Annotated in this window: 43 protein-coding genes (2 of these 43 cut by a window edge); 31 read left to right on the forward strand and 12 right to left on the reverse strand. The window is 61.6% G+C overall.

Annotation, left to right across the window (positions count from 1 at the left end):
* Positions 1–401: the 5' portion of a substrate-binding periplasmic protein gene (locus QZH45_RS13475; protein ID WP_024780951.1), read on the reverse strand. Its footprint begins 370 nt before the window's first position; the window shows 401 of its 771 coding nt (coding positions 1–401); its start codon is at positions 399–401; its stop codon lies beyond the left edge, outside the window.
* Positions 402–644: 243 nt separating this feature from the next.
* Between QZH45_RS13475 and QZH45_RS13480 the strand changes: the two genes are divergently transcribed.
* The 3 genes from QZH45_RS13480 (at position 645) to QZH45_RS13490 (ending at position 4,898) form a co-directional block, all read left to right on the forward strand.
* Positions 645–2,564: a sensor domain-containing diguanylate cyclase gene (locus QZH45_RS13480; RefSeq protein ID WP_055136190.1), complete on the forward strand. Its 1,920-nt coding sequence runs from the start codon at positions 645–647 to the stop codon at positions 2,562–2,564.
* Positions 2,565–2,683: 119 nt separating this feature from the next.
* Entirely contained in the window at positions 2,684–4,309 is a 1,626-nt protein-coding gene (gene treA / locus QZH45_RS13485; protein ID WP_055136189.1) for an alpha,alpha-trehalase TreA, read from the forward strand.
* Positions 4,310–4,385: 76 nt separating this feature from the next.
* Positions 4,386–4,898 carry a DUF488 domain-containing protein gene (locus QZH45_RS13490; RefSeq protein WP_237140477.1) on the forward strand — a complete coding sequence of 171 codons (513 nt, stop codon included), beginning with the start codon at positions 4,386–4,388 and terminating at the stop codon, positions 4,896–4,898.
* 2 nt (positions 4,899–4,900) lie between these two features.
* Here QZH45_RS13490 and QZH45_RS13495 read toward each other — a convergent pair whose 3' ends face one another.
* Complete coding sequence (locus tag QZH45_RS13495) at positions 4,901–6,610, reverse strand: amidase (protein WP_055136188.1); 1,710 nt, start codon at positions 6,608–6,610, stop codon at positions 4,901–4,903.
* Positions 6,611–7,200: 590 nt separating this feature from the next.
* On the opposite strand from QZH45_RS13495, the gene QZH45_RS13500 reads away from it, so the two are divergent.
* The 9 genes from QZH45_RS13500 (at position 7,201) to QZH45_RS13540 (ending at position 17,227) form a co-directional block, all read left to right on the forward strand.
* Positions 7,201–8,211 (forward strand): ArsJ-associated glyceraldehyde-3-phosphate dehydrogenase, encoded by a 1,011-nt coding sequence (locus QZH45_RS13500; protein ID WP_024781326.1) that lies wholly within the window; start codon positions 7,201–7,203, stop codon positions 8,209–8,211.
* On the forward strand, positions 8,208–9,425 hold the full coding sequence (gene arsJ, locus QZH45_RS13505; RefSeq protein WP_055134875.1) for an organoarsenical effux MFS transporter ArsJ: 1,218 nt from the start codon (positions 8,208–8,210) through the stop codon (positions 9,423–9,425). The genes QZH45_RS13500 and arsJ overlap by 4 nt, the downstream gene beginning before the upstream one ends.
* A 219-nt stretch (positions 9,426–9,644) precedes the next feature.
* On the forward strand, positions 9,645–10,376 hold the full coding sequence (locus QZH45_RS13510; RefSeq protein WP_024781324.1) for a GntR family transcriptional regulator: 732 nt from the start codon (positions 9,645–9,647) through the stop codon (positions 10,374–10,376).
* A gap of 134 nt (positions 10,377–10,510) precedes the next feature.
* Positions 10,511–11,797 carry an MFS transporter gene (locus QZH45_RS13515; protein WP_053192208.1) on the forward strand — a complete coding sequence of 429 codons (1,287 nt, stop codon included), beginning with the start codon at positions 10,511–10,513 and terminating at the stop codon, positions 11,795–11,797.
* Positions 11,790–12,650, forward strand: coding sequence for an amidohydrolase family protein (locus tag QZH45_RS13520; RefSeq protein WP_055134876.1), 861 nt, complete (start codon positions 11,790–11,792; stop codon positions 12,648–12,650). The genes QZH45_RS13515 and QZH45_RS13520 overlap by 8 nt, the downstream gene beginning before the upstream one ends.
* A gap of 160 nt (positions 12,651–12,810) precedes the next feature.
* On the forward strand, positions 12,811–14,985 hold the full coding sequence (locus tag QZH45_RS13525) for a PAS domain-containing sensor histidine kinase (RefSeq protein WP_055134877.1): 2,175 nt from the start codon (positions 12,811–12,813) through the stop codon (positions 14,983–14,985).
* Between the two features lie 26 nt (positions 14,986–15,011).
* Entirely contained in the window at positions 15,012–15,350 is a 339-nt protein-coding gene (locus QZH45_RS13530) for a response regulator (RefSeq protein WP_237140478.1), read from the forward strand.
* Between the two features lie 183 nt (positions 15,351–15,533).
* The gene (locus QZH45_RS13535) at positions 15,534–16,601 is read left to right on the forward strand and encodes a hypothetical protein (RefSeq protein WP_053192199.1); all 1,068 of its coding nucleotides are present in this window, start codon (positions 15,534–15,536) and stop codon (positions 16,599–16,601) included.
* Positions 16,602–16,708: 107 nt separating this feature from the next.
* Positions 16,709–17,227, forward strand: a complete 519-nt coding sequence (locus QZH45_RS13540) for a hypothetical protein (RefSeq protein ID WP_024781318.1) — start codon at positions 16,709–16,711, stop codon at positions 17,225–17,227.
* Between the two features lie 132 nt (positions 17,228–17,359).
* Here the strand turns inward: QZH45_RS13540 and QZH45_RS13545 are convergent, their stop codons facing one another.
* Positions 17,360–18,280, reverse strand: a complete 921-nt coding sequence (locus QZH45_RS13545; protein ID WP_055134878.1) for a hypothetical protein — start codon at positions 18,278–18,280, stop codon at positions 17,360–17,362.
* A 339-nt stretch (positions 18,281–18,619) separates the two neighbouring features.
* Here QZH45_RS13545 and QZH45_RS13550 point away from each other — a divergent pair, with 339 nt between their 5' ends.
* From QZH45_RS13550 to QZH45_RS13565, 4 genes are read left to right on the forward strand one after another with little or no spacing between them, the layout of a single operon-like run.
* Positions 18,620–19,102, forward strand: a complete 483-nt coding sequence (locus tag QZH45_RS13550; RefSeq protein WP_024781316.1) for a formate dehydrogenase subunit gamma — start codon at positions 18,620–18,622, stop codon at positions 19,100–19,102.
* Entirely contained in the window at positions 19,096–20,655 is a 1,560-nt protein-coding gene (locus tag QZH45_RS13555; RefSeq protein ID WP_055134879.1) for a formate dehydrogenase beta subunit, read from the forward strand. The genes QZH45_RS13550 and QZH45_RS13555 overlap by 7 nt, the downstream gene beginning before the upstream one ends.
* The gene (gene fdhF / locus QZH45_RS13560; protein WP_024781314.1) at positions 20,652–23,528 is read left to right on the forward strand and encodes a formate dehydrogenase subunit alpha; all 2,877 of its coding nucleotides are present in this window, start codon (positions 20,652–20,654) and stop codon (positions 23,526–23,528) included. The genes QZH45_RS13555 and fdhF overlap by 4 nt, the downstream gene beginning before the upstream one ends.
* Entirely contained in the window at positions 23,525–23,734 is a 210-nt protein-coding gene (locus tag QZH45_RS13565; protein WP_024781313.1) for a formate dehydrogenase subunit delta, read from the forward strand. Before fdhF ends, QZH45_RS13565 begins: the two co-directional genes overlap by 4 nt.
* Before the next feature lie 322 nt (positions 23,735–24,056).
* Here QZH45_RS13565 and QZH45_RS13570 read toward each other — a convergent pair whose 3' ends face one another.
* Positions 24,057–24,341 (reverse strand): hypothetical protein, encoded by a 285-nt coding sequence (locus QZH45_RS13570; protein ID WP_024781312.1) that lies wholly within the window; start codon positions 24,339–24,341, stop codon positions 24,057–24,059.
* 181 nt (positions 24,342–24,522) lie between these two features.
* Here QZH45_RS13570 and QZH45_RS13575 point away from each other — a divergent pair, with 181 nt between their 5' ends.
* On the forward strand, positions 24,523–25,218 hold the full coding sequence (locus QZH45_RS13575; protein WP_033035285.1) for a tRNA (adenine(22)-N(1))-methyltransferase: 696 nt from the start codon (positions 24,523–24,525) through the stop codon (positions 25,216–25,218).
* Positions 25,219–25,803: 585 nt separating this feature from the next.
* On the opposite strand, the gene QZH45_RS13580 is transcribed toward QZH45_RS13575, so the two are convergent.
* From QZH45_RS13580 to QZH45_RS13595, 4 genes are all read right to left on the reverse strand, one after another.
* Complete coding sequence (locus tag QZH45_RS13580) at positions 25,804–26,838, reverse strand: HlyD family secretion protein (RefSeq protein ID WP_024781146.1); 1,035 nt, start codon at positions 26,836–26,838, stop codon at positions 25,804–25,806.
* Between the two features lie 6 nt (positions 26,839–26,844).
* Positions 26,845–28,398, reverse strand: a complete 1,554-nt coding sequence (locus QZH45_RS13585; protein WP_024781147.1) for an MFS transporter — start codon at positions 28,396–28,398, stop codon at positions 26,845–26,847.
* Complete coding sequence (locus QZH45_RS13590; protein ID WP_024781148.1) at positions 28,395–29,864, reverse strand: efflux transporter outer membrane subunit; 1,470 nt, start codon at positions 29,862–29,864, stop codon at positions 28,395–28,397. The genes QZH45_RS13585 and QZH45_RS13590 overlap by 4 nt, the downstream gene beginning before the upstream one ends.
* 144 nt (positions 29,865–30,008) lie before the next feature.
* A complete protein-coding gene (locus QZH45_RS13595; protein WP_024781149.1) occupies positions 30,009–30,398 on the reverse strand; it encodes a response regulator transcription factor in 390 nt (129 codons plus the stop codon).
* Between the two features lie 273 nt (positions 30,399–30,671).
* Between QZH45_RS13595 and QZH45_RS13600 the strand changes: the two genes are divergently transcribed.
* The 6 genes from QZH45_RS13600 (at position 30,672) to QZH45_RS13625 (ending at position 42,062) form a co-directional block, all read left to right on the forward strand.
* Positions 30,672–36,143: a trifunctional serine/threonine-protein kinase/ATP-binding protein/sensor histidine kinase gene (locus tag QZH45_RS13600; protein ID WP_024781150.1), complete on the forward strand. Its 5,472-nt coding sequence runs from the start codon at positions 30,672–30,674 to the stop codon at positions 36,141–36,143.
* Positions 36,144–36,269: 126 nt separating this feature from the next.
* Positions 36,270–36,878 (forward strand): lecithin retinol acyltransferase family protein, encoded by a 609-nt coding sequence (locus QZH45_RS13605; RefSeq protein WP_024781151.1) that lies wholly within the window; start codon positions 36,270–36,272, stop codon positions 36,876–36,878.
* 44 nt (positions 36,879–36,922) lie between these two features.
* Positions 36,923–37,567, forward strand: coding sequence for a response regulator transcription factor (locus QZH45_RS13610; RefSeq protein ID WP_024781152.1), 645 nt, complete (start codon positions 36,923–36,925; stop codon positions 37,565–37,567).
* 638 nt (positions 37,568–38,205) lie between these two features.
* Positions 38,206–39,468: a serine hydrolase domain-containing protein gene (locus tag QZH45_RS13615; RefSeq protein WP_055135669.1), complete on the forward strand. Its 1,263-nt coding sequence runs from the start codon at positions 38,206–38,208 to the stop codon at positions 39,466–39,468.
* A 117-nt stretch (positions 39,469–39,585) separates the two neighbouring features.
* On the forward strand, positions 39,586–40,920 hold the full coding sequence (locus tag QZH45_RS13620) for an alginate export family protein (RefSeq protein WP_024779700.1): 1,335 nt from the start codon (positions 39,586–39,588) through the stop codon (positions 40,918–40,920).
* Between the two features lie 38 nt (positions 40,921–40,958).
* Entirely contained in the window at positions 40,959–42,062 is a 1,104-nt protein-coding gene (locus QZH45_RS13625; protein WP_024779699.1) for a polyamine ABC transporter substrate-binding protein, read from the forward strand.
* 202 nt (positions 42,063–42,264) lie between these two features.
* Here the strand turns inward: QZH45_RS13625 and QZH45_RS13630 are convergent, their stop codons facing one another.
* The gene (locus QZH45_RS13630) at positions 42,265–42,876 is read right to left on the reverse strand and encodes a TetR/AcrR family transcriptional regulator (protein WP_024779698.1); all 612 of its coding nucleotides are present in this window, start codon (positions 42,874–42,876) and stop codon (positions 42,265–42,267) included.
* A gap of 301 nt (positions 42,877–43,177) precedes the next feature.
* Here QZH45_RS13630 and gabP point away from each other — a divergent pair, with 301 nt between their 5' ends.
* The 8 genes from gabP to QZH45_RS13670 all read left to right on the forward strand — a co-directional run bounded on the left by gabP (position 43,178) and on the right by QZH45_RS13670 (position 51,652).
* Positions 43,178–44,578: a GABA permease gene (gene gabP / locus QZH45_RS13635; protein ID WP_024779697.1), complete on the forward strand. Its 1,401-nt coding sequence runs from the start codon at positions 43,178–43,180 to the stop codon at positions 44,576–44,578.
* A 318-nt stretch (positions 44,579–44,896) separates the two neighbouring features.
* A complete protein-coding gene (locus QZH45_RS13640; protein ID WP_055135667.1) occupies positions 44,897–46,618 on the forward strand; it encodes a type I secretion system permease/ATPase in 1,722 nt (573 codons plus the stop codon).
* Entirely contained in the window at positions 46,611–47,981 is a 1,371-nt protein-coding gene (locus QZH45_RS13645) for an HlyD family type I secretion periplasmic adaptor subunit (RefSeq protein WP_024779695.1), read from the forward strand. Before QZH45_RS13640 ends, QZH45_RS13645 begins: the two co-directional genes overlap by 8 nt.
* 2 nt (positions 47,982–47,983) lie before the next feature.
* A complete protein-coding gene (locus tag QZH45_RS13650; RefSeq protein ID WP_055135666.1) occupies positions 47,984–49,333 on the forward strand; it encodes a TolC family outer membrane protein in 1,350 nt (449 codons plus the stop codon).
* 218 nt (positions 49,334–49,551) lie between these two features.
* Positions 49,552–49,845 carry a DUF5629 family protein gene (locus QZH45_RS13655; RefSeq protein ID WP_024779693.1) on the forward strand — a complete coding sequence of 98 codons (294 nt, stop codon included), beginning with the start codon at positions 49,552–49,554 and terminating at the stop codon, positions 49,843–49,845.
* On the forward strand, positions 49,832–51,007 hold the full coding sequence (locus QZH45_RS13660; RefSeq protein WP_055135665.1) for a lactonase family protein: 1,176 nt from the start codon (positions 49,832–49,834) through the stop codon (positions 51,005–51,007). Before QZH45_RS13655 ends, QZH45_RS13660 begins: the two co-directional genes overlap by 14 nt.
* 156 nt (positions 51,008–51,163) lie before the next feature.
* Complete coding sequence (locus tag QZH45_RS13665; protein WP_024779691.1) at positions 51,164–51,343, forward strand: hypothetical protein; 180 nt, start codon at positions 51,164–51,166, stop codon at positions 51,341–51,343.
* 183 nt (positions 51,344–51,526) lie between these two features.
* A complete protein-coding gene (locus tag QZH45_RS13670; RefSeq protein ID WP_257225734.1) occupies positions 51,527–51,652 on the forward strand; it encodes a hypothetical protein in 126 nt (41 codons plus the stop codon).
* Between the two features lie 186 nt (positions 51,653–51,838).
* Here the strand turns inward: QZH45_RS13670 and QZH45_RS13675 are convergent, their stop codons facing one another.
* The 3 genes from QZH45_RS13675 to QZH45_RS13685 all read right to left on the reverse strand — a co-directional run.
* Positions 51,839–55,480, reverse strand: coding sequence for an AAA family ATPase (locus QZH45_RS13675; protein ID WP_055136239.1), 3,642 nt, complete (start codon positions 55,478–55,480; stop codon positions 51,839–51,841).
* A complete protein-coding gene (locus QZH45_RS13680) occupies positions 55,477–56,721 on the reverse strand; it encodes an exonuclease SbcCD subunit D C-terminal domain-containing protein (RefSeq protein WP_055136240.1) in 1,245 nt (414 codons plus the stop codon). Before QZH45_RS13680 ends, QZH45_RS13675 begins: the two co-directional genes overlap by 4 nt.
* Before the next feature lie 224 nt (positions 56,722–56,945).
* Positions 56,946–57,671: the 3' end of a BatD family protein gene (locus QZH45_RS13685; protein WP_024779688.1), read on the reverse strand. Its footprint extends 912 nt past the window's final position; the window shows 726 of its 1,638 coding nt (coding positions 913–1,638); its start codon lies off the right edge, out of view; it ends in the stop codon at positions 56,946–56,948.

Consider the following 57,671-nt stretch of genomic DNA (forward strand, 5'->3'; position numbering starts at 1 on the left):
CGGGCATCGTCCAGCGAGTTGAGCTTTACGGGACGGTCAGCCAGCGAATACAGATACCAGCGGGTCGGCGCGATGGCGCCGACCCATTGGAAAAGCGATTCGCGTTCAGGGGTGCGGGCGATGGAGTAGATCAGCACGTTATTGTCATCGAGCGCTGTTTGATAGGCACGCGCCCAGGGCATGGACTGGATCGGAGCCTGCATACCGACCTCCTTGAGCACGGCCTGGACCACCTCGGTGCTCATGCCGGTCATCCGCCCGTCCTGCGTCATGTTATAGGGCGGCAGTTCCTCCGTAACGATGCGCAGCGCGGGCTCTGCCGCGGCATTCGGCGAGAATCCGCTTGCAGCCATGAGCATCAGAACGCCAAGCACCAGCAAACGGTCAAGCGACAGGACCATCGAAAATTACCCTAAGAAACCGGCAGGACACGGTGGGGCCAAAGAAGCCTCTCCTCGATAGTTATCGGCTGGGTTGACTCAGGCTTGAGTCGCGCCTGTCGTCGTTCGTCACCTGGTGGGATGGAAGGCTCGTCCGGCGGATTGGCGTGAAAGTCGTCTGGAAAACTCCAGCCTTGGGCGGTCGAGCCGATATAGCTCATAGGCGCATTGGCGTTGGCGAGATGTTGGATCGGAGAGCAAGCGATGGTGCAAGAAGACTCAGGTTTCACCTCCAGCAAACGCTCACTCACAGCCCGTGCGCTGCGCCTGGCAGTCCTGCGGATCGGCCTGGTTTCATTGTGTGCCGGTGCGATTTCCTATTATGTGAACCTGTCCTCGCTGGAAAAAGCGATTACCACGCAATTGTTGCTCTCCACCGAGCAGACCTTGCAACGCGAATCTCTGCCATTCAACGAAATAAAGGACCTGCAGCGCAATTTCCTCAGCGAGTTCAAGAGTATCCTGGCCAATCCGGAAAGCCGGGCTGCACTGGTGCAGGACTTCGACCGGATCTTCTACCGGCACGAAGACGGTTCCTATACCCAGCGACCAATGCTGTTCGAAGGCGACCCGCTGCCGGATGGCCGTCGCTTCGCCGGAATGTCAGCCACTTACGCGCCCGACATTCCACCCAACGATGACATCAAGGCGCGGTTTGCCCTGTCGTATATCCTCTCGTACAAATACGGTTCCAGTGCTAAGGGGCGGCTGTTCAATTTCTATGGCGTGGTGCCGGAGAAGGGCTTTCCCATCTACCAGCAGGCCGACATCGCCAAGGTCTTTACCTATTCGGGGGCGGATGCCCTGAAGCTGGAGACCTATGAGTTCTATGCGCGGGGCTTTGCGAGCCCCGGCAGCGAAACGCTGTTCACCCGGATGTACTGGGATGCCTCCAACAACGCCTGGATGACCACGGTCGCCACGCCCGACGTGGCCGACACCTCCGGCAAGCACCAGATCCTGGCCTGTGTCGATGTGCTGCTCGATGAACTCATGAAGCGCACGGCCAAACCCTTCGTGGACGGTGCATACAGCACCATGTTCATCGCCGATGGCGACGGCACGCTGATCTACTACCCGGGCAAGATGGATCAGGTCGAAGCCAGCGAAGGCAAGGCCTCCATCCGTTCGCTCGGGCTGGACGGCGACTATCCGCTTCTTGATACAGTGCCCTCGCTGGCGCCCGGCCAGGCAGTGGTGGTGCAGACACGCGACGACATTGTCGCGATGGGCATCGTGCCCGGTACGCCTTGGGCGCTCGCCGTGCACTTTCCCCGGGCGCAGATGGTGCCGGCAATTGTCGACAACCTGCTGATCGTGGTTGCCCTGGGACTGCTGACCCTGCTGGTGGAAATCTTCATCCTGCGTTCCATTCTGCAGAAACAAGTGGCCATTCCACTGTTTCGCCTGATGCAGGCGACACGTTCGCTTGGTTTGTCCAGGGAACGCCTGAGCCACGACATGCTGCCGATCCGCTCCGCCGACGAAATTGGCGAACTGGCCCGAGACTTTGCCTCGATGGCGGATCGGATCCAGGACGCCCAGGAGCAATTGGAACTCAAGGTCAAGGACCGGACTGCGGCGCTTGAGGAGGCCAATCGTCAGTTGGTTGTGCTGAGCACCACTGATGGCCTGACGGGAATTGCCAACCGCCGTCATTTCGATGAAGTCCTGGTTAATGAATGGCGACGCTCGGTGCGTACGGGAAGCCTGCTGTCGCTGATGCTGATCGATGTGGACTTGTTCAAGAGCTATAACGACCATTATGGGCATCAGGCTGGCGACGACTGTCTGCGAAGCATTGCCAATACACTGAAGGTCCATGCCCAGCGAGCCGGTGATCTGGTGGCGCGCTATGGGGGCGAAGAGTTTGTCCTTATCACCACGGCCCCCAATATCGAGAGCGCGCTACGGCATGCCCAGGCTCTGGGCGAAGCCGTGGAAGCCATGGCGCGGCCCCATGCCAGGTCGCCGTTCGGCTTCGTGACGGTGAGCATTGGCCTGGCAGTCATGGTGCTCATGGAGGAGGTGACGGCGCAAGACCTGCTCAAGCAAGCCGACCAGGCGCTCTACATGGCCAAGGCCCGGGGCCGCAATCAAACCATGCTGGCGAATGCTTCGTGATCCTGGGCCTGACGTTGCGGCGCAAACGCCAAACTCCATCGATCCGGCGATTTAAATGAACCCAGTGTCACTCTCTCATGTCACTCGTTTGTCCAGGAACGATAACAGGGAGTCCACTGATGCGACCTTTGCAATTCACCAGCCTGTCCTTCGCCGTCGTGCTTTGCGCGGCCTGTTCCAGTCAATCACCGGCAACATGGAGCTACGCCGATGCCCAGGGACGGGCGAACTCGCCACCTGACCAGGCCTACCCGGAGCTGTTCGAAGCGGTGCAGCGCGGTCAGGTGTTTACCGACCAGAAACACTTCGTGGACGCGCTGCCCGACCGTGACCCGGCGTTGATCCGTGCCGATTACCTGGCCCGCCGTGAAAGCGCCGGCTTCGACCTCAAGACCTTCGTGAAGAACAATTTCACCGAGTCCGGCGAAGCCGAAAGTCCGGCACCGAAACCCGGCGCGCCGATCCGGGAGCACATCGACAATCTCTGGCCGGTGCTGAGTCGAACCTACAGGGAAGTGCCTCAATACAGCAGCCTGTTGCCCTTGCCCCAACCTTATGTGGTGCCGGGCGGGCGTTTTCGCGAGATGTATTACTGGGACTCCTATTTCACCATGCTCGGTCTTGAGCAAAGCGGCGACAAGGCCCAGGTTCGACAGATGGTCGACAACTTCGCCTACATGATCGACACCTACGGCCACATCCCCAACGGCAACCGCACGTACTACCTGAGCCGCTCCCAGCCGCCGTTCTTTGCCTATATGGTGGAGTTGCAGGCGCACATCGAGGGTGACCAGGCCTACAATCGGTACTTGCCACAACTGCAGAAGGAATATGCCTACTGGATGGCTGGCGCGCAGGCGCTCAAGCCCGGCACGGCTGACCGGCATGTGGTCAAGCTGGCGGATGGCAGCGTGCTCAATCGCTACTGGGATGCCAGCCCAACGCCGCGGCAGGAGTCATGGTTGCAGGACGTCAAGACTGCCGAACAGACGACGGACAGGGCGAAACCGCAGGTCTGGCGCGACCTGCGTGCCGGCGCCGAAAGTGGCTGGGACTTCAGCTCCCGCTGGCTGGGCGACAACAAGGACCTGACGACGATACGTACCACGTCTATCGTGCCGGTGGACCTCAACAGCCTGATGTATCACCTGGAACGTACCATCGCCAAGGCCTGCGCAACCGTCCAGAACGTGCCCTGTGTCCAGACCTATGGCCACCGCGCCGACCTGCGCCAGCGTGCCATCGAGCAGCATTTGTGGAAGGCCGATCGCGGTTATTACGTGGACTATGACTGGCAACTGAAGCAGCAACGCCCCAACCTGACCGCCGCGACGCTGTTTCCGTTGTACACCGGTTTGGCCTCGGCCGAGCGTGCGGGTCGTACTGCCGAGGCGGTACGTTCGGGCTTGCTGCGTCCGGGTGGTATCGCGACTACCCAAGTCAGCAACGGTCAGCAGTGGGATGAGCCCAATGGCTGGGCGCCGCTGCAATGGGTGGCGGTGGAAGGTTTGAACCGTTATGGGCAAACCGCGCTGGCAGAGCAGATCGGCACGCGCTTTTTGCAGCAGGTGCAGAATCTCTATCGCGCCGAGGACAAGTTGGTGGAGAAATACGACGTATCCGGCGCGGGACAGGGTGGCGGCGGGGGTGAATATGAGTTGCAGGATGGCTTCGGCTGGACCAATGGTGTCACGCTCAAACTGATGGAAAAATATGCCGTGAGCGCCGAATCCGGCAGTCATTGACCGTGCGGTGTCGAGGGTCTTCGTCATGAGCTGTGTTTATACGATAGGTCATTCGACCAGGACCCTCGAACAGTTCGTGGAAACAATCGCAAGCTTTGATATCGACACTGTGGTCGATGTGCGAACGGTTCCGCGATCCCGGACGAATCCCCAGTACAACCTGGATACCTTGCCTGCTGAATTGGCCCGGCTGGGGATCAACCATGAGCAGCTCCTGGAGCTGGGAGGGCTGCGAAAGAAGTCTAGAAGCGTCTGCGCAGAAACCAACGCATTCTGGACCAATCGCAGTTTCCACAATTACGCCGACTACGCGCTCTCGCAGGAGTTCGAGGACGGTCTGAACCGGCTCCTGGCGCTCGGCGAAACCCAACGGTGCGTCATCATGTGTGCGGAAGCGGTCTGGTGGCGCTGCCATCGCAGGATCATCGCCGACTATCTACTGCTCCGCGAGGTCGAGGTCATCCACATCATGGACAAGGATAAGTCGAGCAGGGCGATATTGAACCCTGCCGCAAAGGCCCACGGGCTCAAGCTGACTTACCCGGCATTGGAGCAGCAGGGTGGCGAGCGAAGCCCCCCCACCTTTTAGCTTCAGCGCGTCGACAACGGCGGCGTACGCGCCGGTACTCGTCGCTTCGACCCGGTCGATTCGAATGCCGAGGCCAGGCGCAGCAGCTTCGAGTCGTCATAGGCACGACCGGCAAACGTCAACCCGACAGGCATACCGATGTCCGCCATGACGCCCATCGGCACCGTGACGGTAGGCACGCCCAGATGGCGGATGGCGAGGTTGCCGTTGGCGACCCAGACGCCGTTGCTCCAGGCGATGTCCGCGGAGGCCGGGTTGACGTCGGCGTCTGTCGGCCCGACGTCGGCGACGGTGGGGAAGATCACCGCATCGAGTCCAAGTTGCTTCATCCAGTCTTCAAGGTCGATCTGACGGGTCTTTTCCAGCCCCCGCAGGCCGTCCGGCAGGGTGGGGATCTGGTCCCAGGGTGTGATGCCACGCTCGGCCAACTTCACGTATTCGTCCATGCCTGCGGCCAGATCGTCCTCGCGGTTGGGCAGGGTGCCCGGGTCGTGGGGGAAGATCAGCGGGCCGTTCACGTCGGCCAGGCGATTGAGTTTCGGATCACCGTTGGCCCGCAGGAAGTCGTCGAACGCCCAGGCGGACAGGTCCCACAGTTCGTGATGGAGGAATTCCTTGGAGACCAGGCCACGGGTAAACACCGTCGGTGCGCCGGGGCGGTCGCCCTCGCAGTTGGACACCAGCGGGAAATCCACTTCTACCACTTCGGCGCCACAGGCTTGGAGGGTCTTGCGTGCCTCATCCCACAGGGCGATCACCGACGCTCGGGTGATGATACGTTGCCCGGTCGGACCGCCGATGCCCGGGGCTTCGGCCGTGCCGGCGTCGGGATCGGCATTGATGTACATGCGCGGAACGCCGAAGCGGATACCTGCCAACGCCTCGGAAGTGGCGGCGAGCGAGGGATAGGAGGCGGGCCGCACGGTGTCGACGCTCGGGATGGGCACCCAGGGTTGCAGGCGCCACAGGTCGCCCCGGGTGTCCGGGTCCTGTGCGACCACCACATCCAGCACTTCCAGCAGATCGGCCATGGTTCGGGCGTAAGGCACAACCACGTCCATCGTTGGCGTCAGCGGCCAGTTGCCGCGCACCGAGATCACGCCACGCGAAGGCGTGTAGGCACACAAGCCATTGTTCGAGGCCGGGCCACGTCCGCTGGACCAGGTTTCTTCGGCGAGACCGAATGCCGCGAAACTGGCCGCCGTTGCAGTGCCGGCGCCGTTGGAAGAGCCCGATGCAAACGGTGCGGTGAGATAGTCGCCGTTGTACGGGCTCTCGGCACGGCCGTACACGCCGCGCTGCATGCCGCCGTTGGCCATGGGCGGCATATTGGTCTTGCCCAGGCAGATCGCCCCGGCACCGCGCAGCCGCTCGATGGTGAAGGCATCGCGGTAGGCAATCAGGTCCTTGAAGGCCGGACTTCCGGAGGCCGCGGTGAGGCCCTTCACCAGATAGCTGTCCTTGGCGGTGTAGGGAATGCCATCGAGCGGCCCCAGCGTCTTGCCCTGGACGCGGCGGGCATCGGACGCCTGTGCCTCGTTCAGTGCCTCTGGGTTTCGTACCACGACCGCGTTCAGGGCGGTGGACGTATTAGGGCCGTCGTAGGCCTCGATCCTGGCGAGGTAGGCCTGGACCAGCTCAACTGCTGTCGTCTGGCCAGACTCGAGTGCGGCGCGCAATTGGGCAATGGAAACTTCAGTGACTTCGATCATGCTGTTATCGCTGCGGATGACGAGAGATGGGGTTGGACACCCCGGGCCTCTCAAAGTGGATTCTCATTCGATTGCTGTGCACTTTACCACCGCCATCGCGAGCAAGCTCGCTCCCACATTGGATCGGCGGTGCATGCATTGCTTATGTACGACACAGGCCCCTGTGGGAGCCGGGCTTGCCAGCGAAGGCGGTGGTACATTCGACATGGATGCAAGCCGAACCACCGCCATCGCGAGCAGGCTCGCTCCCACATTGGAGCTGCGGTGTGTGCATTACTTTCGCGCGACGCAGGCCCCTGTGGGAGCCGGGCTTGCCCGCGAAGGCGGTGGTACATTCGACATGGATGCAAGCCGAACCACCGCCATCGCGAGCAGGCTCGCTCCCACATTGGAGCTGCGGTGTATGCATTACTTTCGCGCAACACAGGTCCCTGTGGGAGCGAGCCTGCTCGCGATGGCGGCGGCACATCCAACATTGAACGACCTGATCCACCGCTCTTCCAATTTGCCCCCGCAATACCGGTACCGGGGGGCTTCCCATTACATACGGGAAAACATATATTCGGATTTTCATATATGGGGCAGGCAACATGACGATCAAAGTGGGCATCAATGGTTTTGGCCGAATCGGTCGTCTCGCGATGCGGGCCGCCTGGCATTGGCCCGAGTTCGAGTTTGTGCAGGTCAACGACCCGGCCGGTGACGCGGCCACCCATGCGCACCTGTTGAATTTCGACTCCGTGCACGGCCGCTGGAGCCACCAGGCCGATGCAGACGGCGACGACATCGTCATCGAAGGCCAGCGAATCAAAGTGACGGCCAACAAGACCATTGCCGACACCGACTGGTCAGCCTGCGATCTGGTGATCGAGGCCAGTGGCAAGATGAAGACCGTCGCGGTGCTTCAGGCTTACCTCGATCAAGGCGTGAAGCGCGTAGTGGTCAGCGCCCCGGTGAAGGAAAAGGGGGCGCTGAACATCGTCATGGGCGTCAATCACCAGCTGTTCAAGCCCGCTGAACATCCCATTGTCACCGCCGCGTCCTGCACCACCAACTGCCTGGCCCCGGTGGTCAAGGTCATCCACGAAAAACTCGGCATCCGCCACGGCTCGATCACTACCATCCATGACCTGACCAATACTCAGAGCCTCCTCGATCAACCCCACAAGGACCTGCGCCGTGCCCGTGCCTCGGGCCTGAGCCTGATCCCCACCAGCACGGGCTCGGCCACCGCCATTGCGGAAATCTTCCCCGAGTTGCGTGGTCGCCTCAACGGCCACGCCGTGCGCGTGCCACTGGCCAATGCTTCGCTGACCGATTGCGTCTTCGAGGTCGAGCGAGCCACCACTGTCGAAGAAGTGAATCAATGGCTCAAGGACGCCTCCGAAAACGAATTGAAAGACATCCTCGGTTTCGAAGAGCGCCCCCTGGTGTCCATCGACTACCGGACCGACCCACGCTCATCCATCATCGACGCGTTGTCGACCCTGGTTATCAACGGTACCCAGGTCAAGCTCTATGCCTGGTACGACAATGAGTGGGGCTATGCCAACCGTACCGTCGAGCTGGCGCGGATGGTCGGTCTGGCCGGGCACCCATGAAAACACTGGCAGCTCTGACTCCAGAAGTGCGGCAATACCTGCTCGTCACGGGTAACTACTGGACGTTCACCCTCACCGACGGCGCCTTGCGCATGTTGGTGGTGCTGCACTTTCACGCGTTGGGCTACAGCCCGCTGCAAATCGCTGCGTTGTTCCTGTTTTACGAACTCTTCGGCGTCATTACCAACCTGGTGGGAGGTTATCTGGGAGCCCGGCTGGGTTTGAACCGCACCATGAATATCGGCCTGGGCCTGCAGGTCGTGGCATTGCTCATGTTGACGGTGCCGGCAGTGTGGCTGACCGTTCCCTGGGTCATGGCAGCCCAGGCTTTGTCCGGGATCGCCAAGGACCTGAACAAGATGAGTGCAAAAAGCACCCTCAAGCTTCTCGTTCCCGACGGGCAACAGGGAATGCTCTACAAGTGGGTGGCGATGCTCACCGGCTCGAAAAATGCCCTCAAGGGCGTGGGTTTTTTCCTCGGTGGCGCCTTACTGGCTTCGATGGGGTTCAGGGGGGCGTTGCTGGCGATGGCCAGTGCATTGGCGCTGATCTGGATCGGTAGCCTGATCCTGCTGAAGAGGGACCTGGGCAAGGCGAAAGCCAAACCCAGGTTTCGCGACCTGCTGTCCAAGAGTCGTGCGATCAATATTCTGTCGGCGGCGCGGATGTTTCTGTTCGGCGCTCGCGACGTCTGGTTCGTGGTGGCCCTGCCGGTCTACCTGAGCAGCGTCTTTGCCTGGGACTTCTGGAAGGTCGGTGGTTTCCTCGCCGCCTGGGTGATCGGCTACGGCCTCGTGCAATCGTTGGCGCCCTACATCACCGGCAAAGAACGGGGGCATGTACCGGACGGCCGTGGCGCGTTCCTCTGGGCGCTGGCGTTGGCTGGCCTGCCGATGGCTATTGCGCTGGGCCTGGGCACCGGGCTGTCGCAACAGATGGTGCTGCTCGGCGGACTGGCAGTGTTTGGTGCACTGTTCGCGGTGAACTCCTCCCTGCACAGCTATCTGATCGTGTCCTATGCCAAGGAGGACGGCGTATCACTGGACGTGGGTTTCTATTACATGTCCAACGCCATGGGCCGATTGATCGGCACACTGCTTTCCGGTTGGGTCTATCAAACTCATGGACTGGAAGCATGTCTGTGGATTTCCAGCGGCTTTGTCCTCCTCGCCGCCCTCATTTCCATGGCATTGCCTCGTCACGCGGGATATTGATCATCCAGCACAGAAAACACGGCCACGCCCGGCAGCATGGCCAAGGTGTGAAGTTCAGTCACTCGCCGCTCATCCAGCTTCTCCGCCCCGGGATCCGGGCAACTCGAAGCACGCCATTCGTCAGCCATATGCCGAGGCCATTCTTGACAACCTCGCTGCCTGGGCAAATACTCGGCGCATATTCATATATATGACTAGATAACAAGGTGAATAAAGTCGATGAAAGCCCTCCCCAGTGATGTTCGCCTGCCGCTTTATCAACGCCTGCGAGACCAGTTGGCTGAACAGATTGCCAACAATCGCTGGCGTCCGGGAGAAGCAATTCCCACTGAGGCAGCCCTCTCGGCGGAGTATCAGCTGTCTACCGGTACCGTGCGCAAGGCGATCGATGCGTTGGTCAGCGAGGGCATTCTGGAGCGTCAGCAGGGGCGCGGTACCTTCATTCGTCGCCCTCAGTTCCAGTCTTCGTTGTTCCGCTTCTTCCGGTTTCAAAGCGCGTCGGGCGAACGTCGGGTCCCGGAGAGCCGCATCTTGTCCATCGAGCCGGTGGCTGCGCCGTCGGCGGTGGCACAGGCGCTGGGATTGCCCGTCGACGCGCCGGTGATCCGCATCGTACGTGTACGTCTGCTGGAGGTCGAACCGGTGCTCGCCGAAGAGATCTGGTTGCCGCGCAGCCGCTTTCAGCCGCTGCTCGACATCGACCTGAGCCAGAAGGGGCCACTGCTTTATCCCATCTACGAGGAAACCTGCGGTCAGGTAGTTGCCTATGCCGAAGAAACCCTCACTGCTGAATCGGTGAATGACGTTCATGCGCGCTTGCTGCATGTGCCGGTCAACAGCCCGGTCGTGGTGATCGAGCGTCTGGCGCGGGACTACGCCGGCAACCCGCTGGAGTGGCGACGCTCTCGCGGCCATGCCGAGCATTTCCGCTACAGCGTGGAAATTCGTTGACCGTGCCGGATTAGCGGGTCACCCGACGGCGAGTCATTCGCCGCGGCTTTTACTGTTGTGCTTGCCATCACTGGCCCTGTAGCGGCGCGGTTCGCTCTCGGCTGCCTCTCGTTCTGCTTATAAGGATAAAAATCATGTTCAGTTGGTATCGCCAAGTCACTGCGCGGGAGCGCAAAACATTTTGGGCCTGTTTCGGCGGATGGTCACTCGATGCGCTGGAAGTGCAGATGTTCGGCCTGGCAATACCGGCGCTGATTGCAGCGTTTGCCTTGTCCAAGGGCGATGCGGGGCTGGTCAGTGGCGTGACGTTGATCACCTCGGCCATCGGCGGCTGGGTCGGCGGCACGTTGTCGGACCGCTACGGTCGGGTGCGCACGCTGCAATGGATGATTCTGTGGTTCTCGTTCTTCACCTTTCTGTCCGCGTTCGTCACCGGTTTCCACTCATTGTTGGTCGTCAAGGCATTGCAAGGTTTCGGCATTGGTGGCGAGTGGGCCGCCGGTGCGGTACTGATGGCCGAAACCATCAACCCCAAGTACCGGGGCAAGGTCATGGGCACTGTACAAAGTGCCTGGGCAGTGGGCTGGGGGCTGGCGGTCGGGGTCTTCACCCTGATCTACTCGTTCGTGCCCCAGGATATGGCCTGGCGGGTGATGTTCATCGTCGGTCTGCTGCCGTCGTTCCTGATCATCTGGGTCCGGCGTAACGTCGAAGAACCCGACAGTTTCCAGCGCTTGCAAAAAGAACAGGCCATACCCAAGGGGTTCCTCAAGTCCTTGGCTGGCATCTTTCGCCCTGAGTTGATCCGCGTGACGCTGTTCGGTGGACTGCTGGGACTGGGCGCCCATGGCGGTTATCACGCGGTAATGACCTGGCTGCCCACCTTTCTCAAGACCGAACGCAACCTGTCGGTACTCAATTCCGGCGGTTACCTGGCCGTCATCATCTTTGCCTTCTGGTGTGGCTGCGTGGTCAGCGGCTTGTTGATTGATCGCATCGGCCGTCGCAAGAACATTGTGCTGTTCGCCTTGTGCTGTGTCGTGACTGTGCAGTGCTATGTGTTCCTGCCGCTGACCAACACTCAGATGCTGTTCCTCGGGTTCCCGCTCGGCTTCTTTGCCGCCGGCATTCCGGCGAGCCTCGGGGCACTGTTCAACGAGTTGTACCCGGCGGATGTGCGTGGTGCCGGCGTGGGGTTCTGCTATAACTTCGGCCGCGTACTTTCGGCGGTGTTCCCCTTCCTGGTCGGCCACATGAGCGATTCAATGTCGTTGGGCTCAGCCATTGGCATTGACGCAGGAATTGCCTACGGAGTGGCGGTGCTCGCGGCGCTGTGTCTTCCGGAAACCCGCGGGCGGAACCTTGAAGCCGCCGCACCGGCAAACGCCAAGGTCGAAGGTAACGAGCGTGCCCATGCCTGACACGTTCTCCATGCCGATCACCGGTATCGATTCCCATGCCCACGTGTTCGATCGTGGGCTGGAGTTGACCGTCGAACGGCGCTACACGGTTGACTATGACGCGACGCTTGGCCAATACCTGCACCACTTGAAAGCCCATGGCCTGAGCCATGGCGTGCTGGTGCAGCCAAGCTTTCTTGGCACGGATAACAGCTATCTGCTGGCCGCGCTCCAGCAGGCTCCGCAGCAATTACGCGGAGTCGTGGTACTGGAGCGAGACGCCAGCCGTACCGATATGGATAACATGGCCCGACTGGGGGTGGTTGGTGTTCGCCTGAATCTGATGGGCAAGGACCTGCCTGATTTTCGCGACGCTGCGTGGCAGGGCTTTTTCGGCCACATGGCTGAGCTGGACTGGCATGTCGAACTGCACCGCAGCGTAGCGGACCTGCCAGGGCTGATTCACCAACTGCTGCCGTTTGGCATCAAACTGGTGGTCGATCACTTCGGTCGCCCGGATTCGCGCCTGGGCCTCGAGCAACCGGGTTTCCCCGAGTTGTTGGAGCTGGGTTTGAGCGGACGAGTGTGGATGAAAGTGTCCGGTATCTACCGACTGGCCGGGACCGATCAACAGAATCTCGACTTCGCCCGAGCCTCGTTGGCCTTGCTGGAGCAGAGCTTCGGCCCACGGCGGCTGGTATGGGGCAGTGACTGGCCGCATACCCAGCATGAGCAAACCGTTGGCTTCGACACGGTAATGGGGCAGTTGCACGCGTTGGGATGTTCGCAGTCGTTGATGCGGGCGCTGATGGTGCAAGCGCCTCAAGCATTGTTTGGCTTTCCGGACAAGGACTGTGGTACCAAGTTGACCTGAACTCGTACGACGAATAGGGATCTAGTAGCCTGTGTGGCTGATTCGTTTACTCAACTTCGGCGCCAGGACTTGCCAGCCTGCGTTGCCATTCCTCGCCGTAGCGGGGCTACGACTCGTCATGGCGCCTTGCCTGGTTAGCCAGGTGAATCGAGGATTACTGATGTCAAACGTTGAAGAACTTCCCAGGGAAACGCTGGCGTCGAGTGAATACGAAAGCCTTGTTTCGATTGGCACAAACGCGCTCGAGGCTATTCCCGGTGCGGTGTATTTGTGCGACCGCGAGGGTTGGCTCGTCAGGTACAACAGTGAGGCGGCTGAACTCTGGGGACGCAGCCCGGAGCTCGGAGTGAACGGTGATCGCTTCTGTGGTTCCCATCGATTGTTCTTGACCGACGGTACGCCGCTGGCGTTTGAGAATTGCCCGACGGCCACGGCGCTCGCCACAGGCGTCGTGGCGCGCAACCGGGAAATCGTCATCCAGCGCCCGGACGGGGTGCGGTTCGTGGCACTCATGAACATCCGTGTCCTGAAAGACCGGCGAGGTGTCATCCAAGGGGCGATCAATTGCTTCCAGGACATCTCTGCACACCACGCCATGGCCGAGGAGCTTCGCCGTAAGAGCACCGACCTCGAGGACTTCTTCGAAAACAGCGCCGTGGGTCTGCATATCGTCAGTGGCGAGGGCATCATCCTGCGCGCCAACAAGGCCGAACTGGCCCTGCTGGGTTATGCGGAAGAAGAGTACATCGGCCGCCATATCACCGAGTTTCATGTCGATGAGCCGGTCATTGGCGATATTCTCAATAAACTGAGCAGCGGTGATTGCCTGGAGAGCTACCCTGCGCGCTTGCGGGCCAAGGACGGTTCCATCAAGCATGTCTCAATCACGTCCAATGGGCGGTTCGAGGACGGGAGACTCTTCAACACCCGGTGTTTCACCATCGACGTGTCTTGCATTCATGCAGCCGAGGCGGCGCGCCAGGAGAGCGACGACAGGCTTGCAGCCACCTACGAGGCAGCGACTATAGGGATTGCCGAGGCCGACATCGACGGTCGTCTGCTCCGGGTTAACGATGCCCTCTGCCGCATGTTGGGCCGCACTCGCGAACAGTTGCTGGCGATGACGTTCCTGGACTATACCCACCCGGACAGTGTCGGGCAGGACGCGGCCCTGTATGCACGCCAGGTTGCCGGCGAACTGGATAATTATGTGCTGCGCAAGCGCGCCCTCAAGCCGGATGGCGAGATCGTCTACCTCGACATCCACAGTTCGTCGGTACGCGATGCAGGCGGCGAGTTCCGCTATGGCGTGCGGGTGCTGCAGGACGTCACCCTCGCGCAGCGAATGGAAAACCAGGTTCGCGAGAGCGAACGGCATATGCGCAATGTGCTCGAAGCACTGCCCGCAGCGGTCTATACCACCGACGCCGAAGGCCGTATCACGTTCTATAACCGTGCGGCTGTCGAATTGTCCGGGCGCACGCCTCAGTTGGGCGACATGTGGTGCGTGACCTGGAAACTGTTCAACACCGATGGAAGTCCGCTGCCCCACGACCAATGTCCCATGGCCGTGGCGTTGAAGGAAAACCGCGCGATTCGAGGTGTCGAGGCTGTCGCCCAGCGCCCGGATGGAACCCGTGTGCCGTTCAATCCCTATCCCACGCCCCTGCATGATGCCGAGGGCAACCTCGTGGGCGCGATCAACATGCTGGTGGATATTACCGAGCGCAAGCAGGCGGAAAACCGGCAGAAAACGTTGATCGACGAGCTCAATCATCGGGTCAAGAATACCTTGGCCACGGTGCAATCCCTGGCCGCCCAGACGGCGCGCAACGCGCAGGATGCAAAAGACGGCTACCGGCGGTTCGAAGCCCGGCTGCTGGCGCTGTCGCGGGCTCATGACCTGCTGACGAAGCGGCACTGGGAAGACACCCCATTGGACTCCCTGGCCCATGAGGTGCTGATGCCGGTCTTCGGGCTCGAGCTCGATCGCATCACGATCAAGGGTGCGACGATCGACGTCGGCACACGGGTGGCGCTCAACTTCACGATGACCCTCAATGAACTGGCGATCAACGCGCTGAAATATGGCTCGATGTCCGTCGAGACAGGCTCGCTTTCGGTGACCTGGGACCTGCAACCCCAACCAAACGGCACCTTGTTCACCCTGGATTGGCGGGAGCAGGGCGGACCGCCCGTGGCCCGGCCGGAGCGGGAAGGGCTGGGCTCTCGCCTGATGAAACGCTGCATCGAGCGCGATTTGGGCGGCCAGTTCGACCTGACCTTCGCCCCGGAGGGCGTTTACTGCCGCTTCTCCTTTCTGATCGGAGCCTAGGCATGCCTCCATTCGCTGGAGTCAGGGTGCTCGTCGTCGAGGACGAAGGCGCGATTGCCATGTTGATCGAGGAAATGCTGGAGGATTTCGGCTGCGAAGTCGTGGCCTCGGTGGCCCGGCTCGCGACGGCGCGGGACGAGGCAAGCGCGGCGCACATCGATCTGGCCATTCTGGACGTCAACCTGGCCGGCGAACGGGTTTTCCCGGTGGCCGAGATCTTGCGCGATCGCGGCATTGCGTTCTTGTTCAGCACCGGATACGGCGCCAGCGGCGTGCCGGTCGAATTCGCCGGGTACCCCGTTTTGCATAAGCCATTTTCGGAAAACGAGTTGCTGCAGCGGATGACCCAGGCGTTGAGGCGTTGAGGCGTTGAGCGTCGACGTGAGACTCCTGCGCAATGACCCGGCGCCTCCTGGGCAGCCTCCCTTCAGTGAAGAGCGCGTCGCCCGCTGAGCGCATTTGGACAAGGCCGTTATTTTCTTCCGGTTGATGTGTCGGGACTCGACTCTGGTGCTAGCCTTTTCAGCGCATCCAAGGAGGAGAGCGCCGTGTCCAATTGCAAGAAGTGCCACTACTCGGTCAGCGACCTGTTCATGTATTGCCCTTATTGCAATACGTTACTGGACGACGATTCAGCCTCTCTACCGAGCGCCTCTCCACCGAGCAGTGCAACGATCAAACATGTCGCACGCGTCACGCCGAAAATCGCCATCGGTAAGGTTCGAATCGAAGGGCTGGGCGAGATGGATCCGCCGGAAGGAGTGACCCCGCCGTTCAATTTCAATCCGACACCTGGTGGAACCGGTGCACTCGGCCGGCTTGTTGATTCAAAGGGGCGTGGTTGGTATTTGATGAGGAATCGACCTCACTCCAGTCTTTACCATTGGCGCAAAATCTTCAGGGCCAAGCGCAAAGGTGGCGGCTTCCACATGACGATGCGGCTTGAGCGAGAACAGCCTTCGATGCACCAGATCGCCGCCGACTGGAACCATCGCCAATGGGCGGTTGATGAGTCGGGCTACAGCAATATGTCGCTGGAACAAGCGCTGGTGGGCACCGGCCGCAATGCCGATAAGCGCAAGTCTCAAGGCAGCGTCATGGCGAAGTTTTTCATTGCCGTCGCTAACGGTACGGCGTTCGGCCTGCTGCCCCCCTTGAGCAGTGTCACTGTTGGCGACGCAAGGAGGGCAGTGGAATTGATCGAAAGTGGGTCGCTGTCGGCATCGCGCTATGCCGCCCGTGACGATCAGGAATGGCTTCATCTGCGCGGCCATGGTCTCGGTGGCAGGGAAGAGCCCAGTAATCTGGTCGCGGGCAGTCATGGAGCCAACAGTGAAATGGCAGCCATCGAAATGGTGCTCCAGCAATTCGATGGCAAGCGGCCCCTGACCTACAGTGTCAAGGCAGACTGCCTCCCCGGAACATTGATCAGCACCCTGATTACCATGGAAGTGTTGCTGAACGGCACGCGAATCTTCTCGCAGGTGATCAACGCAGCTCGCCTGCGACTTTCTTTATCTGAGTATGCTCATATCCAGGATGAACTGGTGAATCGCATCGTGACCGATGGCCGCAAAGGGCGTGAAACGGTGTTTGTGCCGGCGTCGACGAGTTGAATGACCCTCCTTGGGGAATAGTCTCTTGTGGTAATGGTCGCTAATCAACCGTGCTGTCGATGCGCTAATATCCGAGCTCACCTCCCGTACCCCGGACGTTCTCTTTCATGAAATTGCACTTGCTTGCTGCCAGTCTGTTCCTTGCCTGTACCCTGACTCACGCTGCCGAGCCGAAGTCCGTTCCAAAACCGTTGGAGGAGCAGATCGGGCATCTGGTGGCACTCCTTAAAGACAGCTACGCCACCGGTTACCCTGAAGCGACGCTGGTGCAGACGCTGGATACTGGGGAGGACAGCGAAGTAACGCTTGCGGTGTTCACCATTGAAGGTTTCGGTATGGGCAACAATTACAGCCAATACCTGGCGGCTTTTACCCCTGAAGAAAACGAAGAAGGCCAGCAGCGTTACAACTTGCTGGATGTGATTCGCATCGGTGGTGACAGCTGGCGTTCGATCGATAAGCTGGATGCCAGGCTGGTCAGTGATCCGACGGGTGAGCAGACCTTGATCGATCTTCCGGTTATGGAAAATACCGACGACGATGCGCCGAATTTTCCTAGCCGGGCGGCCACCATTCACCTGTCGCTGGATGGGGCGCAGTCGCTTCGGTTGGTGGAACTGAAGTAGGGCGGTTTTCACTTCTGGAAGCGCTACGAAAATGTGGGTGCCGAGCTTGCTCGTCCTGACGGTTGTATATTCAGCCTCTAGGCAAGCCGACCCACCGCCATCGCGAGCAGGCTCCCACAGGCTATGTTGGGTTCAGGTCTTCGGTTTGGGTTGAGTGATGAGTCTCGTCTTGCGTTCGATGATGATCGAATCATTGGGGATTTCCAGCCGGATAGCTGTATCCGCGGTACGCATTTCAATCAGTGTCGAGTTGCCCACTCCGCGGAATACCACGGTCGCATTTTCAAAGACCTTATAGTCCTGCAAGGGTGAGTCCTTGGGATCGGGCAGTAAGTTGGCATAAGGCGGTTTCACCAGAATCGTTGCCCGTTCGATGCGTATCTTTGCAAGGCTCATGGCGGTTTGCAGCAAGTCCGAGGTGACCCCGCCCATGAGAATGGGGGTCAGGATGATCAGTCCCGCGATCATCACCCTGAGTCTTTTCATGGGTTTCACATCGACGCGGGGGGCTTTGTCGAAAGGCTCGGTGCCAGCTATCTCCGGGGTCGGTTGGTAGGCGGTATTTATTTTTCTGTTCTGATTCAGGAAGGCCGAATAAACGATGTATTGAAAAATCGGCAATAGAATGAGGGGGATATGCTCAATGGGATTCTTGCGAGCAAGAAAATAAATGGTCACCACGCCACAAATGCCAAACAAGACCGTCAGCAACGTTATTTTTTGCAGTTTCAGTTCAGGTTTGGACTTTTCAGTGCGGAATATTGTTGTAAGCCAGATGAGAAATCTCAGCACCGGTACGAACAGTGGCGCAAGCAGCACACCCGCAGCCGTAACGGACGCCGAAAAGTAAAGGCAGATGACCCCGAAACAGAACGCCGCGACCAAAAACAGCAGGCTGTCTCCGATGGAAACGCCTTGCGGGTAATGGCCATTGCCGAGCAGGTAGCTGACGATGCACGTCCCGCCAGTCAGTAAGCCAACTTTCGCCGCCAGGGAAAGCAGCTTCGTTGCCAGATCAAGTTGCTTTTCAAGTTCACTCGTTGCTTCCCGCATCCTGCGTTTCCATGAGCGATATGAATGATTGGGTTTAGAGCCGTTTTCGCCAATGTGCAAGTCGATGGTAATGGGTTATAAATCCAGTTCCCGTGGAGCGCGGGTGACTTTGACCTCGAGTCGCTTTCAGAACGCGTTTTGTCGTCCATGTGCAATTGCCAGTTCCCGGGAATGGCAAGCTGTAAGGATGCCCCGGATCAGGCGCACCAAGATGCCTGACCGGAGAGCGAGGAGGGCGACCGGATAACCACGCTTCCGTGACGTGGCCGGACGCTGCAGCCAAGACTCCGGACGACTGCCTTCATTGGGCAGTGTCGTTCGAGATGCCGAGGTAAGTTTATGCCCGATGAGACGCTTCACCTGCCTCTGATTCAACGTGTATTGGAGCGCGAAAAGGACACCCCCGGTGCCTTGCTGCCGATTCTTCATGCCATCCAGGAGGGCTGCGGGTACGTTCCCGACGCGGCCGTCCCGGAGATCGCTCATGCCCTCAACCTCAGTCAGGCTGAAGTGCGCGGGGTGATCAGTTTCTATCACGACTTCCGCACCGCGCCGCCCGCGCGCCATACCTTGCGCCTATGCCGGGCGGAGTCCTGCCAGAGCATGGGGGCCGAACAGCTGGCCGCCCAATTGCGCGAACAGCTGTCGCTTGACGATCATGGCACCAGCGCTGATGGCAGCATCAGCCTGCGGCCGGTCTATTGCCTGGGTGCCTGTGTCTGCTCGCCGGCCCTGGAGCTGGACGGCCAGTTGCACGCACGGCTGACGCCTGAGCGCCTGCGTGAGTTGGTCAATGGCTGTCTGGAGGAAGGCACATGCTGAAGCTCTGCATTTCCCGCGATTCGGTAGCCCGTGCGGTCGGCGCGGACACGGTGGCCGCTGCACTGATGCGCGAGGCCGAGCGTCGGCAGTTGCCGCTGGAGGTGCAACGCACCAGTTCCCGTGGCCTCTACTGGCTGGAGCCGCTGCTGGAGCTGGAAACCGCCAGCGGCCGGCTCGGTTTCGGCCCCGTCACTCCGGCGGACGTGCCTGGGCTGCTCGATGCCCTGGCAGGCGATCCCGGCAACCATCCACTGGCCCTGGGGCCGGTGGAAGACATTCCCTATCTCAAGAGCCAACAGCGGCTGCTGTTCGCTCGCGCCGGTATTACCCGGCCACTGTCCCTGGATGACTACCGCGCTCATGGCGGCTTCCAGGGGCTGGCTCGCGCCATCCAGCAGGATGGCGCGCAAGTGGTTGCCAGCGTGCTCGACTCGGGCCTGCGCGGCCGGGGCGGAGCAGCTTTCCCGGCAGGTATCAAGTGGCGCACCGTGCGCGATGCGCCGGGTACGCAGAAATATGTGGTGTGCAACGCCGACGAAGGTGATTCGGGCACATTCGCCGACCGCATGCTGATGGAAGGCGATCCGTTCCTGCTGATCGAAGGCATGATCATTGCGGGTATCGCTGTAGGCGCCACCATGGGCTACATCTATGTGCGCTCGGAATATCCGGACGCTGTCGCGACGTTGAACGATGCCCTGGGCATCGCCCGCGAGGCCGGCTACCTGGGCGCCGACGTGGCGGGCAGTGGTCGCGCTTTCGAACTTGAAGTCCGGGTGGGGGCTGGTGCTTACATCTGCGGTGAAGAAACCGCTCTGCTGGAGTCCCTTGAAGGCAAGCGTGGCACGGTTCGCGCCAAGCCTCCGTTGCCTGCGTTGCAGGGCCTGTTCGGGTTGCCGACCCTGGTCCACAACGTGCTGACCCTGACCTCGGTGCCGATCATCCTGGAGAAGGGGGCACAGTTCTACCGTGACTTTGGCATGGGCCGTTCCCTGGGCACGATGCCATTCCAACTGGCCGGCAACATCCGTCATGGCGGCCTGGTTGAGCGCGCCTTCGGCCTGACCCTGCGCGAACTGGTGCAAGAGTATGGTGGTGGTACCGCCAGCGGCCGGCCGTTGAAGGCCGCCCAGGTGGGTGGGCCGCTGGGTGCCTGGGTACCGCCTTCGCAATTTGACACGCCGCTGGACTACGAGGCGTTTGCCGCCATGGGCGCGATGCTTGGCCACGGCGGTGTGGTGGTGGCCGATGACAGCCTGGACATGGCCCACATGGCCCGTTTCGCCCTGCAGTTCTGCGCCGAAGAATCCTGCGGCAAATGCACGCCGTGCCGGATCGGCTCCACCCGTGGGGTGGAAGTGGTGGACCGACTGCTCGCCAGCACCGATGCCGGTGCCCGTCAGGAGCAGGTCCTGTTGCTCCAGGATCTCTGCGACACCCTGCAATACGGTTCGCTCTGTGCCTTGGGTGGGATGACCTCCTATCCTGTCGCCAGCGCCCTCAAGCATTTCCCTGCCGACTTCGGTCTGGCGACCACGGAGGCCGACCAATGATCAACATTTTCGATCCCGCCAGTGATATCGACCTGGGCACCCCGGAACGCGAAAGCGAGGTGCAGGTCAGCCTGAACATCGACGGCCGCGAAATCACCGTTCCTTCCGGGACTTCGGTGATGCGCGCCGCGGCATTGCTCGGCACCACCATCCCCAAGCTCTGCGCCACCGACAGCCTGGAGCCGTTCGGCTCCTGCCGCATGTGCCTGGTGGAGATCGACGGTATGCGCGGCTATCCGGCCTCGTGCACCACGCCGGTCACCGAAGGCATGGTGGTACGCACCCAGACCTCCCGACTCGCCGGCCTGCGGCGTAACGTGATGGAACTGTACATCTCCGACCATCCGCTGGACTGCCTGACGTGCTCGGCCAACGGCAACTGCGAATTGCAGACGGTGGCGGGTCAGGTCGGCCTGCGTGAAGTGCGCTACGGCTACGAGGGTGATAACCACCTGGCCGAGACGAAGGACGTGTCCAACCCTTATTTCGACTACGACCCGAGCAAATGCATCGTCTGCAACCGCTGCGTGCGGGCCTGCGAGGAAACCCAGGGCACCTTCGCGCTGACCATCACCGGACGCGGCTTCGATTCGCGGGTGGCGGCCGCGGGCGGTGACAACTTCCTCGACTCCGAATGCGTGTCCTGCGGCGCCTGTGTGCAGGCCTGCCCGACGGCCACGCTGATGGAAAAAAGCGTGGTGGAACTCGGCCAGCCTGAGCGCAGCGTCATCACCACGTGCGCCTACTGCGGCGTCGGATGCTCCTTCCGCGCCGAAATGAAAGGCGATCAACTGGTGCGCATGGTGCCGGACAAGAACGGCCAGGCCAACCATGGCCATTCCTGCGTCAAGGGTCGTTTCGCCTGGGGCTACGCCACCCACCCGGATCGCATCACCAAGCCGATGATCCGCAAGCACATCAGCGATCCGTGGCAGGAAGTCAGCTGGGACGAAGCCGTCGACTACGCGGCCAGTGAGTTCCGCCGCATCCAGCTGAAATATGGACGCGACTCCATCGGCGGCATCACCTCCAGCCGCTGCACCAACGAAGAAACCTACCTGGTGCAGAAGCTGGTGCGTGCCGCCTTCGGCAACAACAACGTCGATACCTGCGCCCGGGTCTGCCATTCGCCTACCGGTTATGGCCTCAAACAGACGCTCGGCGAGTCCGCCGGCACTCAGACCTTCGACTCGGTGATGCTGGCCGACGTGATCCTGGTGATGGGCGCCAACCCCACCGACGCCCACCCGGTGTTCGGCTCCCAGCTCAAGCGTCGTCTGCGCCAGGGCGCGCGGCTGATCGTCATCGACCCGCGGCGCATCGACCTGGTGGATTCGCCCCATGCCCGCGCCGACCTGCATCTGCAACTTCGCCCGGGCACCAACGTGGCGATGCTCAATGCGCTGGCCCATGTGATCGTCACCGAAGGCCTGGTCAACCAGCCTTTCGTCGACGAGCGCTGCGAGGCGGCGGATTTCGCCCGCTGGCGTGACTTCGTCAGCCTGCCGGAGAACGCGCCCGAGGCCCTGGGCCCGGTATGCGGCGTGCCTGCCGAGCAGATCCGCGCCGCCGCACGGCTCTACGCCACCGGTGGCAACGCGGCCATCTACTACGGCCTCGGCGTTACCGAACACAGCCAGGGCAGTACATCGGTGATGGGCATCGCCAACCTCGCCATGGTCACCGGTAACATCGGTCGCGAGGGTGTCGGGGTGAACCCGTTGCGCGGGCAGAACAACGTGCAGGGTTCCTGCGACATGGGCTCGTTCCCCCACGAACTGCCGGGTTATCGCCACGTTTCCAACGATGTGGTACGCGCCCAGTTCGAGCAGGCCTGGAACGTGACCCTGCAACCCGATCCGGGGCTGCGCATTCCGAACATGTTCGAGGCGGCGCTGGACGGCTCCTTCAAGGCACTTTATTGCCAAGGCGAGGACATCGCCCAGAGCGACCCGAACACCCAGCACGTGACCGCGGCCCTGAGCGCCCTGGAGTGCGTGGTAGTACAGGACATCTTCCTCAACGAGACGGCCAAGTTCGCCCACGTATTCCTGCCGGGCAGTTCGTTCCTCGAGAAGGACGGTACTTTCACCAACGCCGAGCGCCGCATTTCCCGGGTACGCAAGGTGATGGAGCCCCTGGCTGGCAAGGCTGACTGGGAGGCCACCATGGCTCTTTCCGAAGCCTTGGGCTACAAAATGGACTACAAGAATCCTTCCGAAATCATGGATGAGATTGCCCGTCTGACGCCGACCTTCACCCGGGTCAGCTATGCCGAGCTGGATCGCCATGGCAGCCTGCAATGGCCGTGCAACGATGACGCTCCAGATGGCACGCCAATCATGCACATCGAGCAGTTCGTGCGTGGCAAAGGGCGGTTCATGCTCACCGGCTACGTGCCGACCGACGAGAAGGTCAACAGTCGCTATCCGTTGCTGCTGACCACCGGGCGTATCCTCAGCCAGTACAACGTGGGTGCCCAGACCCGGCGCACCGATAACGTTGCCTGGCACGAGGAAGACCGCTTGGAAATCCATCCGACCGACGCCGAGAACCGCGGTATCGTCGACGGTGATTGGGTCGGCATCGGCAGCCGCGCCGGGCAGACCGTGCTGCGTGCCAAGGTCTCCGAGCGCGTGGCGCCAGGGGTGGTCTACACCACCTTCCACTTCCCGGAATCGGGTGCCAACGTGATCACCACCGACAACTCTGACTGGGCCACCAACTGCCCGGAATACAAAGTGACGGCGGTGGAAATCGTGCGGGTCAGCCAGCCTTCGGAATGGCAGAAACGCTACCAGGCCTTCAGCGATGAACAGGGGCGTCTGCTGCGCGAACGCCGTCATGCCGAGAAAGCCGAGGTGCGGCGATGAGTACCGAAAGCCTGATCAAGATGGCCAACCAGATTGGCCAGTACTTCTCCAGCGAGCCGGACAAGACGCTGGCAGTGAATGGCGTGCGCCAGCATATCCAGAGTTTCTGGACGCCGGTCATGCGCCAACAGCTGATGAAGTGGCGGGTGGAGCACCCTGGCGATGGCCTGCATCCTTTGGTGCAGGCGGCGTTGACGGAGTCTTAGCGGACAGGTTCGGTGCGCAGCCCGGCCGGGGCTGTGCACCGAACTCAGGTGCTGTAAACCGGGACATGCAATGTGTCTGGCGAACTGAGGCGTCTGGCTTGGGGCTGCTTCGCAACCCAGCGGGAACAAACTTCCTCACCACTGGTGGTAATTTCCTACGAGATTTTCGGACGAACAGTCCCGCCGTCATCGCGAGCAGGCTCGCACACAGAAGCAGCATCACTGACGCCCATGTCCATGCCCCCGCTCCAGCCTTGATCGAGCAGCGTCTGGGAAGCGAGCTTTGATCAATGACAGCGGCACAGCCCGGATTCCTCGACCCTCAGCCACAAACGCGATACCTGATCTCCCGATCAAACGAGTCCTCGGGGTTCTCATAAGCTTCCAGCGTTTCCAGGAACCCCACCTGTTCAAGACCTGTCAGGTCTTCGAGCGCCCATCCAAACGGAAAGTCGCTGGAGACGTCTTCGCCCTGGCATTCGACCCAGTGGTAGACCCCGAACGGGATGTAGCCGAGCCACTCTGACTGATAGACGATTTCGTCGGTTTTGCGGGCTTTCACCACGGCTGTGATCAAGTCTTTGATGATTGCTTGACGGTCATTCATGGCGACTTCTCATCGGGTTTATTGATCTGGCAGCGGGCGGCACCGGTTATAGGTGTGGATGCCGGTGTTGTCAAAAGCCACGTCCCTGGTCACATAAATTTGAAATGCACCGTGTAGCCCGACAGAATCGCAGCCCGATCCGGCCAACGCTGTCGGACGCTTGTAGTGGGAAGGGGAGCGGGTGAACGAACAGACATTGTCCATGCGCCTGGAGCGGGTGGCGGCGCAGGTGCCTGTGGGCGCGCGGCTGGCTGATATTGGCTCGGATCACGGTTATTTGCCGGTGGCGCTGATGCGCCGCGGCGCCATTGCGGCGGCGGTGGCCGGGGAGGTGGCGCTGACGCCATTTCGCGCGGCCGAACGGACGGTGCGCGAGAATGGCCTGGAGCCGTGGATCACCGTGCGCCTGGCTGACGGCTTGGCGGCAATCGAGCCGGGAGACGGGATCACGGCGGTCAGTCTTTGTGGCATGGGCGGCGAGACGATCCGCGACATACTCCAGCGCGACCCGTCGCGCCTGAGCGGCCATGAGCGCCTGATCCTGCAACCTAATGGCGGCGAGCAACCACTGCGCCTGTGGTTGATGGAAAATGGCTATCGCATTCTCGGTGAAGAGGTGCTGCGGGAGAACCGCTTCGACTACGAAATCATCGTCGCCGAGCGCACCGGGCCGGTGATGTATAGCGCCGAGCAGCTGTACTTCGGCCCACTGCTGATGGGCGCGCGCAGTCCTGCATTCCTGGGTAAATGGCAGCGCAGGTTGCGCCAGAAGCAGAAGACCCTGATGAGCTTCGCCCGGGCGCGGCAGGCCGTGCCAGAGGAGGTAGTGCAGGATCTCGCCCGGCAGATCCGGTGGATTGCCGAGCTGCTGACTTGAGTTGGCAGTGCCCGCGATAGCGGCGGCCCATTCAACATGGATGCCAGCTGACTCGACGCCTTCGCGAGCAAGCCCGCTCCCACAGTGGGTTTATGGTGTATGCAGGCGTTGCGCCCGACACCGACCCTGTGGGAGCCAGGCTTGCCCGCGATGGCGGCGGCCCATTCAACATGGATGCCAGCTGACTCGACGCCATCGCGAGCAAGCCCGCTCCCACGGTGGGTTTGTGGTGTATGCCGGTGTTGCGCCCGACACCGACCCTGTGGGAGCCAGGCTTGCCCGCGATAGCGGTGGTGCATTCAACATGGATGCCAGCTGATCCGACGCCTTCGCGAGCAAGCCCGCTCCCACAGTGGGTTTATGGTGTATGCAGGCGTTGCGCCCGACACCGACCCTGTGGGAGCCGGGCTTGCCCGCGATGGCGGCGGCCCATTCAACATGGATGCCAGCTGACTCGACGCCATCGCGAGCAAGCCCGCTCCCACGGTGGGTTTGTGGTGTATGCAGGCGTTGCGCACGACACCGACCCTGTGGGAGCGAGCCTGCTCGCGATGGCGGCTGCATATTCGACGTTACCGGCACTGATCAGCCACGGATACGAATGTGCGGCGTAACCGACATCCCCACCCGCAGTTTCGCTGTCGCCGGTTGGTCAGGCTCGATGCGGATGCGCACGGGCAGGCGTTGGACGATTTTCGTGAAGTTGCCGGTGGCGTTGTGGGGAGCTATGGCTGAGTAGCTGACGCCGCTGGCGGGCCCCAGGCTTTGCACTGTTCCTGTCAGCGTTTCTCCGGGCAGGGCATCCACTTCGATGTCCACGGCTTGGCCAGTTTGCACGCGGGCCAGTTGTGTCTCACGGAAGTTGGCAGTGATGTAGACGGCATCGAGCGGGACAATCGCCAGCAAGGGTTTGCCGGCGTTGACGAACGCGCCGACGCGCATGGATTTTTCCCCGATCGTGCCACTGATCGGCGCGGTGATGCGGGTATAGGACAACTTCAGTTCGGCGATAGCCTGCGTGGCTTGGGCGTGGGCGAGGCTGGCCCTGGCTTGTTCCAGGTCGGCCTTGAGGATGTCCACCTGTTGTCGGGCCGCCTGCAGACCCGCCTGGCTTTTTTCCAGGCCGGCCTGTTGCACGCTCAATTGTGCTTCCGCCTGTTGTTGGGCCTGCACCGTGCCCGAACCGTCGGCGGCCAGGTTGCGATAGCGGGCGTGGTTGACCTTGGCCAGCTTGAGCGCGGCGGCGTCGGCAGCAACTGCGGCCTGGGCCTGGCGTATGACGGTTTGCTGCTGGATCAGGTGGGCTTCCAGGCCGGCGACACCGGCCTGGGCGCTGGCAACCTGGGCTTTCGCCACGTTCACGTTGGCGACGAAATCCCGGTCGTCGATGACCGCCAGCAGATCCCCTTTCCTGACTGGTTGGTTGTCTTCGACCAACACCGTTTCGACCGTACCCGATACCTGCGGCGCCACCGTGGTGAAGTCGGCGTGGACGTAGGCATCGTCCGTCGATTGGGTCGATGCGCTGGATTCGGAGCGATTGAGATAGAACACGCTGCCGATGGCCACGGTAAGCAGCAGCGCAGTACTGAGGATCCGGGCTTTCTTCGGTAAGGCCATGATGAGTTACCCGTGTGAGGGAGAAGGAGGTGTCAAAACAGGTGCCGGGATGTAGGCCAGCCGCAGCACCAGGGGAATCATCAGCAGCGCCAGCAGGCCCAGCACGCGGTAGGCATCGGCGATGGACAGCACCAGCGACTGCTGGCTGACTATGTTCATCAGGGAAAACGGCTCAGGCATGCCAACAGCGTTGCCGGCCAGGGCCGCTTGATCCAGCAGCATGTCCCCATGGAAGCGGCCGCGCACGGTCATGAGTTGGCCGATGACCGCCGCGCCGAACAGCGAACCAAAGGCCCGCAGCGTGTTGATGGTGCCGGACACATAAGGGCCTTCTGGGGGCTGTACCACGCTGGTGATCAGAAACAGCATCGACACCACCGCCATGGGTTGTCCGAAGGCCTGCAGCGTTTGCGCCAGGATGAACTGATCGCGATTCCAGTCGCCCGTCAGTTGCGCACCGCACAGGCACGCCAGGGCGATCAGCGCCAGGCCCGAGGCGAACACGATGCGCGCGTCGACCCACTTGCGGTACAGCAACAGCGCCACGACAGGCCCCAGCACCAGTTGTGGCAGCGCGACGATCAACCCAATCGATGCCATCTGCAGCGGACGATAGTTTTGCAGCGGGCCGAGATAACTGGCCGGTAACAATGAACTGGACATCAGCACCACCAGCAATGACAGAAACAGGATGCAACCCAGGCCCAGGTTGCGGCGCCCGAGGATCTGCAACTTGATGAACGGCGACGGGTGATACCACTCGGTCAACAAGTAGATCGCCATCAAAGTCAGGCCCATCACCAGGGATGCCGTGATCAGCGGTGATTGAAACCAGTCCAGCCGCACGCCCTGGTCCAGTGCAATGGTGATCAGGCCCAGCGCCGGTACACCGCAGGCCATGCCGGACCAGTTGGCCTGGCGAAAGCGCGGGGTCTGGATGGGCTCCCGGGGCAGTCCCCAGGCGATCAAGCAGGCGGCGATGAGGGCCAGGGGAATGATCTGCCAATACACCCAGCGCCAGTCATGCAGCCCGTCCGTCCAGCTTCCGGCCAGCCAGATGGACAGGTTGGGCGCGAACGTCGCGGTCATCGCATACAGCGCCAAGCCGTATAGCCGTATGGCCGGCGGGAGGAATTTCAGGGCCGCCATCATCAGCAAGGGTATCGTCGTACCGCTGGCAATGCCCTGGGCAAAACGCAGGATCAACAACAGTTCCAGGTTGTGAATGAACGGCAGGATCAAGGCGAGCAAGGTGCAAGCAGCGAGCATCCACAGTTCGAAGCGCCGCAACGACAAGGTCAGGGCGAACCAGGCCGAAAAGGGCATGGCGATCAGTTCTCCGGCGCTGTACACCGTGGTCAGCCATGAACCGCCATCGAAGCCCAAGCCCAGCGCGCCCCTGACATCTGCCAGCGCCAGGGCACCGACCCGGGTGTTCAACCCGGCCATCATGGCTGCGAGAAAAATACCGACAAGGCCGACCAGCGGGCGAACGGAGGAGCGGGCCCGGGGCGCTTCGCCAGCGTCAGCGGTGACCGGCGACGCGGCGGCGACGTTCATTGTCCGCCCTCCGGATCCCAGCCACCGCCCAGGGATTTGTAGAGATTGACCACGGTAAGCGTGGCATCGGTGGCGCTGGTGTTGAGGCGGGTCTGGCTGGCAAGCACGTTGAGTTGTGCTGTCAGCACGCTCAGGTAATCGGCGGCACCTTGTTGGTAGCCGCGCTCAGCCGCATGCAGTGCCTGTTTGTTCTGCTCGAAGGACATCTGCAGTTCGTCGTGCTGGCGCTGTTGGGCGGCCCAGGCATCCAGGGCGTTATCGACTTCATGCCAGGCCCGCAGAACCGTCTTGCGGTAGGCGAGGGCGGCGCTTTTCTGCCGTGACTCATTCAGTGCCAGGCGCTGGGTCAGTCGACCACCCTGGAAGATTGGCAGGTAAACCGTCGGGCCGATGGAGAAGGTACGTGAATCCCAACTGCTGAGGTCGCCGCTGTTGAAGGCTTCCACGCCAAGGCGTCCCTTGAGGCCGATACGCGGGTAGAAATCGGCCTTGGCAACGCCGATGGCAGCGGTCGCGGCATGCAACCGTGCTTCGGCGCGCAGGATGTCGGGGCGCCGGCGGGCCAGTTCGGAAGAAACGCCGACCGGTATGCGGGTGGGAAGCGAAGGCAAGGGCATCGCTGGGCCCAACTGGGCGTCGAGCGTGCGGGGTTGTTCGCCCAGCAGCAACGCCAGTGCATTCATCTGGGCATTGCGACGCTGGCTCAATTCGGGCAGCAGGGCCTTGATCGTCGCCAGTTGTGCGCGAGCGGTCGCAGTTTCGAAGTGGGTGGCGACGCCATTGCGTTCGCGGCTTTCAGCCAGGGCCAGGGTCCGTTCGGCGATATCGAGGTTTTGCCGGGCAATGGTCAGCTGCGCCTGGGTTCCACGTAATTGCAGATAGGTTCGAGCCACTTCGGCGGACAAGGCCACCCGAACGGCTTCGCGGTCATACACGGTGGCTTCCAGGGCCGCCGCCGCGCCTTCGCGGGCGCGTCGGGCCCGGCCCCATAGATCGATTTCCCAACTGGCATCGAAGCCCAGTTGCCAGAGATTGGTGGCGTCGGTAGGCGCTCCCAGGGCGGCGAACCTGCCGTTCTCGCTGAGGGCCTCACGGGTGTAACTGGCGTAGGCGCCGACGTTGGGTTGCAACTGCGATGAGGTGATGCCCAATTGCGCCCGGCTCTGTTCGATGCGCTCGGTGGCCATCTGCAGATCGAGGTTGCCGGCCTGGGCGCGTGATTGCAGTTGGGCGAGCGTTGCGTCGTTGAACAGCAGCCACCACTGGGGTGGAACTGCGGCATGGGACAGCGGCGTGACACTGGCGTGCTCGGGTCGTGGCGTCAGTTGCAGGGCGTCGAGGCCGTTCCCCGGTTTCAAGAAGTCGGGACCGACCATGCAGCCCGCCAGGGAAATTGCCCCCATGCCGATAACGCCAATACTGAACCGTCTCAGGATGCGTTGAGGTGACTCGAAAAATGCCGACATAGCCAAATCCCCGCAAGACTTACGGGCGAGTCGCCCGCCGTGAGTCCATGTTATTGAGGGCAGCTTGCTGGCGCACTTCTACATCGGTTCAGAAAAACCATACGTCAGTGGCGGCGGACTATACGAAGGTATGAGTGGGAGTGGTCAGTACCGTTGGTTGAGGGCGGTCTCGATACACTCCAGCAGCCGGTCGGCTTCACAAGGTTTTGGCAGGCAGGCCACCAGCCCGGGAGTGTTGGCGCCCAAGCGGGACACTTTTCCGGGATAGGCGGTGATGAAAATGGTGGGTATCCTGAAACCCATCGCACCGAGTCGCTCGTGCAGTTCCACGCCACTCATGCCTGGCATCTGGATGTCGGAAACCAGGCAATTCGTCCCGGCGGGGCCGGCGGTGTCGAGAAAGTCCAGGGCGCTGCTATAGGTGCGCACGTCATAGCCGCTGGAGCGCAACAAACTTTTGAGGGCGGCCCGAACGGACTCGTCATCATCGACGACTGCAATGGTTTGCGTGTTGCGTATCTGGGTGTCTTCCATAGGGGTCGCTCGTGACAGCGCCTGTCGTGAATTACACGATACGCGGTCTCGCAAAGCGCAGAAGTATACCTACGTATAACCTGTTAAAACCTAAGGGTCGTTTCGTTCCGCTCAATGAATCGGTCCACTCCTGCTCAACGGAAATAGCTGTGAAGGGGGGGCGCGGGACGCTAATCTACAGACCGGTGACACGACTCGTTCCGTTCCCGACGGCGTCTTGCAACAGCCCTGGATAACCAACGATTTATTGTTCCCGTGCCGGTGGAAAACAGCATGCAAATATTATGGGACGATGGTGAGCGTACCTTCTGTCGGCAACTGCGTTCGGACGCAGATGGCACGTATTCTGTCTTGGTTGCCCGACCTGCGGGCGAGCAACCTCGCCCTGGCTGCCTGGGCCGTCTGGCTCATGAGTTTGGTCTGAGGGACGAGCTGGAAAGCACCTGGTCGGTGCGCCCGCTGGAGATGCTGCGCGAAGGCGCCCAGGTGTATCTGGTGCTCGAGGACCCGGGCGGCGTGCCGCTCATGCAACTGCTGATCGCGCCCATGGAAACCGCCACGTTCCTGCGGCTTGCCGTGGGTATTGCCGTGGCGCTGGGCAAGCTGCACCAGCAGGGCCTCATTCATAAGGACATCAAGCCCAGCCATATCCTGGTGAACTGCACTGACGGTCAGACCCGGCTCACGGGATTCGGCCTCGCCTCGCGCTTGCCCCGGGAGCGACAGGCGCCCGAGACCCTGGCCGGCACGCTCGCGTACATGGCGCCTGAGCAGACCGGTCGGATGAATCGCTCGATCGATTCGCGCAGCGACCTGTATTCCTTCGGCGTCACCCTCTACCAGATGTTGACCGGCTCGCTGCCGTTCACCGCCTCCGATCCCATCGAGTGGGTGCACTGCCATATCGCTAGAAAGACCTTGCCGCCCAGCGAACGGGTCGCAACCGTTCCCGAGATGCTGTCCCTCATTGTCATGAAGTTGCTCGCCAAGACCGCCGAGGAACGCTACCAGACGGCTGCCAGTGTCGAGCATGATCTGCGGCGATGCCTGGAGGACTGGCAGCGACTGGGCCGTATCAATGCCTTTGCGCTGGGCGAGCACGGTGCGTCGGATCGGTTGCTGATTCCCGAAAAACTCTATGGCCGCGAGCAAGAGGTCGACACCCTGATTGCCGCGTTCTCGCGGATCGTCAACAGCAGCTCACCGGAGCTGGTACTGGTGACCGGTTATTCCGGCATCGGCAAGTCATCGGTGGTCAATGAGTTGCACAAGGCGCTCGTGCCGCCGCGAGGGCTCTTCGCCAGTGGCAAGTTCGATCAGTACCGGCGCGATATTCCCTACTCGACCCTGGTCCAGGCGTTCCAGAGTCTGGTGCGCACGCTGCTGGGCAAGAGTGACGCAGAGCTGACGCAGTGGCGGGACGCCTTGCAGGAGGCACTGGACGTAAACGCGCGTCTGATGACCGACCTGATACCTGAACTCAAGCTGATCATCGGTGAGCCGCCACCGGTCACGTCCCTTGATCCGCAGCAGGAGCAACGCCGCTTCCTGCTGGTGTTCCGGCGCTTTATCGGTGTGTTCGCTCGCGAAGCCCATCCGCTTGCGTTGTTTCTTGATGATTTGCAATGGCTCGACGCGGCGACCCTTGACCTGTTGGAGGACTTGCTGACCAGCTCCGACGTGCGACACCTTATGCTCGTCGGCGCCTACCGCAGCAATGAAGTGGACGTCTCGCACCCGTTGACCGCCAAGCTCCAGGCCATTCGCAGCGCGGGAGGCAAGGTCAGCGAGATCACGTTGACGCCGCTGGACAAGGCGCATGTCGAGCAGATGATCACCGAAGCGCTGCAGGACGAACGCTCACGTATCGAGCCCCTGGCGCAACTGGTGCTGGATAAAACCGCCGGTAATCCGTTCTTCGTGATCCAGTTTCTGCAAGCGCTCGCCGAGGAGCATCTGCTGACCTTCGATCATGAGGCTCGTCAATGGTGGTGGGACCCGGATCGCATCCACGCCAAGGGCTATACCGACAACATCGTGGACCTGATGGTCGGCAAGCTGGTCCGTCTGCCGGAGGACACGCAGCTGGCTCTGCAGCAACTGGCGTGCCTGGGTAACGTTGCCGGCTTCAAAGCGCTTTCGACTGTCCTGGGCACTCCCGAGACGCAGCTCAGAGCCTCGCTGTGGGAGGCGATTCGCCAGGAACTGGTCGAGCGCCTGGACGGCGCCTATCGGTTTGTTCATGACCGTATCCATGAAGCGGCCTATTCGCTGATTCCCGAGGACTCACGTGCCGAGGCCCATCTGCGTATCGGACGCCTGCTCGCCGTGCAGAGCTGCGAACGGGAACGGGATGAGGGGATTTTCGATATCGTCGGCCAACTCAATCTCGGCGCAGCGCTGATCACGGATCAGGACGAGCGTGAACAATTGGCGCAATTCAACCTGATTGCCGGTCAGCGGGCCAAGGCGTCGACAGCCTATGCCTCGGCGCTTAATTACTTCAGCTCCGGCATGCAGTTGCTGGATGAGGAATGCTGGAGCCGTCGACATGGGCTGGTGTTTGCCTTGGCGTTGAGTCGGGCCGAGTGCGAGCTGTTGACTGGACAGTTGGAGCTGGCGGACGCGGGCCTGAGCGCTTTGTCGGATCGCGCCACGACTGTGATCGAACGGGCCAGCGTTGCCTGTCTGCTGATGGATGTCTATTTGCTTCTGGACCGCAGTGATGGCGCGGTTGCGGTCTGCCTGGACTACCTGCGCCATGTGGGCATCGAATGGACGGCTCATCCGAGCGACGCCGAGGTCCGCGAGGAGTACGAGCGCATCGGGTTGTTGCTCGGGGAGCGGGCCATCGAGGATCTTATCGATTTGCCGCTCATGGAAGATCCGACGTCCCTCATGACCCTCGACGCGTTGGGCAAACTCTTCGCACCGGCCTTGCAGAGCGACGGCAACCTTGCGGATCTGTTGATCTGCAAAGCGGTCAATCTGAGCCTGGAGCGCGGCAACTGCGATGCATCCTGTGTGCTCTACGCCAATTTCTTCCGGGTCGCCGGCCGGCGCTTTGGAGACCACGAAATGGGGTTCCGATTCGGCCAGCTCGGTTGCGCACTTGTCGAACGGCGAGGCCTGACGCGATTCGAGGCCAGCACCTACCTGTGTTTTTCGTGCTTCGCCGTGCGCTGGATGAGGCCGGTGGGGGAGTGTCGCGATCTGCTGCGTCGGTCGTTTGCAGCGGCGAACCGGATCGGCGATCTGCCCTACGGTGCCTATGCCGGCAACAACCTCGTCGCGGACCTGCTGTTCGCCGGTGAGCCGTTGCATGACGTACAAGGTGAGTCTGAACGGGGCCTGGTGTATGCAAGGAAGGTGGGGTTTGGGTTGGTGACTGACTTCATCGTCACGCAACTGACGCTGATCCGAATGCTCCGAGGTCAGACTCCGACCTTCGGTCGCTTGGACGATGCAGAGTTGAACGAGTCTGCCACCGAAGCCCACTTGTCTGGTAATCCGGACCTGGTGTTGGCCGAATGTCTGTATTGGGTCCGCAAATTACAGGCGCGTTACCTGGCCGACGATGCGGAGGCTGCCGTTGAGGCGGCCGCCAAGGCTCACCAACTGCTCTGGGTTTGCCAGGCGTTCTGCGAGGAAGCCGAGTATCACTTCTACAGTGCGCTGGCCCGGGCCGCCCGCTGTGACAGCGTCTCGGCAGGCGAACAGGCGCAGCACCTGATCGCCATGGCGGCCGACCACCAGTGGCTCGAGGCCTGGGCCCGGCAATGTCCGGAGAACTTTGCCAGTCGCGCCGCCCTGGTCGGAGCCGAGATCGCCCGGGTCGAGGGGCGGGTGATCGATGCCGAGCGGCTCTACGAGCAAGCCTTGCAAACTGCCCAAGCCAGCGGTTTTGTTCATGTCGAGGCGCTTGCCAATGAGCTCGCTTCGCGTTTTTACCGGGCGCGCGGGTTCGGCAAGATTGCCCGGGTCTATTTGCAGGATGCCCGTTACGGTTACCTGCGCTGGGGCGCCGATGGCAAGGTGCGGCAGCTTGAAGACAAGTTTCCCGCGCTCAGGAGCGAAGAGCCCGCGCCCGGCCCGACCACAACGATGGCGACACCGGTCGAACACCTTGACCTGGCTACAGTCCTCAAGGTCTCACAGGCCGTGTCGGGCGAAATCGTTCTGGAAAAACTGATCGATATGATCATGGGCACTGCGATCGAACAGGCCGGTGCCGAACGCGGGCTGCTGGTTCTCTTGCAGGACGGTGAGCACCGGATCGCTGCGCAAGTGACTGCTGGCGGTACCACCACGCAACTGCGAAATGCACCGGTGAACGCCGCGTTGTTGCCGGAGTCGGTTCTTTATCATGTCCTGCGCACCCGCGAGAGCGTGGTACTGGGCGATGCCCTGGTCGAGGCGCCGTTTGCCACGGATCCCTATATCCGTCAGCAGCAGGTCCGTTCGCTCCTGTGCCTGCCTCTGACCAACCAGGCCAAGCTCGTCGGTGCGCTCTATCTGGAAAACAATCTGGCGGGCCACGTGTTCAGTCCGGGCCGGATCGCCGTATTGAAGCTGGTGGCCTCACAGGCCGCCGTTTCCCTGGAAAATGCCCGCTTGTACCGCGAGGTCGCCGAGCGCGAAGCGAAGATCCGCCGCCTGGTGGATGCCAACATCATCGGGATTCTCGTCTGGCATGCCGACGGGCACATCATCGAGGCCAACGATGCGTTCCTGCGCATGTTGGGCTACCAGCGAGAAGACCTTGCCTCCGGCGGCCTGCGCTGGAGAGACCTGACCGTGCCGGAGTTTCGTGAGCTCAGCGACCGCTCGCTGGCGCAAGCGTTGCTGACCGGACACGCCCGGCCCTACGAGAAGGAATATTTCAGGAAAGATGGCAGTCGCTTGCCGGTCATTGTCGGCCTGGCTCTGTTCGAAGCGGGTAGCAATGAGGGGGTTGCCTTTGTACTGGACCTGACCGAGCGCAGGCAGGCGGAAGAAAAAATCCGTGAAAGCGAACGCCGCTATCGCGAGGTGCAAACCGAACTGGCCCATGCCAACCGCGTGGCGACCATGGGGCAATTGGTGGCTTCGATTGCCCACGAAGTCAATCAGCCGATCGCCGCCGCCATCCTCAACGCCAATGCGGCACTACGCTGGTTGAACGCCCAGCCACCGGACATCGAAGAAGTCCGGCCGGTACTGGAGCGCCTCATCCTCGATGCCAATCGAGCGGCGGATGTGCTTGGTCGGATCCGTGGACATATCCGCAAGGCACCGCCACAGAAGGGCCTGGTGAACATTAACGCGGCCATCGAGGAGATGATCGAGTTTACCCGTGGCCAGATCATCAAGAGCGGTGCTTCGATACAGACACAACTCATGGACGGTTTACCCCTGATTGAAGGCGACCGGGTAGAGCTGCAGCAGGTTTTGCTCAACCTGATCATGAATGCACTGGAGGCCATGGGCAGCATCAGTGCAGGCGAGCGGCAGTTGGTGATTCGCGCGACGCTGGGCGAGGCGGATTGCGTGCTCGTCAGTGTGAGCGATACAGGTCCGGGGTTCGCCTCGCAAAGCACTGACCTGGTGTTCACCTCGTTCTACACCACCAAGCCCACCGGCCTGGGGTTGGGACTGTCGATCTGTCGCTCGATCATCGAAGCTCATGGCGGTTGCCTGAGGGCCATCGCCAACACTCCGCGCGGCGCCACCGTTCAGTTCACGCTGCCCATCGCCCGCTCATGAGCGCGCCGGTTTAATACTTAGGTTTAGGGGGCATATATCAATCGGTCACCTGAACCAACCCACGTACAAATGAAACGCGATAACCCCGGCGATATATTCCCCATCAAGGACTGCGGAGAATGTGTCATGAGTAACTTGACCGCCAGGGCAGCAGAGCAACTGTCATCCCTTCGTTCGATAGCGCTGATTTGCATGGCGCTCATCACGACGAGCGCTTTCTACCGCTTGAGCATGCCGATAGCCGAGAGCCACAGGCTCGCCGAGCCACGCCACTGCCACCCACGTCCGACGCGCCTGATGGATGTTTCATTGCGCCCCGTCGATGTCGAGCAACCTGCAGCCCACTTGCCGATAGGCGCCCACCTGGTCAGCCCGCGCCGGTTCTACTTGCATCACGGGATCTACCTGGGCGGGACAGACGTTGTTCATTACTCGGGGTTCAGTGGCTCGCTCCGCCCGGGTCCCATCGAGGTGACTGATCTTGAGCGCTTTGCCAACGGCAAGCCGGTCTGGATGCTTCAGGAACCTTGCAAGTACTCCAGCGAGGAAATCGCTGAACGGGCGCGCTCGAGATTGGGTGAAGCTCAGTACAGGGTGCTCTTCAACAACTGCGAGCATTTCTGCAGTTGGTGCGTCAGCGGGAACAGCTACAGTGCGCAGGTCGATGCCTGCTTCCATCGTCCCCATGCTCTGCTCGCTTTGATTTCGGCACTGGAGCCGTACTGGGTGGCCTAGTGTCCTGTGCTAGAATTTTTTCCGTCCACCCAAGAGGATCGTGCATGAACGGTAGTCCCTCATCCCATGAGCCGGGCAACAAGGACTCCATGGTGTTCGTGGTGGATGACGATGCCTCCATTCGCGATGCATTGAGTAATTTGTTGCGCTCGGTCGGAATCCGCGTCGAGACGTTTGCTTCCACCGCGGAGTTTCTACAGCAGCCGAAGACGGATTGCGCCAGTTGCCTGGTGCTCGATGTGCGACTTCAGGGGAGCAGTGGCCTGGACTTCCAGCGCTGGCTGGCGGAGTCGGACTCGAATATTCCCATCATCTTCATCACCGGCCATGGCGATATCGAAATGTCGGTCAAGGCGATGAAAGCCGGCGCCGTGGATTTCCTGGCCAAACCATTCCGTGAACAGGATCTGCTGGACGCCGTGACCGCCGCGCTCCAGGCAGATATCAAACGTCGCGAAATCCGGCAGCAGTCTGCCGACCTGCATGCCCACTACCAGACACTGACCGTCCGCGAGAAAGAGGTGATGGCTTTTGCGGTCAAGGGCCTGATGAACAAGCAGATTGCCGGGCAGATGCACCTGAGCGAAATCACCGTGAAAATTCATCGCGCCCATGCGATGAAGAAAATGCACGCCAAATCGTTCGCCGACCTGGTTCGGATGGCCGAGTCGCTGAACCGCAGCGCCTGACACCCTCCCGAATAACCCTCGAATCCCATGTGGGAGCGGGCCTGCTCGCGAAAGCGGAGTGTCCGCCACGGAGATGTTGACTGTGCCGCCGCCATCGCGGGCAAGCCCGGCTCCCACAGGGGCCGGAGGTGTATGCAAAAGCAGCGTCCACCCTCGAATCCCATGTGGGAGCGAGCCTGCTCGCGATGGCGGAGTGTCCGCCACGGAGATGTTGACTGTGCCGCCGCCATCGCGGGCAAGCCCGGCTCCCACAGGGGCCGGAGGTGTATGCAAAAGCAGCGTCCACCTCGAATCCCATGTGGGAGCGAGCCTGCTCGCGATGGCGGAGTGTCCGCCACTGAGATGTTGACTGTGCCGCCGCCATCGCGGGCAAGCCCGGCTCCCACAGGGGCCGGAGGTGTATGCAAAAGCAGCGTCCACCTCGAATCCCATGTGGGAGCGGGCTTGCTCGCGAAGGCGGGGTGTCTGTCACGGAGGTATTGCTCCCACTGGGTTTTGTGTCATCCCTGGGAAAATATGGAGTCCCAACAAGGCAAGAAATACAACATAAATAAAAAGTTTTATTGACTAAAAAATATCATCGGGTAATTATTTCCCTGCATCTGCTGTCACGCAGAGTCATCTCCAGGGGAAACCCGATGAATCAGAACAACGCGCCTTCACTGGCCAGTCTTTATGTCGAGACGCATGAGTCGTCCTCCGACGCACGCTCCACTTCTTCGTTCATGCAAGGTTTTCCGGCCGAACCTCACCATCGTGTCACCTGGCACAACTGGATGCGTGCGCCCTTCAATCAATGGGGCTTTCGCAATCTGGCGCGCCTGCGGCCTTCCATCGATGTGCAGGCAGGGGCGGGGCCGGTCAGCGTGCTGAAGCAGGCTCCACTTGTACTGGATGAACTGCACTTCAATAGCGAATGCGGCTTGAGCATCAGCGTGCTTGAGCACCTGGTGGCCAGCCAGACCGATGCTTTCCTGGTCATGCAGGGCGGCACCGTGCTGTTTGAGCGCTATTTCAACGGCCAGGAGCCTCAGGACCGACATGTCATGTTTTCGGTGACCAAATCGCTGATCGGTACCCTCGGCGAACAACTGGTCAGCGACGGTGTGCTGGATCCGGCGCTGCCCGCGGCCCACTACGTACCGGAACTTGAAGGCAGTGCATACGCCGATGCAACCGTACGCCAGTTGTTTGATATGGCCGTGGGCATCCAATACAGCGAGGTGTACGAGGATCCGGATTCGGAGAGCTCCCAGTACGGCTATGCCTGCGGTTTCCAACCGGCACCCACGCAATACGCCCAGTTCGAATCGCTGTACCAGTTCCTGCCGTCGCTCCGAAAGCAGGGCGATCATGGCGGTTTCTTTCACTACGTGACGGCCACCACCGAAGCCCTGGCTTGGGTCATGGAACGCGCCAGTGGCAAATCCTGTCATCGTCTGTTGGAAGATATCTGGAGCCAGTTGGGGTGTGAACGCGACGGCTATTTCATGGCCGACCCATGGGGTCGCAGCGTAGCCGGTGCCGGTTTCAACGCCACCTTGCGCGACATGGCGCGCTTCGGTCGCCTGCTGGCCAGTGACGGCCGTCACGACGGGCGCCAGTTGCTGTCGCCCAAGACGATTGCGCGCATCGCCGCCGGTGCCGATCCGGCGATCTACGCCACATCCCCCGACTTTGAAGCCTGGACCCCCGGCGCTTCCTATCGCAGCCAGTGGTACGTCTTCAACGACCACAGCCAGGCGCTCATGGCCGGTGGCATTCATGGCCAGTACCTGTTCGTCGACAAGCCATCCGGCGTGGTGATCGTCAAGCAGTCATCTCTGAACGAGGCCGTCAGCCCGTTCGACGGGGACAGCGTGCGCATGCTGCGCGCTATTGCGGCGCACCTCAGCGCCTGACCACGTTTGCCGATTACAAGAATCGCGTTCCATTCACCTGGTCCCGCCAGGTGTTGGCGACGTTCTGCGCCGCCATTTACTGCCCTGTAACAACAATAAATCACACAGGAGCTTCACATGGTTTCCACGATGCGTTTCTCTCGAACGCTCTTCGCGGTCGGGCTACCCCTGACGGCCCAGGCCGCGCTGGCGGGCTATACCTTCGAGGATGGCAATCTCAAGGGTGAGGTCAACGTCACCGCAGGCGCTGCGGCGATTTCCACCCGCAATGTCAACTTCGGCGCTGGCCGTATCGACATGCGCAGCCGCAAGAATGGCGGCAGCAAAATCGATTGGCAGGAGTTCTACGTCAAGCCTGGCGTCAAACTTGAGTACGCCTTGCAGCCGGACTTCAGCCTGCTGGCCGGTGGCTCGCTGGTCGGGGCGACGACCTTCGGCGATGGCGATGCCGGCGGCTTCACCCGCAGTTCCGATGGCGAGGTGGCCACCGAGGAACTCTACGGTGGGTTCCGGGCCGGGGAGTGGACGTTCACCGCCGGCCGCCAGAACTACATGATCGGCACCGGCTTCATCGTCATGGACGGTGATCTGGACCAGCTCAAGGACGGCGCCTACTGGCTCGCACCAAGGAGCGCTTTCAAGGATTCGGCGGTGCTGGCCTGGGATCACGGCACATTGAAAACCCAGGCGTTCACCTTGCGCACCGACGATGACCTGGGTGACTTCCGGATGACCGGGGCCAACCTCGATTACAACCTCGACGATCAAGTGACTCTCGGCGCCATGGCCATGAAGGTCAATGCCCTCGGCCCCAAAGGCGCCACGCCGCTGCGCCGGGACGGCATGCAGGTGTATAACCTGCGGGCGCTCAACGCCAAGGTCCCGGGCTTGCCGGCCTTGACCCTCAACGCCGAATACGCGGTGGAACGCGGCAACGGCGAGGGTGTCGAGTATGATGCCAAGGCCTGGTATGGCCAGGCTGACTATGCCTTCGATGCCTTGCCGCTGACGCCGGTCGTGGGCTATCGCTACGCGAGCTTTTCCGGCGATGACAACCTGACGGACAACCGCCAGAAGTCCTGGGATCCGCTCAGTAAGGGCTATGTCGACTGGGGGACCTGGCTGGTAGGGGATGTTGTCGGCAACTATCTGCTGTTCAACAGCAACGAAAACGTACAGCAGTTCTCGATCAAGACCCACCTCAACGAGACCCTCAACCTCGGGGCCATCCACTACCAGTTCTGGCTGGACGAAAAGAACTACATGGGCACGGCGGTCAGTGACCGGCGTTTTGCCGACGAGAGCGTCGTCTTCCTCGACTGGGCGCCGTCGAAGGCGCTGGTCTCTTCGCTGTCCTATAACTGGGTCAAGCCGATGGCCGCGGCCAAGCAGGTGTTTGGCAACGACCGGAAATTCAGCGCGCTGGAATTATCGTTCACCTATCGCTATTGATGCCGCGAGCCTTCGCGGCCGCGCTGGAGTGTTTTGCCATGAACAAGTCTTTGCGTAACACGGTGTTGGGTGCTCTCGTTTCGTTGCTGGCCAGCGGTGCATGCGTGGCTGAAGAGCGGACGGTGAGAATCTATAACTGGATCGAGTACCTGCCGCCGGAAATCCTCAAGAGCTTCCAGGAGGAGACCGGGATCCGCCCGATCTATGACGTGTTTGACAGTGTCGAGACCCTGGAGTCCAAGCTACTGACCGGCAACTCCGGGTATGACGTGGTGTACCCGGGCAGTTCCAACGTCAGCCACTTGATCGCCGCCGGCGCCGTCCAGCCTCTGGACCGCAGCCAACTGCCAAGCTGGCAGCAACTGGACCCGGAGTTCATGAAAGGCCTGGAAGCCGTGGGTGACCCGGGCAACCGCTATGCGGCGCCATACCTGTGGGGTACCACACTGATCGGCTATAACGTCGACAAGGTTCGGCAGGCTCTGGGAGCCGATGTGCCGATAGACACCTGGGACATCATCTTCAAGGAAGAAAATCTGGCCAAACTGGCGAGTTGCGGGGTCGGTTTTCTCGATGCAGCCAACGAGATCCTGCCCATCGCCTTGCATTACAAGGGACTGGATCCCAACAGTCAGAAACGTGAGGACTACCCGCAGGCACAGGCGGCGATGGCCAAGATCCGGCCGTTCATCTCCTACTTCAATTCGTCACGCTACGGCATGGACCTGGCCAATGGCGACGTCTGCATCGCCGTAGGCTGGTCAGGCGGCGTGGCGCTCGCCAAGCGCCTGGCCGATGCCGCTGGCAAGGGTGTCAAAGTGGCAATGGCGCTGCCCAAGGAAGGTGCGCCGATGTGGTCGGACGTGATGATGATCCCCACCAACGCCCCCCATATCCAGGAGGCCCATGCGTTCATCAACTACATCATGCGGGCCGATGTCATCGCCCGTATCAGCAATAAGATCGGCTACCCCAACCCCAACAAGGACGCCACCGCGCTGGTGAACCCTGAGGTCCGTGACAACCCCGCGATGTATATCCCGGATGACGCGCGCAAGACATTGTTCGCCCTGGAGCCTATGCCGGCTGCAATCGAGCGGATCCGCACGCGTACCTGGACGGCCATCAAGACCAATCGCTGATGGAGGAGAGTGTCCATCTACAAAACCTGTGGGGCTTGCTCGCGAAGGCGGTTTATCAGTCGACTCTGCAGTGGCTGATCCACCGTCATCGCGAGCAGGCTCGCTCCCACACAGGTTCTTCAGTGGACACACATTCTGCGGCCGGTGCCAATCCCCTGTGGGAGCGAGCCTGCTCGCGATGGCGATCTGTCAGCGTCTTCCTTCAGGCACGCATGCCCTGGAACAACAATGCGGTGATCCGCTTGACCTGGGCAGAGTGTGCCTCGATATCCGGCTGTTCCTGGTTGACCAGCCTGAACAGTTGCAAGTGTGAATAATCGTTCAACAAAAAGGCGGCCAGCTCGACGTCGAGGTCGTCGCGCAGCTTGCCGGCCTGCTGCAGTTCCTTGATCAGGCCACTGATTTCAGCCCTGAGCGCATCGTTCATGGCGCGATAACCGTCCGGCAATCCGCCGTCGCCGCCAAACAGGATCAAGGGCAGCAGTTCGCGCCAGAGACTGGGGTGCATGACTTCCAGGGCGTAACCCGTCAGCAGCCGTTCCAGGTAACACAGCGCCTCGACCGGATCCTCTATTTCAGGGACCTGCAGACGTGTGTCCTTGAGCGCACGCTGGTCGGCCTCGTGGAGGATTTCAAGGATGATCTCCTGCTTGTTGCCGAAATACTTGAACACCGTAGGGGCCGATACCCCGGCCTGGCCGGCGATCTGTTCGATGGTGGTGTTCTGGAAGCCCTGACGCTCGAACAGTTCGATCGCAGCCTTGCTGATGGCTTGGCGTCGTTCGGCTTTTTGACGTTCACGCAGTCCGCTCACGGGAGGTCCTTTGTCACTGGAAAAGAGGGCATACAGTGCCCCGGATCCATGCAAAATACTTAACTCGATAAAATATTTAAAGCATTTATTTAGATGCTGGCCTTTTAGTGCGAACGCTCTGCAATAGCCCTCGGATGGGTGATGCATGGCCAAATGCTACGTAGTTTATGACGAGATCAGGCACAAAAGGAGCGCTTACAGATAATTCTGTCAGCAAGTGAGACGGGTAACGTGGCGCACCGTTTCTTCGCCGCGTCTGTTACTCGGTACGTTCAATGTCGATTAAAAAGAGAACAAGAAAATGACCAGCCCCAGTTTCAAGGATTCGAACGGCCACTTGGCACAGGGCTTCAAGCCTCGTCACGTCACCATGCTGTCAATTGCCGGGATCATTGGCGCAGGTTTGTTTGTGGGGTCGGGGCATGCCATTGCAGCGGCGGGCCCGGCTGTATTGCTGGCTTACCTGGCTTCCGGCCTGCTGGTGGTGTTGGTCATGCGCATGCTCGGTGAGATGGCGGTGGCCCGCCCGGACACCGGCTCGTTCTCCACCTATGCCGACCAGGCCATCGGGCGCTGGGCCGGCTTTACCATCGGATGGCTCTACTGGTGGTTCTGGGTCCTGGTGATCCCCATCGAGGCGCTGGCCGCCGGCCATGTGTTGAACCAGTGGTTTCCGTCCATCGATGCCTGGTTGTTTGCTTCGGTATCGATCGTGGCCCTGGCGGTGACGAACCTGTTCAGCGTGTCCAAATACGGCGAGTTCGAGTTCTGGTTCGCGATGGCCAAGGTCGTGGCGATCATCGGTTTCATTTCCCTGGGGTTCGCCGTTCTGATGGGCTGGATTCCCGAGCGGGAAGCCAGCGGCCTGAGCCGCCTGATGGAAGAACACGGCGGCTTCGCACCCAACGGTTTGTCGGCGGTGGTCGGGGCCTTCATTACCATCATGTTCAGCTTCATCGGGACAGAGGCGGTGACGATTGCGGCGGCTGAATCCGATAACCCCGCGCAAAACATCGCCAAGGCGACGCGCTCAGTGATCTGGCGCATTGGCGTGTTCTATCTGCTGTCGATCTTCGTGGTCATTTCGGTAGTGCCGTGGAACGATCCGCAACTGGCTTCGGTGGGCTCCTACCAGCGAGCCCTGGAACTGATGAACATTCCCCATGCCAAGTTCCTGGTGGATGCCGTGGTGCTGATTGCGGTGGCCAGTTGCATGAACTCCTCGATCTACATCGCCTCGCGCATGCTGTATTCGCTGGGGCGACGCGGCGATGCGCCGAAGGCCTTGAGGGTAACGTCGGGGGACGGCGTCCCGCGCACAGCAGTGATTGCCAGTACCGTGTTGGGGGCAGGTATCACGTTGTTCAGCTACTTCATGCCCGCCGGCCTGTTCCAGTTCCTGCTCGCCAGTTCCGGCGCCATCGCGTTGCTGGTGTACCTGGCGATTGCCGTCTCCCAACTGCGGATGCGCCGACTGCTGCGTCGCCAGAACGTCGAGCTGACTTTCCACATGTGGTTGTTTCCCTGGCTGACCTGGCTGGTCATCGTGTTCATCTGCGCGGCGCTGGCGGTGATGATGGTGACGCCGGAGCACCGTAGCGAAGTCAGCTCGACCCTCGGCCTGGCGTTGATCATTTCCTTTATCGGTCTGGTCACCTCGCGGCAGCAGCCTCAGGTGGAAAGGGCGGCTTCCCTGGGATAGCCCCAGGGAAAGCTAGATGAAACACTTGTGGCGAGGGGAATCTGTGGCGCGGGGATAAATCCCCTCGCCACAAGAGGCGTTCCATTCCCGATCTGTTTCACCTCTGAAACACCCTCCTGAAATCAGGCTCTCCGCCTGTCACCCTGCCTGTAAACCCTTTTTGCCGATCTGGCACTAACCCGTTCGAGCGTTGTCATTAATTGGCGCCGTGGCGGCGTCACGTCAGCTGTATCGATGGGCTTCTCAAACGCCTTCGGGCAAACAAACTCGCGATGGATTGCGTCCTGGACCGACTATTTTTTTGCGGGTTGCCATTCTATGGGGCTGCTTCTCGATCCTCGTCATGACATCGATGCCGCGTTATTGAGCTATCGCCGGGTGTTCTGGTCCCTGGCGCTGTTCAGCGGTGTCATCAATCTACTGGTGCTGGTGCCGTCGCTCTACATGATGCAGGTGTACGACCGTGTCCTGACCAGTCGCAATGAAACCACTTTGTTCATGCTGACCCTGATCGCCCTGGGGCTGTTCATGTTCAGTGCCTTGATCGAGTGGGTACGCGGCGAGGTGATGATTCGCATGAGCGCGGGGCTGGACGACGCCCTGGGCGAACGGGTTTTCGATGCCGCTTTTGCCCGCAGCCTGCGCGAGCACAACGCCAACCCGGCGCAGGTGCTCAGCGACCTGGCGACGCTGCGGCAATTGATTACCGGGCAGGGGCTGATCGCCTTGCTCGATGCGCCGTGGCTGCCGATCTTCCTGCTCGTGGCATTCATTTTTCACCACTGGTTCGGGGTGCTGACCCTGGTGCTCGCCCTCGTGCTGATCGGCCTGGCGCTGTGGGGCGAACTGGCGACCCGCACGCGCCTGGGTGAAGCCAATCGCCTGGGTGTGCAGTCGGCGGTCTACGTCAACAGTACGCTGCACAACGCCGAAGTCATCCAGGCGCTGGGTATGCTCGGGCCGTTGCGTCAGCGCTGGAGCCTGCTGCAGCAACGCATCATCGCCGCCCAGGCCCATGCCAGTGACCGTGGCGCCCGTATCACCTCGATGACCCGTTTCGTGCGCATTTCCGGTCAATCCCTGTCGCTGGGGCTGGGGGCGCTGCTGGTGCTGGAAGGCCAGTTGTCGCCGGGCATGATGATCGCCATGTCGCTCCTGCTGGGGCGTGCCTTGGCGCCCGTGGAAATCGCCGTCGGCTCGTGGAAGCAATTCAATGCCGGGCGCCAGAGCTATCAGCGCCTGAGCCTGCTCCTTGCCCAGCATCCCCGTGATCACCTGCGCATGCCGTTGCCGCCGCCCACTGGCGCGGTGCGCCTGGAGCAGTTGTACGTCGGCCCGCCCGGCGCCTCGCAGCCGATTCTGCGGGGGATCAACTTCTATCTCGAAAAGGGTGAGGTGCTCGCCGTGGTGGGCCCCAGCGCCAGTGGCAAATCCACCCTCGCCAGGGCGCTGGTCGGCGTATGGCCTCCCTTGGGCGGATCGGTACGCCTGGACAATGCCGAGATCAGCCAGTGGTCCCACGACGCCCTCGGCCCCCACCTTGGGTATCTGCCCCAGGACATCGAGTTGTTCGACGGCAGCGTGGCCGACAACATCGCCCGCTTCGGCGAGCAGGATGCCGACAAGATCATCACCGCCAGCCGTCACGCCGGTATCCACGAAATGATCCTCAGGTTTCCCAAGGGTTATGACACGCCGCTGGGCCCCGGAGGGCTCGGCTTGTCCGGCGGGCAGAAGCAACGCCTTGGCCTGGCCCGTGCGCTCTATGGGCGTCCGGCGCTGATCGTGCTCGACGAACCCAATTCCAACCTCGATGAAGCCGGCGAGCAGGCCCTGGTGCAGGCCATTGCCGTGCTCAAGGCCGCGGGCAGCACGGTGGTGTTGATCACCCACCGGCCCAGCGTGCTGGCGATGGTCGATCACATCCTTGTGCTCAAGGACGGGACCCAACAGGCATTCGGTCCACGGGACCGGGTACTCAAGGCGCTGATGCCGGGGCCGCGACCGGCTGCGGTGAGGGAGGCTGGTGAAGATGCATGATCTGACTCCAAGTCCACACGCGTATAGCGAGCAGGGGAGGAGCCTGCGCAATGTCAGCCCGTTGCCCGGCGCCAATACCGATGCCGGCAGTGCGGCGCGTTATGGCGTGGGTTTCCTGGTGCTGGCGTTGGGCGGTGCGTTGCTCTGGGCTTGCCTGGCGCCGCTGGACCAGGGCGTCGTAGGCAGCGGCACGGTGGTGGTGGCGGGCGAGCGCAAGGCGGTGCAGTCGCTGGTGGGCGGCGTGGTGGAAAAGCTGCTGGTCAGCGATGGCGATCGCGTCAGCCAGGGGCAATTGCTGGTGCAGCTCAATACCGTGCAGGCACAAGCGCAGTTGGACGTGACGCTGGGCAAGTTGCTCAACGACCGCAGCATCGAGGCGCGCCTGATTGCCGAGCGCCTGGGCCGCGCCGATATCCAGTGGCCGGAGGACTTGTTGGCCCGTGCCGACGAGCCAAGGGTCAAGGCCGCCATGGCATTGCAGAGCCAGTTGTTCCTGAGCCGCCGCGCCGAGTTGGGCAGCCGCTTGCAGATCATTGAGCACGAAGTGGCGGCGCTGGAGCAGCAACTGCTCGGCTACGAAGGGGTCAAGCGCAACTACGACGCACAGATGCGCTTCCAGCGCCAGGAGTTGGAGGGACTGCGGGACCTGGCGCGTGAAGGCTACGTCCCGCGCAACAAACTCTTCGAGGCCGAGCGCAACGCCGCCCAATTGGCCGGTCAGATTGCCTCCGGGATTGGTGATGTCGGCAGGACCCGCCAGTCGATCAACGAAAGTCGGCTCAAGGCTTTGCAGGCGCAGCAGGAGTTCCGTCGCGATGCCGAAACCCAGCTCAGCGAAGTATCCGCCGAGGCGGCGGGTTACGCCGATCAGATCCGCGCCTTGCAGTTCGAAGTCGACAATGGTGCCATCCGCGCGCCGGCGACCGGACAGGTCATGGACTTGAATATTCACACCGTCGGTGGCGTCGTCCAGGCCAGCCAGACCCTGATGCAAGTAGTGCCCCTGGATGCGCCGATGGCGATCACTGCGCGGTTCGAGCCGCTGATGGCCAACAAGCTGCGACCGGGGCTGCCGGTGCATGTGCATTTCACTGCGCTGCAGCGGGTGGACACGCCGACGGTCACGGGCACGGTCAGTACGGTGTCGGCGGATCAGTTGATCAACGAGCAGACGCACCAGCCGTACTTCTCCGCCAAGGTCGAGATCCCCGCTGATACCGTCGCCTCGCTGCAGGCCGCCGGCCTGTGGGTACGGCCGGGCATGTTGGCCGATGTCACGGTGGTGACCGGCGAACGCACTCTGATGAATTACCTGATGAAACCTTTGCGCGAACGCTTGCTGGCTGCCTTCAAGGAGGAATGAGCATGACTGACCGTCGCCTCTATCGCTCCCGCGTGTTGTTGAGCCTGTGTACCAGTTGGGTGGCGATCAGCTCAGCGTGGGCCGCCGAAGGTGGCCTGAGCCTGATCGCCGCGTACGATGCCTCACGCCTCAATGACCCGACGCTGCAATCGGCCACCCATGCTTTCGACGCTTCGCGCAACGAAGATGCCATCGGCCGCGGTGGTCTGTATCCACAGGTATCCCTGACGTCGCGCTACGGTTACGGCGGACGTACCGACGGCGGCGATGACAGGGGCTACGTCAACAGCAACGACTACCAGGCGAACAGCGTCACTCTGGCGGCGCAACAAGCGCTTTACGACAAGGGCCGCTGGGCGGCTTATCAAGAGGGCAAGGCTCGCGGGCAACTGGGCAGCCAGCTGTTCGATGTTGCCGGCCAGACCTTGTACGACCGGGTTGCCAAAGGGTATTTCGATGTGGCCCGGGCCGAGAACGAAATCAAATTGATCGCCCAGCAGAAGGCGGCCATCAATGGATTGGTCATCCAGAGCAAAAAGCTTTACCAGGGTGGCCAGGGCGCGATCACCGATATCGATGAGGCCCAGGCGCGGCTCGATCTGGTCGAGGCCCAGGAGGCTGAAGCCCAGGCTCGCCGGGTGGCGGCGTTGCGAGCCTTGTCCGGCCGGGCCAGCGTGCCCATCGACGACATCCAGCCGATGCGTGAGGAACTGCCCCTCGGCAGCCCGATTCCGCCGGAGCAGGATCTGCGTTACTGGACGGCCATCGCCCGTGACGCCAGCCCCGAGCTGGCGGCCCGTCTGGCGGCGGTGAAGGTGGCCGAGGCCCAGGCCGACAGCCAGCGCGCCGGGCACTACCCGAGTCTGTCGCTGACCACTCAGTTGACCCGTAGGGAAACCCGTCAGTACCAGGAACTCGATCCGCGCCAAGACACTTATTACGTGGGCGTGCAACTGGATATCCCGTTGTATCGCGGCGGCTCGGTGCGTGCTTCGGTGGCCAAGGCCGAAGCGCAACTGGCCGGTGCCCAGTCGGACTATGACGTGCAGCGCCAGCAACTGGCCGAGAACATCGAAACCGATTACCTGGGCGTGGTGGCGGGGTTCGCCAAGAGCAAGGCGATGCAGCGCGCAGTGGAGTCCAACCAGCGCGCGCTGACGTCGACGGAGAAGGGCTTCCAGGGCGGCGTGCGCTCCACCGTGGACATCCTCGATGCCCAGCAGCGGGTGTTCCAGGCCCGTCGGGACCTGCTCAATACCAAGCTCGACATGCTGCAAAGCTATGTCAGCCTGCACACCCATACCGGCCAGATGAACCGCGCGGTGCTGGAGCAGGTGCAGCGGTTGTTCTGAGGTTCCGGGTGGGTAGGTTCGCCGCCATCGCGGGTAAGCCCGGCTCCCACAGGGGATTGGCGGTGGACATGAGTCCTGCGGTCACCCCGAAACCCTTGTGGGAGCGAGCCTGCTCGCGATAGCGATCTGCCGGGCAACACGCTTCCGGACTTGATAGCCCAAGGCCAACCCGGACATTGAGCTATCATGCTCACTTTCCCAGCGACCGACCGATTCCCATGACTGCCGTAACCGACACTCTGCTGCACGCCCTCGAAACCTGCGACATGCTGATCATCGACGGGCTGCATGCATTCGATTTTTCCCTCGACGAGCAGGACCAGTTGCACGTTGAGTGCATGAATGGCCGCACGCTCGCACATTGGCGTTTCACGCCTGCGCAGATGCAGGCCGCGACGTTCGACCCGGCTTCGAGGCACTGGATCATTTCCAGCGATTCGGGCGACCACCACCTGGAATGTGTGGAAGCGATCAGTGGCCATGATGAGGAGGACGAACATGAAGATGCGTAGTCTCTGGCCATTGCTGATGGCCGGCAGCGTGGGTGCCATGGGCATGTACGCCAACGCCGATGAGCGCTATCAATTGCTGGTGGGCTCCTACACGGCGGGCCAGAGCCAGGGCGTCTACCGGCTGCAGTTCGACAGCCGTACCGGCCAGCTCGATGCCAAGCCGTTGCAGGTGATCAAGACCGACAACCCGTCGTGGCTGACCCTGTCCCCGGACATGAGCCGGCTGTTCGTGGTCAACGAGAATGGGCCGGGGCAGAAGGATCCGGTGGGCAAGGTCAGCAGTTATGCCATCGACCCGGCGACCCACGCACTGAGCCTGATCAACCAGGTGCAGACCGTGGGCAATGAGCCGACCCATTCCAGCCTCAGCGGCGATGGCCGGCATCTGCTGGTCAGCAACTATTCGGTGGTGGAGGATCCGGGCGGTACGCTTGCGGTATTGCCCGTGGGCGCCGATGGCAAGCTGGCGCCCGTCGTGCAGTTGAGCAGTCACCAGCCAAGCCGGGTCAACCCCGAGCGGCAGATGTCGGCCCATGTGCATTCGGCCGTGTCGTCGCCCGACGGCAAATATGTGTTCGCCAACGACCTGGGGGCGGACAAGGTGTTCGTCTATCGCTACGACCCCAAGGCCAATCCCGAGCTGCCGCTGACTGCTGCCGACCCGGCGTTCGTGCAACTGCCGCCCGGCAGCGGACCGCGCCACCTGCTGTTCAGCGCCGATGGCAAGCACGCCTGGCTGACCCTGGAAATGACCGCGCAAGTGGCGGTGTTCGATTACCAGGACGGTCGCCTGGTCCAGCGCCAACTGGTTGACCTGGCGGCGGGCAAGCCTCAGCCGGCGAGGGCGGCTGCGGCATTGCATGCCTCGAAGGATGGCAGGTTCCTGTATGTCAGCAACCGTGGCACCAGCAACGAAGTGCTGGTATTTGCCATCGACCCGGCTGCCGGCACGCTGAAAGAACTGCAACGCCGCTCCGTGGAAGGCGATCATCCGCGGGAGTTCAGCCTCGATCCGAGCGGGAAATTCCTGTTGGTTGCCAATCAGAAGAGCAATCAGATCGTGGTGTTCGAACGTGATCCAAAGACCGGCCTGCTGGGTAAGCCGGTGCAGAAGTTGCCGATGGATGCACCGAGCGATGTCAAGTTCATCCAGCGTCAATAGGTCACAGGCCCCGTTTTTCGGGGCCTGTGCGGTTATATCAACGGGACTGATATTCGCTAGCATTGCAAAGCATTTCTAGACGAGACGCCTCGGCGCGTAAGTTTGCTTCACGGCCCGACCGGGCAAGACAGCCAACTGAATCCGAGGAATACCGCCATGAACCTGAACCTCTTCTCCATTATCGCCGCTTCCGCCATCTCCGCCACCGTGGCGCTGCCGGCCAATGCCAGCATCGAGATCAGCGACAAGAAGAATCGTACCCAGAGCTACACCGAGAAATACCTGCAACAGAGCGCCAACTTCTACGCAGCCCTGGATCACAAGACCCAGCACTGAGCGCGCCGGAACGACTGAAGCCTGCGATCTTTTCGTCTCGACAGGGAGAGAAAAGATCGCAGGCTTCGTCATTTTCATCAGGCGCTTCAGCGTGTTCTGAAAGACCCACTGTAATATCACATAGCCATGTGTTTAAATTTGACGCTGAAAAATTGACTCCTTTCTTCCATAAGGATCGACACCATGGCGATGCGTCTGGCAATGATGCTGCTGTTTCTCTATTCCACCCCGATTGTCTCGGCTGCCCAGCCGGTCCCCGACGAGCCGGAAGCGGCCCGTGAGCGATTACTGAGTTTGCTTCAAGACTGATCGGGTCAGCAAACCACCGACCCCTGTGGGAGCAAAGCTTGCTCGCGATTGCGGTAAGTCTGCCAGCCACAATATTGACTGGCCCACCGCTATCGCGAGCAAGCTTCGCTCCCACAGGTTTTGCGTCGTCTGATCGTTAACTGACTGGCGTTAGAGCAAACCTTGCTCCTGCAGAGATCGCTTGTTTCATTTCACCTCCACCGTACTCAACCCATTCCCCTGACGCTGGACCCGAATCTGCACCGGGATGCGCTCGTGCATTTCCTGCACGTGGGAGATCACCGCGACCTTGCGACCCTGGGCCTGCAAGCCATCGAGGGCGTCCATTGCCAGTTGCAGGGACTCGGGGTCGAGGCTGCCAAAGCCTTCGTCGATGAACAGCGACTCGATCCTCAGCGTACTGGACGCCATCGACGCCAGGCCCAGCGCCAGGGCAAGGGAGACCAGGAAGGTTTCGCCCCCCGACAGTGAATGCACCGAACGCAGTTCATCGCCCATTTCCGTATCCAGCACCAGGAGCCCGAGCATGCTGCCGCCGCGCTTGAGCCGGTAGCGGCGCACCAGTTGCCGCAACTGGACGTTGGCGTGGTGCACCAGCAAATCGAGGTTGTAGGCCTGGGCCAGTTTGCGGAAGCGGTCGCCAGTGGCCGAACCGATCAGCGCATCCAGCCGGGCCCAGCGCTGATACTCGGTATAGGCTTGCTCGATTTGCAGGGCCAGGGCCTGGTTGGCGTTCTGTCGGCGTTGGTCTTCTGCCTGTTCGGCACGCAGCTCGGCGCAACGTTGTTCGCTGGCGGAAAATTGCTGTTGCAGTTGGGCGAGGGCCTCGGCCAGTTGTTCGGGCAACAGGTTGCCGTTGTGCTGGGCCTGATGATTCTGCAGGCGCTGTTCCCGTTCGGTCAGCAATACGCGGGCCTGCTCAATGGCCTTTTCACTGCTGAGCAATCGCTGGCGCAACTGGCCGACCTGTTGCTCATCGAGAGCGAGCAGGGCTTCGAGGGAAGCGTCGTCCAGTTCCGCATGGGAAGTGCGCCATTGCGCGATGCCAGCGGCCAGGGCCTGGTATTCAGAATCCAGGGCGTTCGCCTGCTCCTGCCGGGCTTTGAGTTCGGTAGCCAGTTGCACCAGACTGTTGCGCAATTCGTGCAGTTGCTGATTGGCCGCTGTTTCGGTTGTGCGCGCCTGTTCCAGGGCCTGGTCGAGTTGTTGCTGCCACTGTTCTGCGCTGCCATGTTCGCCGAGCAGTTGCGCGAGGGTTTGGTGGCAGGCCTGCTGTTGTTCGGTCAGGCCCTTGAGTTGTTGTTGCGCCGACTCCAGTTGCTGGACGCGGGTCTGTTGACGGTCTCGTTCCTTTTCCAGGGTCTGCTGGCGTTCGAGCTGTTCGCTGAGTTCGTCACGCTGCTGTTCCAATTGCTCCAGGCGTTGGGCAATCTGCTGGTCGAGCTGCATGAAGGTCGCGGCGGGCTCGGTGCGCAGGGCTTGCAAGGTCTGCGCTGGCAACAGGCTGCTGAAGTGACTCAGCTCATCGTCCAGGCGTTGCCGATCCCGGTCCAATTCCTGTTGCTGATTGCTCAAGTGCAGTGACGCCTGTTGGCTCGCCGTTTCAGCGTTACGCAGGTGTTGGGACAGGCGTGCGGCGTCCTGTTGCAGGGTCAGAAGGGCTGCTTGTCGTTGTTCGTCCTGGTTGATGCGCTGATGCAGTTGGGTGTTCTGCTGGGCCAGCCAGGCGTCGCGCCTGGCGGCATCTTGCGCCAGTAGTTGCGCGGACAGCGGATGGGCTTCAAGGCTGGGGGTCAGATCCTGTTGCTGGGCTGCCAGCTGTTCCTGCTGTTGTTTCAGCTCCTTGAGCTGGGCTATGACACCGCTGTACTGCGCACGCAGGTCGATGACTTTTTCATTGAGCAGGTCGACGGCGCTGCGGGCGCTGGCCTCTTCGTTTTCATCGTGGCGTCCGAGGCTTTGCAGCAGCGCTTCTGGCTGATGATAAGGATGCTCGACGCTGCCGCACACAGGGCAAGGCTGCTCGTCCTGTAGCTGCGCGCGCAAGTGTTCGACGCTTTCGCTGCGGGCCAGTCGTTGGCGCGCCAGCAGTTCGCGGGTCACGGTCAGGGTCTGTTCGGCAACCGCCAGCTCGGCCTTGGCTTCGCCGCCTTCGCGCACCAGTCGGTCGCGCTCCTGCAACGCCTGTTGCTGGCGTTGTTCAAGCTCGGTGTCACGTTTGTCCAGCTCTTGCTGGCTGGCCCACAACCGCGTGAGGTCTTCGAAGGCCCGTTGTTGCTTGCGATTGTCTTGCAGCAGAGTGCCGAGCAGTTGGATCTGTTCGGCCACGGCTTCGGGTTCGGCGCCGGCCTCCTTGTAAAGCACTTCGAGCTCTTGCCGACGGGCTACCAACTCCTCGGCCGCGCGCGTGGCGCTGTGTTCCAGCGTAGCGAGTTCGGCCTGGCCCTTGTTCAAGCGGTTGCCGATCAGCATCAACTGTTGGAGGCGATCACGGTAAGCCTTCCAGGCATCGCTCAGCGGCGCGAGGTGGGTGCTTTGCTCAAGCTCGGTGGCGATGCGCGCCAGGCGCGCGGCCACCTGGTTCTGCTGTTCGAGCAGGGTGTCGATGGTACGCTGGCCATCCGTGCAGGCCAATTGCGCCTGCGCCTGGCGCTCGCCCCCCTGATTGGCTTCCGTGATCAGGCGGGCGAGGGTGTTCTGCTCTTCAAAGGCCTTGCGTAGCAACGGCGCGTTGTCGGTGTTTTGTTGACGGGCTGAGGCCAGTGCCTGTTGTGCTGCGGCCAGGGCTTTTTCCAGTTCTGCCTGTTGTTCATTCAGGTCGATCTGCTGCTGGCCTAGCTGCCGGATCTGTATCGCCAGAGGCGCCAGGAGCCGGGTCAGTTCCGCCTGGCGGATGAACTGATGGCGCTGGGGCGCCAGTTGCTCCAGGCGGGTCAGTTTCAGGCGCTCTTGCGCCAGGGTGTTCCAGTCGGCCTTGGCCTGTTGCAGTTGTTCAGCGGCGCTGGCGTGCGCTTCCTGCAATTGGTGCAGGTCCTTGAGCCAGGTGTGTTGCAGCTCCAGCTGCTTGAGTTGGGCCTGTTGGGTCTTGAGCTGTTGCTGGGCTTCGTTGAAGCGCGTGTCCAACTCGGCCCGGGCCTCGGGGGACAGCGGGGTGACGCCGGTGGCCTGGTCCTGTAAATGCTTGTGGTTTTCCCTGGCCTGCTTGGCCTTGTCGAATGCGCGGCGGCCGAGGCGGGTGTACAGGGCAGTGTCGGTGAGTTTTTCCAGCAGTTCGCTGCGGTCGTTGTCATCGGCCTTGAGAAATGCGCTGAACTCACTTTGGGCCAACAACACGGCACGGGTGAACTGCTCGAAGTTCAGGCCCAAGGCAGCTTCGAGCTGAGCCTTGTACTCGCCTTTCTGACTTGCCAGCAGTTGGTCATTGTCCAGGTCCCGCAGGCTCTGGCGACTGGCCTGCAACTTGCCGCCGGCCTTCTCCCGAGCGCGATTGGCCTCCCAACGGGCACGATAACGGCGCCCGTCGATGCCGCGGAAATCCACTTCGGCGTAGCCATCGCCGGTACCGCGGCGCAACAATGTGCGTGGGTCCCCGGTGGCGATTTCCCCGTCGGCGTCCGGCACCTTGGCATCGCGCCCAGTGTGGTTGAGGCGCGGCACAGCACCGAACAACGCCAGGCACAGGGCATCGAGCAAGGTGCTTTTGCCGGCGCCGGTGGGGCCGGTGATGGCGAACAGGCCGGCGCTGGCCAGGGGTTCGGCGGTGAAGTCGATATCGAAAGGGCCGGCCAGGGAGGCGAGGTTCTTGAGGCGGATCGCGAGGATCTTCATGGTTGCTCGCCCTCCATCTGAACGTCCTGCAGCAGCAGGGCAAAATCCTTGAGGGTCTGCTCATCCACTTCGTTGCCATAGGTGTCCTGCCAGGCCCGGCTGAACAGTTCCTGTGGGCTCAGCTGATCCAGTTCGATCAAGGCTGCGTCGTCATCGGTACTCCCGGCACTGCCGTGGCCCGCGTATTCGGCGGCGATCCGCACCAGTCGCACAGCTTTGCCTTGCAGTGCGGCTTCCACCTGATTGCGCAGGTCCGGCTGTGGCTCGTCGAGGCGCACCCGCACTTCCAGCCAGGGCAGCCGCTGGATGTCGGCCAGCAGGTCGATGTCCGGGAGGTCCTTGAGCTGCCCGAGGATCTCGGCCAGCGGCGCCGGGCCCAGGCGTTGCAGATTGACGGCCCGGGGAATCAATCGTGGCTCGACCTTGACCAGGGTATCGCCGTCCAGGGTGACGTCGAGGATCTGATGCTTGTAACCGATTTCCGAGAAGGACAGCGGAATCGGCGAGCCGCTGTAGCGGATGCGTTCTTCGCCGTTGACCTTTTGCGGTTTGTGCAAGTGGCCGAGGGCGACGTAGCTGATGCTCGGGCCGAAGAGGCTGGCGGGCAGGGCTTCGGCGTTGCCGATGATCAGGCTGCGCTCCGAGTCCTCGGACACCGAACCGCCGGCCATGTGCGCATGGCTGATGGCGATCAATGCCTGGCCCTTCTTGCGCTTGCCGTTGGCGGCGGCGATCAGCCATTCGTGGACCTGGCCGATGCCCCGCAGGTAGTCATCGCCCAGTTGCGCGCCGGTCACTTCGGCGGGGCGCAGGAACGGCAGGGCCAGGCACCAGGCCCTGGTCTTGCCCTTGGCATCGGGCAACGGCAGCAACAGGCGTTCGACGTCCAGTTGCCCGTCGTCCAGCCACAACACCCGGCCGAGGGCGTGGGTACGCAGCCGTCGCATCAACGGCGCGGGTAGCTCGATCCGAGAGCCGGAATCGTGGTTGCCGGCGATCATCACAATGGTCAGGTTGGGGTGTTGTTCGTGGGCGCTGACGATGAAGTCGTACAGTCGCTCCTGGGCTTTGACCGGCGGGTTGACGGTATCGAAGATATCGCCGGCAATCAGCAGGACATCGGGCTTTTCGCTGGCCAACTGGCGCAGCAGCCACTCGAGGAAGCACGCGTGTTCGAAATCGCGCTCCTGGCCGTGCAGATTTTGCCCCAGGTGCCAGTCGGAGGTGTGGAACAGACGCAAGGCAAACTCCAGAAAACAGGTGATGGCCGCGTGAAAAAAGGGCGGCTGAAAGGATGCTGAGTTTACTGGGAACAACCGATCCTGTGGCGACGGGATTTATCCCCGTTGGGCTGCGAAGCGGCCCTAAACCTGACACCTCGATGTATCAGACAGATTGAGTCGCCTGTTCTGGGGCTGCTTTGCAGCCCAGCGGGGATAAATCCCCTCGCCACAAGGGCTGGGGATTATTTCGGGTAGAGCGGTGGCAACCCACTGTCACCCAACGGGTCCTGGGAGCGCTCCGCGGCGGGAATGGCCCGAATGGCGCGCCACAGGTCTTCGCCCTGCCAGTGCTGGCCGGTTTCGCTGTAGAGCGCGCCGTTGAGGCCATCCAGGGCGTCGGACAGGGGGACGAAGCGCGCCGCCATGTCGGCCAGGGTTTCCGGCTGCTGACGGGCCCAGGCGTCGAGTGCCTGACGGGTGGCATGGGGGTCGTTGGCCAGGCAGGTACGCTTGAGGTCGTCCAGCAAGGTGCGTGGGCTCGGTCCGGCCTGGGCCGCGCGCAGGATCGCCGGCTGCGAGCGGGCGCGCCACCACAAGCCGAAGCCGAGCAGTGTCGTGCAGGCCAGGAGGAACGAGCTCAGTTGCCAGTACCACAAGGCTTCGTTGTCGACGGTGGTCACGATCTGGGGCGTACCCGTTGGCGTATCCACCATCAGGCTCGGGTTGTTTGCCACTTGCAGGGTTCGCGCCGGAAGACTGGTGCGGTCCAGGTGATTTTCCCGGGTGTTCCACCAGATCACCTCAACGGGCGGCAGCTCGATGGTGCCGCTGCGGTTTGGCACCAGCGCCTCGCGGTCTTCACGGCTGCCCACCAGTCCGCGTTCGCTGCTGCGGCTGCTCAGCACCGGCTGATCGGGATAGCGCCGCAGACCGCTGATTTCCGTGGCCGGCAACGGTGGCAGTTGGGC

Origin of the sequence: Pseudomonas corrugata (assembly GCF_050920615.1) — a bacterium.
In the GTDB taxonomy this organism is placed as follows: domain Bacteria; phylum Pseudomonadota; class Gammaproteobacteria; order Pseudomonadales; family Pseudomonadaceae; genus Aquipseudomonas; species Aquipseudomonas corrugata.

What these genes read in the sequence shown, in the direction of transcription:
- QZH45_RS13480 (WP_055136190.1), top strand. Translation starts at nt 645, where the DNA reads ATGGTGCAAGAAGACTCAGGTTTCACCTCCAGCAAACGCTCACTCACA.
- treA (WP_055136189.1), top strand. Translation starts at nt 2,684, where the DNA reads ATGCGACCTTTGCAATTCACCAGCCTGTCCTTCGCCGTCGTGCTTTGC.
- QZH45_RS13495 (WP_055136188.1), bottom strand. Translation starts at nt 6,610, where the DNA reads ATGATCGAAGTCACTGAAGTTTCCATTGCCCAATTGCGCGCCGCACTC.
- QZH45_RS13500 (WP_024781326.1), top strand. Translation starts at nt 7,201, where the DNA reads ATGACGATCAAAGTGGGCATCAATGGTTTTGGCCGAATCGGTCGTCTC.
- arsJ (WP_055134875.1), top strand. Translation starts at nt 8,208, where the DNA reads ATGAAAACACTGGCAGCTCTGACTCCAGAAGTGCGGCAATACCTGCTC.
- QZH45_RS13510 (WP_024781324.1), top strand. Translation starts at nt 9,645, where the DNA reads ATGAAAGCCCTCCCCAGTGATGTTCGCCTGCCGCTTTATCAACGCCTG.
- QZH45_RS13515 (WP_053192208.1), top strand. Translation starts at nt 10,511, where the DNA reads ATGTTCAGTTGGTATCGCCAAGTCACTGCGCGGGAGCGCAAAACATTT.
- QZH45_RS13520 (WP_055134876.1), top strand. Translation starts at nt 11,790, where the DNA reads ATGCCTGACACGTTCTCCATGCCGATCACCGGTATCGATTCCCATGCC.
- QZH45_RS13525 (WP_055134877.1), top strand. Translation starts at nt 12,811, where the DNA reads ATGTCAAACGTTGAAGAACTTCCCAGGGAAACGCTGGCGTCGAGTGAA.
- QZH45_RS13540 (WP_024781318.1), top strand. Translation starts at nt 16,709, where the DNA reads ATGAAATTGCACTTGCTTGCTGCCAGTCTGTTCCTTGCCTGTACCCTG.
- QZH45_RS13545 (WP_055134878.1), bottom strand. Translation starts at nt 18,280, where the DNA reads ATGCGGGAAGCAACGAGTGAACTTGAAAAGCAACTTGATCTGGCAACG.
- QZH45_RS13550 (WP_024781316.1), top strand. Translation starts at nt 18,620, where the DNA reads ATGCCCGATGAGACGCTTCACCTGCCTCTGATTCAACGTGTATTGGAG.
- QZH45_RS13555 (WP_055134879.1), top strand. Translation starts at nt 19,096, where the DNA reads ATGCTGAAGCTCTGCATTTCCCGCGATTCGGTAGCCCGTGCGGTCGGC.
- fdhF (WP_024781314.1), top strand. Translation starts at nt 20,652, where the DNA reads ATGATCAACATTTTCGATCCCGCCAGTGATATCGACCTGGGCACCCCG.
- QZH45_RS13565 (WP_024781313.1), top strand. Translation starts at nt 23,525, where the DNA reads ATGAGTACCGAAAGCCTGATCAAGATGGCCAACCAGATTGGCCAGTAC.
- QZH45_RS13570 (WP_024781312.1), bottom strand. Translation starts at nt 24,341, where the DNA reads ATGAATGACCGTCAAGCAATCATCAAAGACTTGATCACAGCCGTGGTG.
- QZH45_RS13580 (WP_024781146.1), bottom strand. Translation starts at nt 26,838, where the DNA reads ATGGCCTTACCGAAGAAAGCCCGGATCCTCAGTACTGCGCTGCTGCTT.
- QZH45_RS13585 (WP_024781147.1), bottom strand. Translation starts at nt 28,398, where the DNA reads ATGAACGTCGCCGCCGCGTCGCCGGTCACCGCTGACGCTGGCGAAGCG.
- QZH45_RS13590 (WP_024781148.1), bottom strand. Translation starts at nt 29,864, where the DNA reads ATGTCGGCATTTTTCGAGTCACCTCAACGCATCCTGAGACGGTTCAGT.
- QZH45_RS13595 (WP_024781149.1), bottom strand. Translation starts at nt 30,398, where the DNA reads ATGGAAGACACCCAGATACGCAACACGCAAACCATTGCAGTCGTCGAT.
- QZH45_RS13600 (WP_024781150.1), top strand. Translation starts at nt 30,672, where the DNA reads ATGCAAATATTATGGGACGATGGTGAGCGTACCTTCTGTCGGCAACTG.
- QZH45_RS13605 (WP_024781151.1), top strand. Translation starts at nt 36,270, where the DNA reads ATGAGTAACTTGACCGCCAGGGCAGCAGAGCAACTGTCATCCCTTCGT.
- QZH45_RS13610 (WP_024781152.1), top strand. Translation starts at nt 36,923, where the DNA reads ATGAACGGTAGTCCCTCATCCCATGAGCCGGGCAACAAGGACTCCATG.
- QZH45_RS13615 (WP_055135669.1), top strand. Translation starts at nt 38,206, where the DNA reads ATGAATCAGAACAACGCGCCTTCACTGGCCAGTCTTTATGTCGAGACG.
- QZH45_RS13620 (WP_024779700.1), top strand. Translation starts at nt 39,586, where the DNA reads ATGGTTTCCACGATGCGTTTCTCTCGAACGCTCTTCGCGGTCGGGCTA.
- QZH45_RS13625 (WP_024779699.1), top strand. Translation starts at nt 40,959, where the DNA reads ATGAACAAGTCTTTGCGTAACACGGTGTTGGGTGCTCTCGTTTCGTTG.
- gabP (WP_024779697.1), top strand. Translation starts at nt 43,178, where the DNA reads ATGACCAGCCCCAGTTTCAAGGATTCGAACGGCCACTTGGCACAGGGC.
- QZH45_RS13640 (WP_055135667.1), top strand. Translation starts at nt 44,897, where the DNA reads ATGGGGCTGCTTCTCGATCCTCGTCATGACATCGATGCCGCGTTATTG.
- QZH45_RS13645 (WP_024779695.1), top strand. Translation starts at nt 46,611, where the DNA reads ATGCATGATCTGACTCCAAGTCCACACGCGTATAGCGAGCAGGGGAGG.
- QZH45_RS13650 (WP_055135666.1), top strand. Translation starts at nt 47,984, where the DNA reads ATGACTGACCGTCGCCTCTATCGCTCCCGCGTGTTGTTGAGCCTGTGT.
- QZH45_RS13655 (WP_024779693.1), top strand. Translation starts at nt 49,552, where the DNA reads ATGACTGCCGTAACCGACACTCTGCTGCACGCCCTCGAAACCTGCGAC.
- QZH45_RS13660 (WP_055135665.1), top strand. Translation starts at nt 49,832, where the DNA reads ATGAAGATGCGTAGTCTCTGGCCATTGCTGATGGCCGGCAGCGTGGGT.
- QZH45_RS13665 (WP_024779691.1), top strand. Translation starts at nt 51,164, where the DNA reads ATGAACCTGAACCTCTTCTCCATTATCGCCGCTTCCGCCATCTCCGCC.
- QZH45_RS13670 (WP_257225734.1), top strand. Translation starts at nt 51,527, where the DNA reads ATGGCGATGCGTCTGGCAATGATGCTGCTGTTTCTCTATTCCACCCCG.
- QZH45_RS13675 (WP_055136239.1), bottom strand. Translation starts at nt 55,480, where the DNA reads ATGAAGATCCTCGCGATCCGCCTCAAGAACCTCGCCTCCCTGGCCGGC.